53 protein-coding genes and 1 pseudogene are annotated in these 52,506 nt (G+C 44.9%); 21 read left to right on the forward strand and 33 right to left on the reverse strand.

What is annotated here, in order from left to right:
* Window positions 1-274: 274 nt before the first annotated feature.
* The 3 genes from A1359_RS14430 to A1359_RS14440 all read right to left on the reverse strand — a co-directional run bounded on the left by A1359_RS14430 (window position 275) and on the right by A1359_RS14440 (window position 2,266).
* Window positions 275-808 (reverse strand): DUF4136 domain-containing protein, encoded by a 534-nt coding sequence (locus A1359_RS14430; RefSeq protein WP_066984415.1) that lies wholly within the window; start codon window positions 806-808, stop codon window positions 275-277.
* Window positions 809-1,040: 232 nt separating this feature from the next.
* Window positions 1,041-1,403, reverse strand: a complete 363-nt coding sequence (locus tag A1359_RS14435; protein WP_066984418.1) for a SpoIIAA family protein — start codon at window positions 1,401-1,403, stop codon at window positions 1,041-1,043.
* A 32-nt stretch (window positions 1,404-1,435) separates the two neighbouring features.
* Window positions 1,436-2,266, reverse strand: a complete 831-nt coding sequence (locus tag A1359_RS14440; protein ID WP_083960659.1) for an META domain-containing protein — start codon at window positions 2,264-2,266, stop codon at window positions 1,436-1,438.
* 226 nt (window positions 2,267-2,492) lie between these two features.
* Between A1359_RS14440 and A1359_RS14445 the strand changes: the two genes are divergently transcribed.
* Both A1359_RS14445 and A1359_RS14450 read left to right on the forward strand, forming a co-directional pair.
* Window positions 2,493-3,395 (forward strand): cation diffusion facilitator family transporter, encoded by a 903-nt coding sequence (locus tag A1359_RS14445; RefSeq protein WP_066984423.1) that lies wholly within the window; start codon window positions 2,493-2,495, stop codon window positions 3,393-3,395.
* A 48-nt stretch (window positions 3,396-3,443) separates the two neighbouring features.
* Complete coding sequence (locus tag A1359_RS14450; RefSeq protein WP_066984427.1) at window positions 3,444-4,715, forward strand: D-alanyl-D-alanine carboxypeptidase family protein; 1,272 nt, start codon at window positions 3,444-3,446, stop codon at window positions 4,713-4,715.
* 86 nt (window positions 4,716-4,801) lie between these two features.
* Here A1359_RS14450 and A1359_RS14455 read toward each other — a convergent pair whose 3' ends face one another.
* Window positions 4,802-5,008 (reverse strand): SlyX family protein, encoded by a 207-nt coding sequence (locus A1359_RS14455; RefSeq protein WP_066984429.1) that lies wholly within the window; start codon window positions 5,006-5,008, stop codon window positions 4,802-4,804.
* A gap of 132 nt (window positions 5,009-5,140) precedes the next feature.
* Here A1359_RS14455 and A1359_RS14460 point away from each other — a divergent pair, with 132 nt between their 5' ends.
* From A1359_RS14460 to A1359_RS14475, 4 genes are read left to right on the forward strand one after another with little or no spacing between them, the layout of a single operon-like run.
* On the forward strand, window positions 5,141-5,443 hold the full coding sequence (locus A1359_RS14460; RefSeq protein WP_066984570.1) for a DUF6763 family protein: 303 nt from the start codon (window positions 5,141-5,143) through the stop codon (window positions 5,441-5,443).
* 9 nt (window positions 5,444-5,452) lie between these two features.
* A complete protein-coding gene (locus A1359_RS14465) occupies window positions 5,453-6,304 on the forward strand; it encodes an ATPase (RefSeq protein ID WP_066984432.1) in 852 nt (283 codons plus the stop codon).
* A 13-nt stretch (window positions 6,305-6,317) separates the two neighbouring features.
* Window positions 6,318-7,382 (forward strand): homoserine O-succinyltransferase MetA, encoded by a 1,065-nt coding sequence (gene metA, locus A1359_RS14470; RefSeq protein ID WP_066984436.1) that lies wholly within the window; start codon window positions 6,318-6,320, stop codon window positions 7,380-7,382.
* Window positions 7,383-7,847: a nucleoside deaminase gene (locus A1359_RS14475; protein ID WP_066984438.1), complete on the forward strand. Its 465-nt coding sequence runs from the start codon at window positions 7,383-7,385 to the stop codon at window positions 7,845-7,847.
* A gap of 414 nt (window positions 7,848-8,261) precedes the next feature.
* On the opposite strand, the gene tpx is transcribed toward A1359_RS14475, so the two are convergent.
* From tpx to queF, 13 genes are all read right to left on the reverse strand, one after another.
* Window positions 8,262-8,768, reverse strand: coding sequence for a thiol peroxidase (gene tpx, locus A1359_RS14485; RefSeq protein WP_066984443.1), 507 nt, complete (start codon window positions 8,766-8,768; stop codon window positions 8,262-8,264).
* Between the two features lie 168 nt (window positions 8,769-8,936).
* Complete coding sequence (der, locus tag A1359_RS14490) at window positions 8,937-10,325, reverse strand: ribosome biogenesis GTPase Der (protein WP_066984446.1); 1,389 nt, start codon at window positions 10,323-10,325, stop codon at window positions 8,937-8,939.
* Between the two features lie 3 nt (window positions 10,326-10,328).
* A complete protein-coding gene (gene bamB, locus A1359_RS14495; RefSeq protein ID WP_083960660.1) occupies window positions 10,329-11,540 on the reverse strand; it encodes an outer membrane protein assembly factor BamB in 1,212 nt (403 codons plus the stop codon).
* 14 nt (window positions 11,541-11,554) lie between these two features.
* On the reverse strand, window positions 11,555-12,211 hold the full coding sequence (locus tag A1359_RS14500) for a YfgM family protein (protein ID WP_066984449.1): 657 nt from the start codon (window positions 12,209-12,211) through the stop codon (window positions 11,555-11,557).
* Window positions 12,212-12,223: 12 nt separating this feature from the next.
* A complete protein-coding gene (gene hisS, locus A1359_RS14505) occupies window positions 12,224-13,531 on the reverse strand; it encodes a histidine--tRNA ligase (protein ID WP_066984452.1) in 1,308 nt (435 codons plus the stop codon).
* 21 nt (window positions 13,532-13,552) lie between these two features.
* A complete protein-coding gene (gene pilW, locus A1359_RS14510) occupies window positions 13,553-14,332 on the reverse strand; it encodes a type IV pilus biogenesis/stability protein PilW (RefSeq protein WP_332310092.1) in 780 nt (259 codons plus the stop codon).
* Entirely contained in the window at window positions 14,304-15,419 is a 1,116-nt protein-coding gene (gene rlmN / locus A1359_RS14515) for a 23S rRNA (adenine(2503)-C(2))-methyltransferase RlmN (RefSeq protein ID WP_066984458.1), read from the reverse strand. Before rlmN ends, pilW begins: the two co-directional genes overlap by 29 nt.
* Complete coding sequence (gene ndk / locus A1359_RS14520) at window positions 15,394-15,825, reverse strand: nucleoside-diphosphate kinase (protein WP_066984461.1); 432 nt, start codon at window positions 15,823-15,825, stop codon at window positions 15,394-15,396. Before ndk ends, rlmN begins: the two co-directional genes overlap by 26 nt.
* A gap of 53 nt (window positions 15,826-15,878) precedes the next feature.
* Window positions 15,879-17,726, reverse strand: a complete 1,848-nt coding sequence (gene secD / locus A1359_RS14525) for a protein translocase subunit SecD (protein WP_066984464.1) — start codon at window positions 17,724-17,726, stop codon at window positions 15,879-15,881.
* Between the two features lie 75 nt (window positions 17,727-17,801).
* Window positions 17,802-18,149 carry a preprotein translocase subunit YajC gene (yajC, locus tag A1359_RS14530; protein ID WP_083960661.1) on the reverse strand — a complete coding sequence of 116 codons (348 nt, stop codon included), beginning with the start codon at window positions 18,147-18,149 and terminating at the stop codon, window positions 17,802-17,804.
* Between the two features lie 119 nt (window positions 18,150-18,268).
* Window positions 18,269-19,129 carry an archaetidylserine decarboxylase gene (gene asd, locus A1359_RS14535; protein ID WP_066984470.1) on the reverse strand — a complete coding sequence of 287 codons (861 nt, stop codon included), beginning with the start codon at window positions 19,127-19,129 and terminating at the stop codon, window positions 18,269-18,271.
* A complete protein-coding gene (locus tag A1359_RS14540; protein ID WP_066984473.1) occupies window positions 19,126-19,410 on the reverse strand; it encodes an EscU/YscU/HrcU family type III secretion system export apparatus switch protein in 285 nt (94 codons plus the stop codon). Before A1359_RS14540 ends, asd begins: the two co-directional genes overlap by 4 nt.
* Window positions 19,411-19,417: 7 nt before the next feature.
* Window positions 19,418-19,807, reverse strand: coding sequence for a preQ(1) synthase (queF, locus tag A1359_RS14545; protein ID WP_066984476.1), 390 nt, complete (start codon window positions 19,805-19,807; stop codon window positions 19,418-19,420).
* A 248-nt stretch (window positions 19,808-20,055) separates the two neighbouring features.
* On the opposite strand from queF, the gene A1359_RS14550 reads away from it, so the two are divergent.
* The gene (locus A1359_RS14550; protein WP_066984479.1) at window positions 20,056-20,412 is read left to right on the forward strand and encodes a hypothetical protein; all 357 of its coding nucleotides are present in this window, start codon (window positions 20,056-20,058) and stop codon (window positions 20,410-20,412) included.
* 75 nt (window positions 20,413-20,487) lie between these two features.
* On the opposite strand, the gene corA is transcribed toward A1359_RS14550, so the two are convergent.
* Entirely contained in the window at window positions 20,488-21,453 is a 966-nt protein-coding gene (corA, locus tag A1359_RS14555) for a magnesium/cobalt transporter CorA (RefSeq protein ID WP_066984481.1), read from the reverse strand.
* A 279-nt stretch (window positions 21,454-21,732) separates the two neighbouring features.
* Between corA and A1359_RS14560 the strand changes: the two genes are divergently transcribed.
* From A1359_RS14560 to A1359_RS14570, 3 genes are all read left to right on the forward strand, one after another.
* Window positions 21,733-22,008, forward strand: coding sequence for a hypothetical protein (locus A1359_RS14560; RefSeq protein ID WP_066984484.1), 276 nt, complete (start codon window positions 21,733-21,735; stop codon window positions 22,006-22,008).
* Between the two features lie 278 nt (window positions 22,009-22,286).
* Window positions 22,287-23,030, forward strand: coding sequence for a PEP-CTERM sorting domain-containing protein (locus A1359_RS14565; RefSeq protein WP_157200561.1), 744 nt, complete (start codon window positions 22,287-22,289; stop codon window positions 23,028-23,030).
* Between the two features lie 61 nt (window positions 23,031-23,091).
* Window positions 23,092-23,766: a PEP-CTERM sorting domain-containing protein gene (locus A1359_RS14570; RefSeq protein ID WP_066984490.1), complete on the forward strand. Its 675-nt coding sequence runs from the start codon at window positions 23,092-23,094 to the stop codon at window positions 23,764-23,766.
* A 257-nt stretch (window positions 23,767-24,023) separates the two neighbouring features.
* On the opposite strand, the gene A1359_RS14580 is transcribed toward A1359_RS14570, so the two are convergent.
* Window positions 24,024-24,323 carry a hypothetical protein gene (locus A1359_RS14580; RefSeq protein WP_157200562.1) on the reverse strand — a complete coding sequence of 100 codons (300 nt, stop codon included), beginning with the start codon at window positions 24,321-24,323 and terminating at the stop codon, window positions 24,024-24,026.
* 351 nt (window positions 24,324-24,674) lie between these two features.
* Here A1359_RS14580 and A1359_RS14585 point away from each other — a divergent pair, with 351 nt between their 5' ends.
* The 3 genes from A1359_RS14585 (at window position 24,675) to A1359_RS14595 (ending at window position 26,996) form a co-directional block, all read left to right on the forward strand.
* A complete protein-coding gene (locus A1359_RS14585) occupies window positions 24,675-25,346 on the forward strand; it encodes a TVP38/TMEM64 family protein (protein ID WP_066984499.1) in 672 nt (223 codons plus the stop codon).
* A gap of 225 nt (window positions 25,347-25,571) precedes the next feature.
* A complete protein-coding gene (locus tag A1359_RS14590) occupies window positions 25,572-26,363 on the forward strand; it encodes a sterol desaturase family protein (protein WP_066984502.1) in 792 nt (263 codons plus the stop codon).
* 3 nt (window positions 26,364-26,366) lie between these two features.
* Window positions 26,367-26,996, forward strand: a complete 630-nt coding sequence (locus tag A1359_RS14595; protein ID WP_066984505.1) for a TIGR04282 family arsenosugar biosynthesis glycosyltransferase — start codon at window positions 26,367-26,369, stop codon at window positions 26,994-26,996.
* A gap of 94 nt (window positions 26,997-27,090) precedes the next feature.
* Here A1359_RS14595 and A1359_RS14600 read toward each other — a convergent pair whose 3' ends face one another.
* Together A1359_RS14600 and A1359_RS14605 are read right to left on the reverse strand one after the other, a co-directional pair.
* On the reverse strand, window positions 27,091-27,723 hold the full coding sequence (locus A1359_RS14600; protein ID WP_066984508.1) for a response regulator transcription factor: 633 nt from the start codon (window positions 27,721-27,723) through the stop codon (window positions 27,091-27,093).
* Window positions 27,720-29,588, reverse strand: a complete 1,869-nt coding sequence (locus tag A1359_RS14605; RefSeq protein ID WP_066984512.1) for a PAS domain S-box protein — start codon at window positions 29,586-29,588, stop codon at window positions 27,720-27,722. Before A1359_RS14605 ends, A1359_RS14600 begins: the two co-directional genes overlap by 4 nt.
* A gap of 456 nt (window positions 29,589-30,044) precedes the next feature.
* Here A1359_RS14605 and A1359_RS14610 point away from each other — a divergent pair, with 456 nt between their 5' ends.
* The 7 genes from A1359_RS14610 (at window position 30,045) to A1359_RS14640 (ending at window position 36,525) form a co-directional block, all read left to right on the forward strand.
* Complete coding sequence (locus A1359_RS14610; protein ID WP_157200563.1) at window positions 30,045-30,641, forward strand: hypothetical protein; 597 nt, start codon at window positions 30,045-30,047, stop codon at window positions 30,639-30,641.
* Window positions 30,642-30,644: 3 nt separating this feature from the next.
* Window positions 30,645-31,565, forward strand: a complete 921-nt coding sequence (locus A1359_RS14615; protein ID WP_066984518.1) for a winged helix-turn-helix domain-containing protein — start codon at window positions 30,645-30,647, stop codon at window positions 31,563-31,565.
* A 351-nt stretch (window positions 31,566-31,916) separates the two neighbouring features.
* Complete coding sequence (locus A1359_RS14620; protein ID WP_066984521.1) at window positions 31,917-33,395, forward strand: hypothetical protein; 1,479 nt, start codon at window positions 31,917-31,919, stop codon at window positions 33,393-33,395.
* 92 nt (window positions 33,396-33,487) lie between these two features.
* Window positions 33,488-33,841: a hypothetical protein gene (locus tag A1359_RS14625; protein ID WP_066984524.1), complete on the forward strand. Its 354-nt coding sequence runs from the start codon at window positions 33,488-33,490 to the stop codon at window positions 33,839-33,841.
* Window positions 33,842-33,854: 13 nt separating this feature from the next.
* Window positions 33,855-34,556: a C39 family peptidase gene (locus A1359_RS14630; protein ID WP_066984577.1), complete on the forward strand. Its 702-nt coding sequence runs from the start codon at window positions 33,855-33,857 to the stop codon at window positions 34,554-34,556.
* Between the two features lie 18 nt (window positions 34,557-34,574).
* Entirely contained in the window at window positions 34,575-35,063 is a 489-nt protein-coding gene (locus tag A1359_RS14635; RefSeq protein WP_066984527.1) for a hypothetical protein, read from the forward strand.
* Between the two features lie 136 nt (window positions 35,064-35,199).
* The gene (locus A1359_RS14640) at window positions 35,200-36,525 is read left to right on the forward strand and encodes a transporter (RefSeq protein ID WP_232322268.1); all 1,326 of its coding nucleotides are present in this window, start codon (window positions 35,200-35,202) and stop codon (window positions 36,523-36,525) included.
* A 47-nt stretch (window positions 36,526-36,572) separates the two neighbouring features.
* Here A1359_RS14640 and A1359_RS14645 read toward each other — a convergent pair whose 3' ends face one another.
* From A1359_RS14645 to A1359_RS14680, 8 genes are all read right to left on the reverse strand, one after another.
* Complete coding sequence (locus tag A1359_RS14645; protein ID WP_066984530.1) at window positions 36,573-37,622, reverse strand: threonine aldolase family protein; 1,050 nt, start codon at window positions 37,620-37,622, stop codon at window positions 36,573-36,575.
* Between the two features lie 152 nt (window positions 37,623-37,774).
* A complete protein-coding gene (locus A1359_RS14650; RefSeq protein WP_066984533.1) occupies window positions 37,775-39,112 on the reverse strand; it encodes a magnesium transporter in 1,338 nt (445 codons plus the stop codon).
* A 267-nt stretch (window positions 39,113-39,379) separates the two neighbouring features.
* Window positions 39,380-40,579, reverse strand: a complete 1,200-nt coding sequence (locus A1359_RS14655; RefSeq protein WP_066984536.1) for a catalase family protein — start codon at window positions 40,577-40,579, stop codon at window positions 39,380-39,382.
* Complete coding sequence (locus A1359_RS14660; protein WP_066984539.1) at window positions 40,576-42,093, reverse strand: Dyp-type peroxidase; 1,518 nt, start codon at window positions 42,091-42,093, stop codon at window positions 40,576-40,578. Before A1359_RS14660 ends, A1359_RS14655 begins: the two co-directional genes overlap by 4 nt.
* Window positions 42,094-42,109: 16 nt before the next feature.
* Window positions 42,110-43,417, reverse strand: a complete 1,308-nt coding sequence (locus tag A1359_RS14665; protein ID WP_066984542.1) for a hypothetical protein — start codon at window positions 43,415-43,417, stop codon at window positions 42,110-42,112.
* Between the two features lie 40 nt (window positions 43,418-43,457).
* Complete coding sequence (locus A1359_RS14670; protein WP_066984545.1) at window positions 43,458-43,910, reverse strand: hypothetical protein; 453 nt, start codon at window positions 43,908-43,910, stop codon at window positions 43,458-43,460.
* Between the two features lie 4 nt (window positions 43,911-43,914).
* On the reverse strand, window positions 43,915-44,862 hold the full coding sequence (locus A1359_RS14675) for a catalase family protein (RefSeq protein ID WP_066984548.1): 948 nt from the start codon (window positions 44,860-44,862) through the stop codon (window positions 43,915-43,917).
* A gap of 26 nt (window positions 44,863-44,888) precedes the next feature.
* Complete coding sequence (locus A1359_RS14680) at window positions 44,889-47,816, reverse strand: peroxidase family protein (RefSeq protein WP_083960662.1); 2,928 nt, start codon at window positions 47,814-47,816, stop codon at window positions 44,889-44,891.
* A gap of 214 nt (window positions 47,817-48,030) precedes the next feature.
* Here A1359_RS14680 and A1359_RS14685 point away from each other — a divergent pair, with 214 nt between their 5' ends.
* Window positions 48,031-49,098 (forward strand): helix-turn-helix transcriptional regulator, encoded by a 1,068-nt coding sequence (locus A1359_RS14685; protein ID WP_066984552.1) that lies wholly within the window; start codon window positions 48,031-48,033, stop codon window positions 49,096-49,098.
* A gap of 264 nt (window positions 49,099-49,362) precedes the next feature.
* Here the strand turns inward: A1359_RS14685 and A1359_RS14690 are convergent, their stop codons facing one another.
* The 4 genes and pseudogenes from A1359_RS14690 to A1359_RS14710 all read right to left on the reverse strand — a co-directional run bounded on the left by A1359_RS14690 (window position 49,363) and on the right by A1359_RS14710 (window position 52,124).
* Entirely contained in the window at window positions 49,363-50,184 is an 822-nt protein-coding gene (locus tag A1359_RS14690; protein WP_066984555.1) for a tetratricopeptide repeat protein, read from the reverse strand.
* Window positions 50,185-50,195: 11 nt separating this feature from the next.
* Complete coding sequence (locus A1359_RS14695) at window positions 50,196-50,708, reverse strand: hypothetical protein (RefSeq protein ID WP_066984558.1); 513 nt, start codon at window positions 50,706-50,708, stop codon at window positions 50,196-50,198.
* Between the two features lie 362 nt (window positions 50,709-51,070).
* A pseudogene (locus tag A1359_RS22000) lies at window positions 51,071-51,606 on the reverse strand (GGDEF domain-containing protein).
* A gap of 101 nt (window positions 51,607-51,707) precedes the next feature.
* Window positions 51,708-52,124 (reverse strand): GreA/GreB family elongation factor, encoded by a 417-nt coding sequence (locus tag A1359_RS14710; protein ID WP_066984567.1) that lies wholly within the window; start codon window positions 52,122-52,124, stop codon window positions 51,708-51,710.
* Window positions 52,125-52,506 lie beyond the last annotated feature (382 nt).

Below are 52,506 nucleotides of genomic sequence, written 5' to 3' on the forward strand. Positions count from 1 at the left end.
CTTAATGGCAGTGATGCTTGAGTGTGCTAACATTATGGTCAATTCTCATCGGATATACAACGACAATCAACCCTCGTTTTCTGCCAAGCAAGCAGCGTCGATTTGTAGCTTAGAAATAGTGGATGTTACTGGGAAGGGGCTTTAATTCAGGCGGTCAGCGTCAGTTGATTAAGGCTGTTATACGCGGAAACATAAAGCCAGATGGACAAGCCGGGGTTTTCTGATGCCCCGGTTGCCTTTTAGAATGGGTTACTTCTGCTAATGTGTAGTTGAGTCAATCTTTCGGCAGTTTTTTGAAAATTTCGGTGACTGCGTAATCCAGGCGTTTGCGAATTCTTTCTTCGGTTGAATTTTGTTGAATATCTCCCATGGCTTCACCCACCCAGATCACGTAGCCGGTTTTGGCATCTATCAAGGCTACAGCCAGTGATGCGGCGGGAACAGTTTCCAGTATGTCTTGCTGGTTATCAGGATTGACTTTCAGCTCCATCGCTTCCATATCTACCCCCATAAAAAAAACTACCTGAAGTTGTGCGTTTTCGGCATAGTTAAAGATGCCGCGTTTGCGCAGCTCTCTATCGATGAGGAATTTGATATTTTCAGCCAGATTGATTTTAGGCGGCTGCCAAATACCTTCGGGGTCATTTAAGGCGGCGATGTCGCCCAGCCAGGTATAGCTTTTATAGTCGCTGAATTGGCTGGTTGTATCAGCTGTGGCCTCGATTTGAATATCCTCTGTGACCGATGTGGCGCAGCCGCTGAGTAAAATAAGTAGCAGGGTAATGCCGATAAAATGAATAGATTTCATGGTTATTCGTTGGTGTTAAAGTTGAAAAAGTGTCACTAAGCTAGCTCAGATTAATGCAATCGCCGGGCTATTTTGCGTTCGATTCAATGATCGATTGCGTAACCGGTCACGGTTGGCACTATATTTTAAATTGTGATTCTTGCCAATGATGGGGTAAAGCCAAGTTGGCTGCTTATCCATCATGTAAGTTAATACAAAGAATGTGGGATTATGCCTTGGATGGAAACAAAGGTTAATCACGCGACAACCAGGCTTGTGCCTCGCTCAGTTGAGTGGTTGGGAAAAATGCGATGTCTATGTCGCGCATAGGGTAGCCAATAAACATAAAAACTTCATCTTTCCATTTTTCGTCGCCGACAAATGCAATCCGATAATTTTTATCATCCTGGTCTGGCAGGAACGAGGTGCTTTCCCAGCCCGGTTCATTGCTCCAGCCTTCGAAATTTTCTAGCTCAATTAAGGTCCGCAAACGAGCGGATTGTTGCGGGCTTTCCTGGTCCAGTACTTGTATGGCTAATAAATCTAATATGGTTAGCTGGCCGCTGATTTTAATCCAGTTTAGGTCTGAGGTTTGTTTGACTATGGAGTAGGGCATGTTTCACCTGTTGATTATCTATAAATAGGCCTTTAATCAGAATTTAGTATTTTAAAGCTGAGCCAAAGTGAGCCGGTTTGATCGCGCAAATATAGCTGGTTTTCGGTTACTTCATAACGGTTGATTTGAGTCAATGCATATAAGAATTGAGCTTCTTGTGCCATCACACCTGCTTCGCCGCAAAACATTCGGGTTGTATGGGCAGGGCCGAATGTGATTTGTTGGTTTTGCAGTGTATAACGAGCAGAAAATTGATTGCAGGCGGCTTTGCCTTGGATTTCGCCGTTGCTAAATTGGGCGGTTGACAGATGGGTGTTTTTATCGGATACCACGCCGCCACGATTATTATTGATACCGCTTGCTTGCCAGTTGGTATTTTCTAAAACTTGTGCCGAGTTTTGGGCGGCAAATGTTAAAAGGGTTTTTTTATTTTGATCCAGCAGCAAAAGCCTGTCGTTTTCCAGTTTAAAGTAAGTGACTTGTGGCAACAGGCTTAAATAGGCTTTTTCCTGCATGTTGAGCGCTGGGCTACAGGCTTTTAGGCTTGAGCCTATTGGGCTGGTCAATTTCAAGTTTTGCGGGTCGCTGATTTGGTATTGGGCGAAATAATTATTACAACCGGCATAACCTGATAGTTGCTGGTTATTAAAGCTTAAATGGATTGCTGATCCAGCCATCGACTGGGTAGCTTGATGGTTTTCATCAAGCCTTGTTTCTAGCATCCAAGTCGAATTTGTTAGTTCTTTTTTGCTGGTAGATGTGGGTTGTTTTGTGGCAACAGAAGGCGTAGCGACACTGTTTTTCTCAGTTGCGCAGGCGCTCAAAAGGCTAACTAAGCCGATCAAAAATAGTTTCATAGTCATGATGGGGATATGTTTGCTTAATATTATTTTGACTAAGCATGAGGCTTACATTGTGTCGATGTCAATTTCAAGATCCGTGGCGTGTTCGTCGGATTTTAGGTTGTAAAAAAATGATCAGGGCCAACTATAATGCCAATAGCTTGGAAATGATGTAAGTTGGTCACCAATGCGTTTATTTTAGCTTGGTTATAAATAGTCTCCGATTATCCTTAAATTTTGAGAAGTCATGTCACACGATAATTCAACTAAAGCCATTGCTTATGCGTTCGCTGCCAATTTTGGTATTGCCATTAGTAAAAGCGCCGCCGCGGTATGGACGGGTTCCGGCTCGCTGTTAGCTGAAGCGATTCATTCATTTGCCGACTGTGGTAATCAGGTGTTGCTGTTTGTCGGCATGAAAAGAGCCTCGCGCCAGGCAACCGCAAAACATCCGATGGGCTTTGGCCGCGAATCTTACATCTGGTCGATGATGGTGGCGATAACCTTGTTCTCGATAGGTGGTTTGTTTTCGATTTATGAAGGTTGGTTGCGGTTTGGTGAACATCATGTGGTGGAAAATACCGGTATTGCACTGCTGGTTTTGCTGGTGGCGGTGGTTTTGGAGGCTTTGTCTTTAAAGGGCGCGATGGGTGCGGTACAAAAAGAAATGGCTGGACGCAGTTTGTGGCAATGGTTTACAGAAACTCATTCCAGTGAATTGATGGTGGTGGTGGGTGAAGATTTGGCTGCCTTGCTGGGGTTGGTGATTGCCTTTGTCATGCTGGGACTGACAATGTTGACCGGAAATGCCGTATACGATGCCATCGGTTCTATCTTGATAGGCATATTATTAGTCGTAGTGGCGCTTTTGGTAGGCAGAGAAGTGCATTCTTTGCTGTTGGGTGAAGCGGATTTTACGATTCGCGATGCCGTAACAGATTATCTTGTTACGCAACCCTCAGTGGTTAACGTGCTGAATGTTTGGGCTGTTAATCATGGCGATCAAGTCATGCTAGTCATCAAAGCCGAATTACGCCCGGATTTAAAGGTCTCAGACGCTGTTATAGCCATCAATTCTATGGAAGTACAAATCAAAAAAATGCATGGTAGGGTGAAATGGGTCTTTTTTGAAATTGATAATTCTGATTAAATGACCGTATCAATCGCTTAGATCAACTATCTGCAGAGAATAAAACCATTGAACGTTGCCGCAAAGACAAAACTCACACTTTTAACAATCGCTTGTTTTCTGTTTCTTAGTTTCCCTGCCTCAGCGCGTTATGCAGCGATCGTAATCGATGCCGATAGCGGTCGTGTAGTACATGAGGTGGAGGCCACTCATCGGTGGTATCCGGCTTCGTTAACCAAGGTCATGACCATCTATATGACATTTTCTGCTTTGCAGGCCGGTAATTTACACCTGAACGATACACTGATTGTGTCCGAGCATGCTTCTCGCCAGCCTAGTTCCAAGTTGGGTTTGCGCAAAGGTCAGGCTATTAACGTCGAACAGGCCATTTTGGCAGTAACGACGCGTTCAGCTAACGATGCGGCGGTCGTTCTAGCGGAAACATTGGGTGGTAGCGAGCGCAATTTTGCCTCCATGATGACGCAACAAGCCCATAGCATGGGGATGTATAATAGCTCGTTTCAAAATGCCAGCGGCTTGCCGGATGAGGGACAGATTAGTAGTGCGCGCGATCTGGCTTTACTATCGGCGGCGTTGATTCGTAATTTTCCACAGTATTACGGCTATTTTTCGGCCAGGGAGTTTGCCTACAAGGGTCGAGTTTTACCGAATACCAATCGTATTTTAAAAACTTATCCCGATGCCGATGGCCTGAAAACCGGCTTTACCTGTGGATCAGGCTATAACCTGATTGCCTCGGCTAAACGAGATGGTCATCGTTTGATCGGTGTGTTACTAGGTGCGCATAGCAGTGCCGAGCGCTTTAAACAAATGGCTAATTTGCTGGACTTGGGGTTTGAAAAATCACATGCCGGTGCTTTGGGTATGCCGGTTAGCCAAATCAGCGATGCTAATTTTGAGCCGCCACCGTTTCAATTATCCTCTAATCGTTGTGCGGGTAGCGCGGAACAAATGGGCGCGGATATCGGATCACATGATCAAGAAGCTATTCATATCAAGCCAGGAAAATCCAGCAAGTCATCGTCTACACGCGCTGGTAAAGCCAAAACTAAAACCGTAGCCAGTAGGGCATCAAGTTCTAACTGGGCAGTATTGTTAGGTGATCACAGTCGGAAAGCCGATGCCGACAGCGATTTAAAACGTGCGAGTTCTATCTTGGGTGCGAGTGCAAACAGTGGCCAGCCGCAGGTTGTTAAAATCAAACTCAAAGGTCGATCAGTTTGGCGTACAGAATGGATCAGGCTGGAAAAAAGTCAGGCCCGTTCATTCTGTAAAAAGCTGCGGACCAAAGGCCGTAACTGCACCTTGTTACCAGGTTAATGTTTGATAACTAGCGATTAGGTTTAATTGTTTTGGCTATCCGATATTATTTCAATCTTGGGTTTCTGCCGGGTGATTTCCTTTTATCAATAATGCGGTGGTCTCTCATCGATAATGTCCGGATTACGGTCTGATTGCGCCATATTTTTAATCTTGTCATGCAGTAGTTTGCAGGTTTTTTCCAGTTTGCCGATTTGTATTTGTTGTTCGGCAACGGCTTGATTCAGCGCCTGTATCAAGTCTTCTTGATAGGCTAGCCTAATTTCCAGTTCGATTATGCGTGCTTCGCTCATGGTTTTTATCGGTAGATTGGAGTGTGGCGGTATTCTAAAGCAAATTGCTTTGCAAAATTGACTAGCTGTTTACACCGGCATGAAAAACTCGGTTATCATTGTTCCAACATCAACAACAGCGAGGATGCGATGATGGCAACGATCACAGATCCGGCCATAGGCCGTTGGTATAAAGACTATGAAAATAATCTCACTTTTAAAGTCGTTGCAATTGATAGCAAGGACGAAACCATCGATGTGCAATACGCCAATGGTGATTTAGGTGAATACGATAACGATGCTTGGTATGCATCGACATTTGACTATATTGAAGACCCTGAAGACTGGAGTGCGCCGTTCGACGATATAGAACCGGACGATCTGGGCTATACCGATCCGGACCGCCACGCACGATCGGATCAGGAAGATTTGGACATAAACAATTTATTGGATTGAGTATTTTTTATGAGAATGACCCCGCAGCAGTTTCTGGATTGGGAATCCAAAAGTATTACACTGCTCGCCATGTCGGGTGCCGGCAAAACCACGCTTTCCAGTAAACTGCCGCAAGCTAAATGGTTTCATTATTCTGGTGATTACCGTATTGGCACCAAATATCTGGAAGAGCCGATACTGGACAATATCAAGCAACAGGCGATGGGCGTGCCGTTTTTACGTGATCTTTTAAGATCGGACTCAATTTATATTTGTAGCAATATTTCGGTCGAAAACTTATCGCCGGTCTCCAGTTTTTTAGGCAAAATTGGCAATCCTGCCAAGGGTGGACTTTCACTGGCTGAATTTAAACGTAGGCAAGCGCTACATCATCAAGCCGAAATTGCAGCGATGAATGATGTGCCGGAGTTTATTCATAAAGCTGAAGATATTTATGGCTACACTCATTTTATAAACGATGCCGGTGGCAGTGTATGTGAGTTGGATTGCCCTGAGGTCATTGAAACACTGGCTAAGCACAGCTTGATTGTCTATATCAAAATTCCACCAGCACTGGAAAAAACCATAATCGAGCGGGCTAAAAAAGAGCCTAAGCCACTGTATTATCGTCCTGAATTTATCGATGAAAAATTAGATATTTTCATGCAGGAGCGCGGCTTCAACTCCACCGATCAGATTGATCCGGATGACTTTGTCGGCTGGGTGTTTCCTGAGTTATTTAAGGCGCGGGTACCGCGTTACGAAGCCATCGCTCAGCAATACGGTTACACCGTCGATGGCGATCAAGTTGCCAAAGTACGTAATGAAGACGATTTTATGCAGCTGATTGCGCAAGCTATTGCGCAGCAAGACAGAATGTGAGCGGTTTTTTGTCATGCCCTTAGTTGCACATACCAATTTGCCGACATTTTGGCGGCTGCAGGATGAAGGCGAAGAAATTCTCACCCCCGATCGTGCCAGTCGTCAATCAATACGCGAGTTACATGTTGGTTTACTGAATATCATGCCGGATGCCGCGCTGGAAGCAACAGAACGGCAGTTTTTCCGTCTGGTAGGTGCCTGTAATCAAATCGCACAGTTTCATGTGCATCCGTTTACCATAGAAGGTTTACAGCGAAGTCCGGCTGCTTTGGAGCATATTCATACTTATTACGAAAGCTTCGAGAAAATCAAACTGGATGGTCTGGATGCGCTAATCATCAGCGGCGCGAATGTCACACATGATCATTTACAGGACGAAGCTTTCTGGCAACCGCTGACTGAAGTGTTTGCTTGGGCCAAACAAAATGTCACCTCTATACTGTGTTCCTGTTTGGCCACCCATGCCTTGATCCAAAGCTGTTACGGCGTCGAAAGGACGCGTTTGCCTGCCAAACGTTGGGGAGTGTTTTCGCATCGGGTTGTCGATAGGCAGCATCCGTTGGTCGCCGAGGTCAATACGCGCTTTGATGTGCCTCATTCCAGATATAACGAGGTATTCAAAGCCGATATGGAAAAACACGGCTTGAAAATTCTGGTGGCTAGCGAAGAAGCTGGTGTGCATTTGGCGGTCAGCCCGGATGGGTTCCGTGTCATATTTTTCCAGGGTCATCCGGAATACGATGACATTAGTTTGTTAAAAGAATATAAACGCGAGGTGATGCGGTTTTATAACGGTGAGCGTGACGATTATCCGCCTTATCCTGAGCATTATTTCGATGTGGCCGTGCAAAATATACTATCGACCTACGCCGAGCATGTTAAGGCAGCCAAACGCGCCGGCGAGCCGATTCAACAGCTACCCGAAGCGCAAATCCTAGAACATTTGGATATCACTTGGCGTGATTCCGCCAAAGCTGTGTTCAACAATTGGCTGGGCAAGGTTTATCAAATTACCAACGAAGATAGACGTCTGCCATTTATGGATGGCATCGATCCTGATAACCCGCTAGGTTTATAAATGCACAGGGAATTTTTACAACAAGCAATTGATTTGGCTTGTGAAAATGTTGTTAATGGAGGCGGTCCTTTTGGCGCGCTGGTGGTGAAAGATCAAATCGTCATTGCCAGTAGCGGCAACCGAGTTACCCCCAATCTCGACCCTACAGCCCATGCTGAGATCATGGCGATACGGCTAGCTTGTCAGTATTTGACTGATTTCCAATTAACCGACTGTACGCTTTATACCAGCTGCGAGCCGTGTCCGATGTGTTTGGGGGCGATCTATTGGGCGCGTCTTAAAGGGGTCTATTTTGCCTGCAACCGCTTCGATGCCGCTGCTGCAGGTTTCGACGATAGTTTTATTTACGATGAAATTCCCAAACAGCCAGCCCAACGCAGGATTGCTATGCAGTATTTGAATCTGCCTGAAGCCGGTTCACCTTTTCAGATCTGGAATCAGTTAGCAGGCAAGATTCGGTATTAGTCAGGTAACTGCAGCGTTTCGGGTGCAATTTAAACTGAGGCGTATTAAGGTAACGCTTCGCGAAGCCAATTTAAAGTCGGGTCTCGGCCCGACAGCCGAGTTTCTTTCTTTTGCTCGGCCAAAAGAAAGAAACCAAAGAAAAGGCCGCCCCGATGCCGCCTTGATCCTGCGCTTCTCGCTTTTGTCGAGGGTTTTCCGAAGGGGCTTCCTTGCCCCTCGAAAAACGCGCGGCATATCCCTGCCGCGCCCCTTGCGGGCTACTCTCGACAAAAACTTCGATGCTCGGGACGGCATAAGGGGATTAAAAGCATGCCTTCGGCATTTTTCTGCTTCGCGGTTTTTTAGCAAAGTCTCAATCCTCAAAAGGATTTACGCCTCAGTTTGAATCGAACCCCAGCGTTCCCAAAAAAAGGCTTAATCAACAGCCGCTAAAGCAGCTAGCGCGCTGGCATAATCCGGCTCATCGGCGATTTCGCTGACTAATTGGTTATAAATGACCTTGTCATTCTCATCAATGATGATGATGGCGCGCGCCGTCAATCCCGCCAGAATGCTATCTAAAAGTTCAACCCCATAGTCATGCGCAAAGCCGGAGCGGAAAGTTGACAGAGCCGTGATGTGTTTGATGCCTTCGATTTCGCAAAAGCGGGCTTGAGCGAAGGGCAGGTCGGCGGAGATGGTCAGCACCTCGGTATTATGCAGGTGGGCGGCTTTTTCGTTGAACTTTCGGGTGGAGGTAGCGCAGGTAGGTGTGTCCAAACTAGGCACGATATTCATCACTTTACGTTTACCGGCAAATGCACTTAAACCGACATCCTGCATTTTGCGGTTGGTCAGTTTGAAGTCGGGAGCGCTACTGCCGACTGCCGGTAGGTCGCCGATAGTGTTGATAGGTTTGCCTTGAAAGGTAATGGTTGCCATAGTGATGCTCCTGAGTGAAGATGATTTTTAAGGCACAAGGCACAAGGCACAAGGCACAAGGCACAAGGCACAAGGCACAAGGCACAAGGCGAATGGTTGGACAAATTTCCAGGCAAGCCGCTAAAATTTTTTCGCCTTTCGCCTTTCGCCTTTCGCCTTTCGCCTTAATTACTTACGTTTAGTGAAATTGATCAAGCGTTTACGCTTCTTAATCTGTCGATCGCTAAGTTTGTTTTTTAGGCCATGGAATGGGTTTTCCGGCGATTTAAATATTAACCTGACCGGCGTGCCTTTCAGTTTTAACTGATCGCGAAAATAGTTCATCAAGTAACGTTTGTATGCGACAGGCAAGGAATCGGTTTGCACGCCGTGAATCACAACCACGGGTGGATTGCGCCCACCTTGATGAGCATATTTCAGTTTGATACGGCGACCACCGACTAACGGTGGTTGATGAGCGGCAAGGGCGTCGCTCAATATGCGGGTCAACACGGGTGTTGACATATCGGTCATCGCCGCATCGTATAAACTATGTACCACGTCAAACAATTTACCAACACCACTACCGTGCAGTGCTGAAATGGGATGTTTTTCAGCAAATTCCAAAAATGTCAGCTTCATTTCGATCTGTTTTTTTACAAAGGCACGGTGTTCTGCATTCAGTCCGTCCCATTTGTTTAAACCGATAATCAATGCCCGACCGGCTTCTAAAACCAGGCCTAAAATATGCGCATCCTGATCGGTGACGCCTTCCTGGGCATCGATCAGATAAATCACCACATGCGCTTTTTCGATCGATTGCAGGGATTTGATGATGCTGAATTTTTCTACCGTCAAGGATACACGGGAGCGGCGGCGCATGCCGGCAGTATCGATCAGGGTGAATTTTTGGCCGTTGCGTTCGAACGGGATATAAATACTGTCGCGAGTAGTGCCGGCTTCATCAAATACCACTACCCGTTCTTCACCTAGCAGGCGGTTGACCAGCGTAGATTTCCCCACATTGGGACGGCCGACGATAGCGATGGCGATGCCTGGGTCTTGTTCTTCAAATTCGTCATCAACAGGCGGTATCAGATCGTCGATACGATCAAGTAATTCGTGCACATTACGGCCGTGGGAAGCTGCAATTGGCACTGGTTCGCCCAGCGCCAGACTGAAGAAATCGTGAGTCACCGTATTGCTATCGATGCCATCGACTTTGTTCACCACTAGCACTATCGGTTTGCCGAGTTTGCGCAACATATCGGCAATGGCTTCGTCAGAGGCGTTAATGCCGTCGCGGGCGTCGACCATGAAAAAGACCACATCGGCTTCCTGCAGGGCAATTTCGACTTGCTTCTTGGCGAAGACGTCGATGCCTTCTTGGTCGTCTGTTATGCCGCCAGTATCGACCACCAGGCAATCGCGTTCGCCTCGTTGGACGCGGCCGTATTGCCGGTCGCGGGTCAGGCCGGGATAGTCAGCAACCAAGGCTTCGCGGCTGCGGGTTAAATAATTGAATAGGGTGGATTTGCCGACATTGGGTCGGCCTACCAGGGCGATAACGGGTAACATGGATTATCGTGCTCTCAGGGCGGCTAGAGTGCCGTCTTTGGCGTAAATGTATACAGTGCCGTCGATGATGAGCGGTTTGGCTTCAATCGGCGAATCTGCGATTTGGATGCGACCGAGCTGCCTGCCGTCGCTGATAGATAGCCAATGCACATAACCTTCAAAGTCGCCGACGACAACGTAATTGCCGTAAACCACGGCAGCCGTAAGTTGACGGTTGTGCAAATCTTTTTGTTTCCACAACGAGGCGCCGTTGCGTTGATCCAGTTGCGACACTTCGCTGTGGGTGTCGCTGATGTATAGGTAGCGAAAGTCGGCGCTGATGCCGGTATACGATGAAATGTCTTCGTTTCGCCAGATGACATCGCCGTCAATTTCAGATACTGATGAGGTGCCGCCTTGAAAACTGGAGACATATATTGCACCACGATTTTCTACTGGGTCCACATCCAGATCGACTAGTCGCTCCACTTCAGAGCGGCCGCTGGGGATGGCGATAGTGGATTCCCACAGGCTTTTTCCATCCTTCAGTTGTAAGGCCTGCAACTTGCCATTGGCAGAGCCGATGATAACGGTGCTTTCGATGACCAATGGTGCGCCGGCACCACGGATACTCAAGGCCGGTACACTGTTCTCGGCTATCCAAACCTGAGTGCCATCATCTTCGCGCAACGCAATGACTTTGCCATCGGTGGTACGCACAATCACGATGCCATCAGCAATTACGGGAACTGCCTGTACTTCGCTAGGTACGGTAGTCAGCCATTTTTGTTCGCCGTTCGCGATGTCATAGGCAATGACTTCGCCAGACGTGCAGCCGATAATGAGTGCTCCACGTGCCAAGCTTGGTCCGGATGAAAAAGCGTATTCGTTGTCAGTTTCCCAGACCAGATCACCGTCAGTGGTATTGCGTGCCTGTAAGGTGCCATATCGGTCGGCTGCATAGATTCTGTCGCCTTGTACGGTTGGAATCAATTTCAGGTATTGCTTGTCAGCGCCGTTACCTACGGATGCTTTCCATACTTCTTCGATCTGCACTTCAGCTTGATATTCAGTCAGCACAGCCGGCGGATCGGAGCTGTCATCTTCACCAAAGATTGCGTCTGACAATCCCGAGATCATGTCGCGGCCGGCATCCAGACCAGCGCATCCGGTCAGTAAGGACAAACAGATCAGCAAAGGGATTAAGCTGCGAATTATTTTAGGCTCGGTGGTCATGGGGTAATCGGCTGCTATTGTTTAGTAGCTGCAGGATTAAACGCAGGCGCTGTGATGTCGTCCAGTTTGAACTGTGTCAGCGGAGTAGCCTGATTGGTTTTGATGGCATTTTGATAAGCATTGCGCGCTTCATCCAACCTATCCATAGCGACATATATGTCACCTTCCAGCTCGTCATAACTAGCAGCAAAGCCTTCAATTTTGGATGGGTCAACTTCGGCAATCAGTTTCAGGCCTTGTTCATATTCAGCATTGGCTAGTAACAATTGAATTAAACGTAGGCGGGCAACATTTTGCAACTCCTGACTGCCGGCATTGTGCACTTGTTGCTGCAAAATAGCTTTTGCAGCTTCTATGTCGCCTTGTTCCACTTTGCTTTTAGCTTTTGCGAGCGCAGCAAAATGCGCATAAGCCAATGAATTGTATTCAACTGACAACTGATCAGCCAGTTTATCAATCGTAGCGTAATCGTTTTTTGCCGAACTATCCAACAGTTGTTGATAAAGTTGCGATGCTTGGTTACGTTGTTCCAGTTGATGGTTTTGCCATACATTCCAGCCACTCACCAGCACAATGGCTGTTATTACGCCGGCAATCAACGAGGTGTTGTTGGCTTCCCACCATTTTTTTAGCTGTTCGACTTGTTCTTCTTCAGTATCGTAAATTGCCACGGTATTTCTCGGTTAGTTTTTATGTAAAAGAGGTTTGTTAGCATGCCATTGCTTAAGGTAATCCAGCAATGCGCTGTGCTTCAGGTTGGTTTGTTCCTGTTCAATGCGTAACGATTTTAAAGCCACTTCACCGCGTTGGGCTTCATCATCACCAATGATAATCGCAAAAGCAGCGCCGGACTTGTCTGCTTTTTTAAATTGGCTTTTAAAGCTGCCGCCACCACAATTGAGTTGAAGTTTCAGGCCGGCAATTGCATCACGCAGTTGTTCGCTCAAAAGCAGGCCGGCTTTTTCGGCTTCCGCACCGACACGAATTATATAGATATCTACATTAGGTTCTACGACAACGTTTTCCAGTTGTTCAACTAAAGCTAATATACGCTCCATGCCCATGGCAAAGCCTATGGCATGGTTGGGTTTGCCGCCCAGTTGTTCAATTAGACCATCATAACGACCGCCAGCACATATTGTGCCCTGAGCGCCCAGTTCGTCAGTCACCCATTCGAAAACGGTCTTGCCGTAATAATCCAAGCCGCGTACCAAGCGAGTGTTCAGTTGATAACTGACGCCCAAATCATCCAACATGATTTTCAAGCTGTTGAAGTGTTGCAGGCTGTCTTCGCCCAGATGCTCTAATAATACTGGAGCTTCGCGTAACATCAATTGCATGCTGGGATTTTTGCTGTCCAGAATACGCAAAGGATTGGTTTCCAGGCGGCGTAAACTATCTTCATCCAGAACGTCGATATGATGTTTAAAGTATTCGACCAAAGTATCGCGATAAGCGCTACGTTCATCGGTGGTGCCTAGGGAGTTTAATTGCAGTTCGACTTTGTCACGAATACCGAGTTGTTTCCATAATCGGTCGGTTAACAAGATGACTTCTGCATCAATGTCTGGACCTGGCATGCCATAGGTTTCGACGCCCAGTTGATAAAACTGCCGATAACGGCCTTTTTGTGGGCGTTCGTGGCGAAACATGGGGCCGTAATACCATAAGCGATGGCTTTGATTATGCAGTAAACCGTGTTCCAGACAAGCACGTAAACAGCCGGCAGTACCCTCCGGGCGCAAGGTGAGGGAATCACCGTTTCTATCTTCAAACGTGTACATTTCTTTTTCGACGATATCGGTAACTTCACCGATAGAGCGTTTGAATAGCTCGGTTTTCTCCACGATAGGCAAACGGATTTCCTGGTAGCCGTATGCGGCCAAGACTTGTCTGGTATGGTGTTCCAGCCATTGCCAATAGGGGGATTGTTCGGGCAGAACGTCGTGCATTCCGCGGATGGCCTGAATAGCCTGTTGTTGTTTTGCCATGTGTATTTTTTGTTACTGGATTTATTTACTGATCGCGGTTTTGGCTTCTTGTGCCTGTTTGGAAGTCGGAAAAGCGGTCATTAATTGTTCTTTATAATTTTCAGCAGCTGAGCGGTTACCCAAAGCCCGTTCGGTTTGAAAACCAAGCCAGAGAGATTCCGGAGTATGCTTAGCCGCCGCTTGATAGCGTTCCAAAAATGCCCGTGCCGACATATATTGTTGCTTGTTATAACTAATTTTCAGCATTTCCAGCAGTGCGGGGGCGTATGCCGGATTGATTTGCAAGGCGCGTCGAAAATATTCCTCGCCTTGCACGGCATCATTTTGTTGTATGTAACAAATACCTATATTACTCAGTTCCAGCCATGTCCGATTGTTCATGGGGTCGTCGAGCGATTCTTGCATCAACAACATGCCTTTTTCATATTGGCCGCGTTCGCATAAAAAACGACCGTAGTTGTTTTTGATGTAGTAGCTGGTATTGTCTTTATTAATGGCTGATTGATAAAACTCTTCTGCTTTCTCGTATTCCTTGATGCGTTCGTAAAACACACCCAAGGCATTCAAAATTTCTGGGTTTCTGGGTTCAAGGTTATAGGCGGTGTCCAGTTTTTCTTGCGCTACCTCCAGCATGCCCATGTCCAGATATCGCACACCCATTTGTAAATTCAGCTTGGCTTCTTCGCTGTTGCTCATGCTGTTGGCTGGCATCAGGCCGCATGCACAAGTAGTTGCGCAAACGGCGATGAAAACAACGTATCGCAGTGTCGGCTTAAACGACATTAGAGGCAGCCTTCGCATTTTGCAATTTTAGGTGTCTACGGCTCTTGTCTTGCACTTTTCCAACTAATTGTCCGCAGGCGGCATCAATATCTTCGCCACGGGTTTTGCGTATGGTAGTGACTATGCCGGCGTTATGTAGCACATCACGGAATTTCAAAATGACGTTGCTTTCAGAGCAGCGATACGATGACTGCGGGAACGGATTAAACGGAATCAGGTTAACCTTGGATGGTACGTTCTTTAGCAGTTTTGCCAAGGTTCTGGCATCATTTAGGCTGTCATTGATGCCATCCAGCATCACATATTCAAATGTGATGTGTTTGCGCGGACCGTCTTTGGCGTAAGCGCGGCAGGCTTCCATTAACTCAGCCAATGGATATTTGATGTTGATGGGGACCAATTGGTCGCGCAGTGCGTCATTGGGTGCGTGCAGAGATACTGCCATGCTGACGTCACAGACTTCATTCAGACGGTTCATGGCCGGCACTACGCCAGAGGTGCTGATGGTGACCCTGCGTTTGGATAAACCATAAGCGAAATCGTCCATCATCAAGTTCATGGCTGCGACGACGTTATCAAAATTCAGTAAAGGTTCGCCCATGCCCATCATGACCACATTGGTTATGCGGCGCTCGGGACCAACCCGTTGCTGCGCCAGATAAAGCTGGCCGATAACTTCGGCTGTGGACAAGTTGCGATTAAAGCCTTGTTGGGCAGTCGAGCAAAAGCTGCATGCCAGGGCGCAGCCTACTTGAGACGAAATACACAAGGTGGCGCGACGTTCTTCTGGGATGAAAACCGTTTCTATCCGGTTGCCGCAATGGGTTTGCATGACCCATTTGCAGGTGCCATCCGAGGCCAATTGTTCGGTTACGATTTCCGGGGTTTGGATCTGGCAGTTTTCTTTCAAATAACTGCGCAACGATTTGCTCAGGTTGGTCATTTCGTCAAATTCGACGACGCCTTCCTGATAAATCCATTTCAGCAATTGAGTGGCGCGAAAGGGTTTTTCGCCAAGACCGACAAAAAAGGCTTGTAGGCCTTTTCTGTCGAAATCCAGCAGATTAATCAGCGCCGGCTTAACGGATGCGGTCGCAGAGTTCATCGGCAGAGAAGAAGTAAGCGATTTCTTTTGCAGCGGATTCAGCTGCATCGGAACCGTGCACAGCATTTTCGTCGATGCTGACAGCGAAGTCTGCGCGGATGGTGCCGGCTGCGGCTTCTTTAGGATTGGTAGCACCCATCAGGTCGCGGTTTTTCATGACAGCGTTCTCGCCTTCCAATACTTGAGCAACGATAGGGCCAGAAGTCATGAACTTAACTAGGTCATTGAAGAAAGGGCGTTCTTTATGTTCTGCGTAGAAGCCTTCGGCTTGTTCTTTGCTTAATTGCATCATTTTTGATGCGACCACGCGCAAACCATTTTTTTCAAAGCGGCTGACAATTTCTCCAATCACATTTTTAGCGACTGCATCGGGCTTAATGATAGAGAAAGTACGTTCAATTGCCATTTTTAAACTCCAAGGGTAAGGTTAATGATAAAAAACTGTTAATTATATGGGGTCTAGATTGAAATCTTTTCCAAGCGATGGTCGCCACCGTAAATCCAGTTGACCAGCATGCGGGTGCCGGTAATGGCCGTGAACATCGAGGTCAAAATGCCTAAAGACAACACGACCGCAAACCCTTTTACAGGGCCTGTGCCGAAACCGAATAGCAACAGAGCCACTAACAAGGTGGTGACATTAGAATCTAAAATAGTAGCAAAGGCTTTTTCGTAACCCACGTAAATACTGGCTTGCGGGCTATTGCCATTGCGTAGTTCTTCACGGATACGTTCGTTGATCAGTACGTTGGCATCCACCGCCATGCCCATGGTCAGGACGATACCGGCCATACCTGGAAGCGTTAGCGTGGCTTGCAATAACGACAGAATGGCGGTCAACAGTACCACATTGAAAATCAAGGCAAAGTTGGCGATCAAGCCAAATGCGCGGTAGTAAATCAGCATAAACACCACCACCAGTAGGAAGCCGATGTTAATTGAGGTCATGCCTTGGTCGATGTTTTCTTGTCCCAGGCTAGGGCCGACCGTGCGTTCTTCGACGATTTCAACCGGAGCGGCTAGCGCACCTGCTCTTAACAATAAGGCCAGGGTGCGGGCTTCTTGTGGACTGTCTAGGCCGGTGGTTTGGAAGCGTTTGCTGAATGAATCGCGAATAGTGGCGACACTGATGACTTTTTCAATTTTTTCCTTATGTTGAACTTTTTTGCCGTCGACGATTTGAGTATCCGATTTATATTCGATGAATACAACTGCCATCGGTTTGCCAATATTATCTTGGGTAAATTTACCCATTTTTTTCGCACCGATACCGTCCAATGTGATGAAAACGGCAGCTTGACCATCTTGATCCAGGCCGGAAGAGGCATCGGTAATCTGGTCGCCGGTCACAATCACGGAGCGTTTCAGCAAAACTGGCGCGCCGTTTTTATCCTTGTACAAGCGACTGCCGACGGGAACATGGCCTTCGACGGCGGTTTTGACGTCGTGTTCGACATCGACTGAGCGGTATTCCAGTGTGGCGGTTGTGCCCAGTAATTCTTTGGCGCGTGCTGTGTCCTGTACGCCGGGTAATTGCACCACGATGCGGCTGCTACCTTGTTGTTGGATGATAGGCTCAGCTACACCCAGTTCATTGACTCGATTACGCAATGTGGTGATGTTTTGATCCAGTGCGGCTTTTTTAATGGCAATGATTTCACGTTCCGGCATTGTCAATAAAAATTCATTCGGGCCGTTTTCAGTCAAATCCAGATTATGAAAATCTTTGTCCAGCACTTGGGCAGCGATTACCCGGTTTTCTTCATCAGTTAGAACAACTTTTATACCATCGGATTCTTTGCTGACCGATTGATAGCGGACTTTAGCATCTCTAAAGGCGCTACGGATATCGTTGATATATCGCTCATCAGCTTGTTTCAAAGCGGTGTCCATATCGACTTCCAGCAGAAAATGAACCCCACCACGTAAATCCAGGCCAAGGTACATGGGTTCCGCGCCGAGCGCTCTGAGCCAATCAGGGGTTGCGGGTGCTAGATTAAGGGCTACGGTAGCTTGGCCGGACATTTTGTTTCTAAGCATGTCGGCAGCTTTCATTTGCTCGTCGGTATTTTGGAAGCGCGCCAGAACTTTACCGTCTTTGAATTCAAATGACTTTAATTCAAAGCCAGCATCTTTAAGGCTGCTAGCCACTTCATCAGCCTGGTTTTGCTGCAACGGTGTTGCGTTGCTGGAAGCAAGCTGTACCGCAGGATCGTTACCAAAAAGATTTGGTAGGGAATAAAGAATGGCGAAAACCAGAACGGTCAGGACCAGAATGTTTTTCCAAAGTGGGAAATGATTTTGCATAGTTATTCCGTTAAAAGCAGGGACAGCTGTGCCGCTACCAAAGATCGGGGATTGATGAGTATGTGGAAATAAAACTTAAACCGAAGATTTTTTGTTCAAGGTTTTATAAGTGCCTTTGGGCATCATGTTGGCAATGGCATGGCGCTGTACTTGGATAAAATAGTTGTCGGCGACTTCCAGTTTGACGAAATTGTCATCCAGTTCTGCGACTTTGCCCAAAATACCACCGGTGGTAACCACTTCCGAGCCTTTATTCAATGCAGCCAACATTTGTTTTTGTTCTTTGTTGCGTTTGGATTGCGGGCGAATGAACAGAAAATAAAAAAACACTAAAATACCTAAAGGAAACAGCATACCTTCAAAACCGGGTTGACTGGCTGCTGGTGCGGCTTGGGCCATGGCATCAGATATAAAAAAGCTCATTGTTATCCTCTTAAAATTATAATTGTCGTATTGTAATTGATATCTGGCATCTGACCAGAAAGTTCGGCATTATGCCACACTCGTGTCGGTTATCACATTTCTGGGTTGTTTTCAGGTTGTCATAAAAAACTATGACCTATTTGCTCACCCAGTTTAACGGGCTTGCCGGCTGCCAGTGTCTCGTCCCAGGCGATTTTATCTTTGCCGAACAGTACGATGATGGTCGACCCCATGTTGAAACGGCCCATTTCCTCGCCTTTTGCCAGTTTTGGCGCGTTGTCTTGATACTGCCAAAAACGGGGTTCGCTGATGGTGGGGGGGGTTACCACGCCATGCCAGACGGTTTCTACGCTGGAGACAAAAATTGCACCGACTAAAACAAGGGCCATTGGGCCAGCTTCTGTGTCAAAGATACAGGCTACTCGCTCATTGCGGGCGAACAAATTGGGTACGGCATTAACCGTAGCGTTGTTGACGCTGAACAGGCGGCCGGGAATATGTACCATTTCTTTTAGGGTGCCGGCCAAGGGCATGTGTAGGCGGTGATAATCTTTCGGCGATAAATAAATGGTGGTAAATGAGCCGTTTTCAAAAGCTTTGGCACGATCAGCATCACCACCCAATAATTCCAGTGCTGTGTAGTCGTGGCCTTTGGCTTGAAAAATTCTGCCATCTTTGATGGCTCCTGCCTGGCTAACAGCGCCATCGGCCGGGCAGGCAATGGCATTGGCGTCAGCTGCAATCGGTCTGGCACCTTCCTTTAATTCGCGGGTAAAGAAATGATTAAAGCTAGGGTAGTGATCCAGCGACTGAAATTTGGCTTCGCTGATGTTTACACCATACAGTCGGATAATCAGCCTAATGAATTGATTCTTAAATAGCGTGTGCTCGCAATGCGTAAGCTTAGCCATCAATCCAGATAAGAAATGATGCGGTAAAACGTATTGAGGTAAAACGGTTAATAGGGTTTTTAAAGTCATGATTCGTTGTCGGGTGTTTTTCCGCTGATAAAGTAGGCAAAAGCGATTACTTCAGCGACGGCTATATATAATTGTTGCGGAATTTCATCGCCGAGTGGTACTTGCGCCAGAATGCGCGCCAATTCGGGTTCGTTTTGCAGCGGAACGCCGTGCTTTTCTGCGATTGCCAGAATTTGCTGAGCGGTAAAGCCTTCGCCTTTGGCGGTGACTTTAGGTGCATTTTTGCCGTCGTATTGCAGGGCAACGGCAATGTCGCTGTTATAGAAGGTTCTGCCGCTCACGCTTGAATTAAGGTAGGTTGACCAATTCCGGCACTTGCCAGACAGGATTGCGGTGTTCGGCTATCACTGTGGTGTAAATGCCGCCACGCACATTAAATTCGGCTCTTAGTCGCATGAAATTAGGGGCAATCGCCGCAACGATGTGATCCAGAATCTCGTTGGTAACCGCTTCATGAAACGCACCGCGTTCACGGAATGTCCACATATAGAGTTTTAGCCCCTTTAATTCGACACATAGCTTGGCGGGTACATATTCGATAATCAGCTTGGCAAAGTCAGGCTGGCCTGTCATTGGGCACAAGCAGGTGAATTCCGGAATATCGATACGAATGGTAAAATCACGCTCGGGTTTAGGATTTTCGAAGGTGATGAGGTCTGAATTAGGTTTTGTCGTCATAAAAAATATTTGTTATGGATGGTTTTAGCTTTGAGTTTTTAGATTTACTTATCTCTCGCTGCAAATTTTATCAGCTCTGAACACAGAAAAAATTAAACTTTAACGTCAGTAGTTTGAAATACACGGCGATATTTTTGAGTGCTACATGGCATTTTTGTGAATATGAACCAACAATAATTCTTTATTGGGGTAGGATCCCACAGATAGCAGTGCTAAATGCTAGGAATAACAACGATGAGGAGTCTATGATGGACATCAATGCAAGCTATACAAAAAACAGTTTGAACACTCAACTGACTTCGACCCAATCTAAATCGGCCGGAGTGGGTAGTCTGGCTGGGCAGCAACCCATTCCTGCGACGGATAGAGATGGTGATCAAGACAATAGTGTCGCTAAAGACAGTGTGACCTTATCGAGTCAATCACTAAAGTTGGCGAGTACGTCCAGTGTTCAAGGTACAACGAATCAAACACAAATCCCGAATCGCCAAGAAGCGCAAAAACTGGTCGATCAGCTGGTAACAGGGTTGCAGAATAATCCAGAACAGGCGCAAAACGCCGTTAGTAATGCATCTTCAGCAGCTGCAAGTAAATTACTGGCTTAGACCACGACTTGACTAAGCGCTGACAATTCAAGCGCGCCGTTCCTGTAAATGCGGGAACGGCGCAATTTCATAAGCTTACAACCACTTCGCCCGCTTCAAGCGCCAATAAAGTAATAGGCTGCCGACCAGTACGCCAACGATGACTAGCGGATAACTGTATTCCCATGCCAACTCCGGCATGTGTCTGAAATTCATACCGTACCAGCTGAATATCATGGTTGGAATGGCCAAAATAGCACCCCAGCCGGCCAGGCGTTTGACTACTTCATTTTGTCTGACAGTTTCAAATGTTAGATGGACTTGCATGGCGGCGATCAGCATTTCCCGCATGCCGTCGATGGCTCGGTCGATGCGGGAGATATGATCAGCAATATCACGAAAATATAAGCGAATATCTTTGGGTATATTGATTTCATGTGCATGCATCAACACATTGCAAATATCAATTACCGGCATGATTACGCCCTGCATTTGAATTAATTCTCGCTTTAATTCGTATAAACCCTCCATGGTTTGTAGGCTGGGATGATGGGTGAAAATGGCTGATTCCAGCGCATCAAAACGTGCCTGCAGGCCATCCAATACCGGCATATAGTTATCTACGATGTAGTCCATGATGGCATAGAGAGCAAATCCTGGGCCTTTAGCTAATTGATGCGGTAAAGCTTCGCAACGGGCACGCACTCGGTTGAGGCTGAGTGAGGCTCCGTGACGGACAGTCAGCAGAAAATTATTACCGACAAAAATATGCGTTTCGCCGAATTCGATTTCATTGTTACCCAAGACAGCGGTATGTAAGACAATGAACAATGAATCGCCATACTCCTCTATTTTAGGACGCTGATGTGCTGAGCGAGCATCCTCCACAGCCAATTCGTGCAAGCCAAATACGTCTTGCATTTTAGATAGCAATTGAGTGTCCGGCTCGCGTAAGCCCAGCCAGATAAAATGATTGGGCTGGTTGATATCTTGTTTGATGTGCTCGATGCTGATGTCGCCCAAACTGATCCCATGTTGATAAACCACACCTTTCATAATCATGTTGTCATCGTTGATACTTGGCAATGCTAATCTCCAGAATTGTTGGGTGCAGCTTGTTCAGGGGGTAAGAATTAAAACTGGTCTCTCAGTATGGATAAAGCGGGGTGGTAAAGTCAAAAAACGTAAGAGTTTGGGGTATGTTCAAATTCTTACGCAGAATGGATAATCACAACTGATACGGGGTAACCCATAAAGGACACGGTAAAGTTGTCTCAGGCGGTACAGAGCTCCTGCAAGAGTTTATACGCCGTATTGCACAACTCTGGTTGTGTTGTAAAAATGGCTAATGGCATCATAGCTATAATGTTTGAGGTCAATGATATTGTTAAACTTCGGTTTAAGGTTATGGTTTTGCTTGATTCTGATTTGCAGTCCGTGCCGGAGGTTGTTATCAATCTTGCTGATATGGGGCTAGATGATCGGGGAAATCTCCTGACTATTAGAAACATAGTAAAAGCCCAAGACTACAGCATTGATATTGCCAAATATTATCAACACGTTGTTCTACAAAATGGCTTTGCGCAAAATAAATCCTGCATGATTCCCATACTTTAATTCCTTTAAATGCACGCTTTGCCGTCGCCGCAAAACAACTGCAAGGCATGTGCGATGCGATAAAGATGACAAAACGTGACGGAATCTGCCTTAACTGATTAGCCCTAATCATTCATTTCTCTTAGGGAACGTATCTCAAACCCTTTAAGCCAAACCAAACTCCCATAAAGCCTTCCAATACGTTTTTGGCTCGAGTCAGATAGTCGTTGTTGGCAGCTCAGCTGACATATCTGGCATATGTCTGGGTAAAAATAAAACCTTAAAAATTATTTAGTCTATTGATTTTAAATGACATATTTATATATGGCCCAATGTGTGCTTTTAATAAATGGTCAGGCATGTTGCCGCAATTTTTTTTAATCACACTCTTAGGAAAAGCATTGAACATGGTCATACGGAAACTCGTCAAGTTAATTGCGTTATTCACTCTGATCTTAAGCGCTCAAACTGTTCAAGCGGGCGTAATAATTGATGACTTTACTGATTTTCAAGCTGTATCGAACGGTGAGAATGGACCGATAAGCGTAGTCGGAACAGATTTGCCTAACCTGTTGCGGACATTGACCGCCACAGCCTCCCCTGGAAATGGTGAAGCCGAAGTAGTTGTTGCAAATGGGGTATTAAATATTTCTAACGACTTCGGCTCGATCGGAACAACCAGTATTTTTTATAGCTTTAATACCATTGATCTGGCAGCTATCGCAGATGGGTTTTTGTTCAATATTAATTTTATTGATTTGAGTCATGAAGTTCAGATGGTTGCAAATGCAACTTCTTTTTTTGATTTTGTTAACTTTGGTGGTGTAGGGCATTACGAAATCGGATTTTCTCAGTTCACAGATCCTTCTGTGTTTAACCGGTTAACTAGCCTGCAACTCAATTTTCGCGGTGTGAAAAACTGGGATGCTCGTTTTGGGTCTCTCGTAACGGAAACTAAAAGCGTTCCTGAGCCGTCTGTAATAGCCTTGTTAGCCGTTGGCTTAACGGCATTGAGTAAAGTAGGCAATAGAAAAAAAGCCTAAGAAATCCAGAGTACTCACCACTGTTTTTAGCCTTAAACAATCATAGATAGGACTAGCAAAGATGCATTACAAAATTCTAAGAAAAATATTCGCAATACTGACATTTATGTCGGGCGCATTATTCAGCTATTCTGGATTTGCCAGTGAATTGACTATCGATAACTTTACGGATTTTCAAGTTGTAAGAGATCGAGGAGATGTTATAGGAGCCACAGAGAGCACTCTGCTGGCATTGACGGGAACCAGTTTACAGAATACATCAAGGACTTTTACTGCTGAAGCAACAGTCGGAGATTATGCTTCTAAAATTGGCATTAAATCAGATGGCAATTTGTTAGAAATTGGTAATAGTGGTTCATCTTCAGGCAGCGCATCCATAGAATGGAATTTTGATCCCATAGACTTTACGCAATTTGGAAATGCGATTTTATTGGAAGTCGTAGATATAGACCTGAATGTCAACGCTGAAATGGTTGTTAATGGCATCGCCAGTTCAGGCATTAAAACCTTTAGCGGGGTCGATAATTTTCTGGTTAATTTTAATGACTTTTCTAATAGCGGCGTGTTTAGCAATGTGAGCAGCTTTCGTCTGAACTTTAGCGGTCCCTTGGCTTGGGATGGCCAGTTCAGACTTTTAACTACTACAACGCCGGTTCCTCTACCTTCAACCTTTTTATTGATGGGTTCTACCTTGTTTGGCTTCATCGGCATTTCTCGAAGAAAATCAATTATCTAGTAACTAAGGATTTCGCCAAATTTAACTTCCGCTTATGGATCCCATGCTTTGCGTCACTGCCATTAAGTTAAGGAAGAACAATCCCTTCTCCCTCCGGGAGAAGGTTAGGATGAGGGGATTAAATAAAGCTTTTTTGCCTTATTATAAATCTCCTCTCCCCAACCCTCTCCAGCAGGAGAGGGAGCTTTTTCTTAACTTAATGGCAGTGACGCGAAGCGTAGGAACGATGCGCTTGGGTATCGGGAAGATATTTCCAATCATATCCTAAGGTGATTAAAAAGCAGTATTTGTATGCAGGCTTTGAAAAGAATAAGATTTACTGGCATTGCTGACGTTTGGCATTTGAGAGGCATGAAGCCGCTATCTCCTTTGCCGAACATAAACCAAAGATATAGTGCTGGTTTTGCTGAATATTTATGCCGATGTCTTTCATCGGGCATCGGCTGATTTGGGTTAGACTGGCTGCTTGACTCACCGAAATCTTTCAGGATAAATGGCTGGCTTTCATCCGAAGCACATATACTACCCATACCAACAAACCGGAAGCGATTGGTCATATCATGACTCGCAAGGTTATTACTCTGCCAACCACTGCTCATATCGTGAGTTGCTACCGCTGATCGTCAACCAAGGCTATCATCATGTGCCTATCGTTGATGCAGACGGGCTTTTGGGCATGGTTTTCCAAAGCCGTCTGCTGTCTACACTGTTTAATGCCAAGGGCTTCAAGCATAACCCTAGAAAGTAATTTAGCATTGCCAGGGAATTATTCGCTGATATCAAACTCAGTGATATTTTGATGCTTGATGCGAGAAGCAGCTTGACCAAGCACGTAAGACTGTCTTTCATCAGCAAAACCGTTCACAATCGATTCTGGGTTTATCTAAACATCAAATACGGAGGTCACTATGGACAAAAAATATTGGATAGTGGGGCTTTTGATGGTTGTCGTTGTATTTTTTCTGTTCGACGGCCCACAGATACTGAGTCTTGAAAATATTCGTGAAAATCGGGATGCTTTGCTTGAATTTACTGGCCGGCATTATCTAAGCATGCTGCTACTGTGTGGCATAGGGTATATTGTTTCCACAGCCTTCAGTTTGCCGGGCGGTACAGTATTATCGTTGTTGTTGGGGTTTTTGTTCGGGCGCTGGGTGGGCACGTTTTTGATAGTGATTTCGGCCACGCTAGGTGCTGCGGCAGTATTTTGGCTGGCACGCTATTTGTTGGCTGATTGGGCGCAAAAGCGTTTACAGCAAAGTGCCTTATCACAGAAATTACTGAATGGCTTTGATGAGGATGCGTTTAATTATTTGCTGTTTCTGCGTCTGGTGCCGCTGTTTCCATTTTGGTTGGTCAACTTGGCACCAGCCTTTACCTCAGTATCCATGCGTACTTATCTGATAACGACGTTCATCGGTATCGCGCCCGGTAGTTTTATATTTGCCAATCTGGGGCAATCTTTGGGCAGTATCGATAGCCTGGATCAGTTGTTCTCCTGGCAAACTTTATTGGCATTGAGTTTACTGGGCGGTTTGTCATTGGTGCCGGTTTTGTCAAAACGCTCACAACCGAAGTAATTTTCGACATGAAATATTTTTTAAGGTCAGATGTGTGATTCTTGAGAGCCGAGCTTTACTCAGTCATTGCCAGAATCTCAATCTTGATTGACCCAACTAACAGATTGCCTCTCTTTGCTGTCTACGAGGCAATGTCGATATTTCTGCCTGGCTTTGCAAGGAAGGCTGGGGTAACCATTTTGTTGATGCAGCTTATCTGGCTGCGATTTATGACGGGAGCCATTAATGGAAGTGATTGTGCGTTTGAGTGTTTTTTTTGGCATCTTGATAGGCATGCTAGTCTGGGAAGCCTGGCGTCCAACACGGCGATTGCAGTTGCAGCGTCTGCAGCGCTGGACAGTCAATCTGGGGCTGGCATTGTTTAATATTTTGGTCATGCGTATCAGTGTTGGTGCTGCCGCCTGGCAAGCAAGTATTTGGGCGGCAGAGCAATCTGTGGGGATATTCAATGTCTTGATATTGCCTTCTTGGTTAAGTATTGCGGGTAGTCTGTTGTTACTTGATTTGGCGATTTATGCCCAGCATGTCGCAGCTCATCGCTGGCGCTGGTTTTGGCGTTTACATCAAGTACATCATACGGATATCGATTTTGATACCACAACAGCCGTGCGCTTTCATCCCATGGAGATCATGTTGTCCATGGCTTACAAAGTGGTGCTGGTGTTGCTGCTAGGTGCTCAGCCCATGGCTGTAATTATGTTTGAAGTCATTTTAAACGGCTGCGCGCTCTTCAATCACGGTAATGTCAGTCTGCCGGGTGGTTGGGAAAAGCGTTTGCGATATCTGTTGGTCACCCCCGACATGCATAGAATTCATCATTCTGCCCGACCAATTGAAACCGATAGCAACTACGGTTTTTCGTTGTCCTGTTGGGATCGATTATTTAAAACCTACACTTCTCAGGCGCAATTGCCGCAGACCGAGATGACGATAGGTCTCAACGGTTTTCGTGAGCCCAATGAGCTGGGTTTTTTCGGTTTATTGGCATTGCCATTCAGGCGTTTACGTTTACGCTAATACATGAATACTCTTTTTCCCGATTGTGTATTACTGGTGTTTTGTAAGGCACCGATAGCAGGGCAGGTCAAAACCCGTTTACAGCCATCGCTAACAGCAGAACAGGCGGTGGCAGCGCATATTCAACTTACAAGGTTCACCTTGAATCGCGCCTTTGAACAGCCGTTGTGTGATGTGCAGTTGTATTGTGCACCGGATACACAGCAAGCATTTTTTCAAGCGTGCGCTGTGGATTATCCATTGACATTGGCTAAACAAGAGGGCGCTGATCTAGGATTGCGAATGCTTAATGCCTTTAAGCAAGCACTCACAAGCTATCGTCATGTGATTGTTATGGGGTGCGATTGTCCCAGTCTCACCTATGCTGATCTTCAACAAGCATTTACAGCTTTGCAAAATGGCTATGATGTGGTGATTGGTCCAGCTGCAGACGGTGGCTACGTTTTGATCGGCTTGAATGAGTCGCAAGAGTTTTTATTTGAAAGCATGCCTTGGGGCACTAACACCGTAGCCTCTCAAACCTATCTATGTGCAGAACAGAATGGATTGACTGTATTTAAGCTAAGCCAGCAATGGGATGTAGATTATGTTGAGGACTGGCAACGATTTTTAAGGGAATTTTGTAATAGTTGATTATGTGGCCCTGGTTTTGAGTGTTAGGGTCGTCGAATGCTGGATCGTTGAAGCTGCCTTAGCAAAATACTCTATTCTTGATTTAATTGGGGGATTATTCCTTCGTATTCGGATAGAGTGCCTCACCTATAGTGACAATCTGTGCCAACTCAAGTAAGTTTTTGCTGGAGGTTTTTCGCAATATATTTGATTTATGAATCTCGACTGTACGATGGCTGATATCTAGTTGTTGAGCAATTATCTTATGGGTCAGACCCTCAATTAAGAGTGGCATAATTTCTTTTTCCCGCTCAGTCAGTGATCCAAGTAATAACTGACAACGTTGATTTTCCTCCTGTTCAGCCACCTGCTTTTCGCCTTCTTTTAGTGCTGTATTAATGCTGTTCATTAGCGTTTTACGTGAGACAGGTTTAGTTAGGAAATTCGAGGCACCGGCTTTGATGGTTTTAACACTGAGGGGGATATTGCCATGCCCTGTAAGGAAAATGATTGGTAGCGGGAAGCCGCGGTTGTTTAACTCTGTCTGGAGTTGGAGTCCATTCATTTCAGGCATATTGATATCGATGATCGCGCAACCACGCAATTCAGGCTGATAAAACTCAAGAAATGTCTTAGCATCGCTAAAACCTTCTACAGATAGGCCGTCCAGTTCGATTATTAGCTTCAGAGAATCACGGATTTTTGGGTCGTCATCTATGATAAACACAGTCATGTCGTTGGTGTTCATAAGCTGATGGGTAGGGTGATGTGAAAAGTTGCGCCAAGCTTGCAATTTTGGTCGAGCCAGAGTTGTCCGTCATTGGCTTCAATTAAGGCGCGGGTGATGGCTAATCCCATACCAATACCACCGGTTTTTGTGGTGAAAAAAGGGTCAAAAATGCGCTTTGCAATATCTGAGGATAACCCGGGGCCGTTGTCTTGAACTGTAATTAATATCATATCCAGCTTGGTCGTGGCTTTGATGCTGATAAGAATGGTTTTGGGTTCCATTCCGGCATCTCGCATTGCTTCCACACTGTTGCGTAACACATTGGTTAGTGCCAACTGAATTTGTAGGCGATTAGTGCGTACGGGCGGTAATCCGGGTTGCAATTGCAGCTGAGTCTGGAAATTGCCCAAGCTATTGTTTTGAGCTGTGCTTATTGTTTCTCTAATAAAGCTATTAATATCCAATAATTCAGTGGTGATTTTATCTTGATGAAGAAAGTTCAATAGCTCATGTAAGGTTTGACCGGCGTGTTGAGCGAGTTCGGCACAGTCTTGAACAGCTTGTTTGATTTTATTCAGGTCGGGTGATTTGTCATCCAGGGATTGATAGGCGAATTCACTGTATGCGGAAATGGCTGTTAGTGGTTGATTGAGTTCATGAGCAATAGCTGATATTGTTTGGGTGGCTAGTTGTTTATGATGTAACGCTCTAATTGCAAGGCCATTGTTTTGTTTTGCAAGGGCATTCTTTTTGTGGTTGCTGATATCTTGAATTATGCCTACGATACGCGTTACCTGATTGTCGTGGAAATATCCTCTGCCAATAGAAGAAACCCATATCTCATCATGCCCCGGCGGCTGTAGAACCCTATATTCGAGATGAAATTGCCCTAATCCTTCCTGCGTCAAATATTCACATAACAGCTGTTCTCGATTTATACGGTCTTCTGGATGTATGCCTGAGAGGAACTTTTCAAGCGTAAACGATTCCTCGGCGCTAACACCCCAAATATCGCGAAGCCGCTGATTGCAATGTATGTGTTGGTCGATCAAATTGATATCGTATATACCAAAGTTAGTGGCAGTTTCCGCGAGTGTTAAGAGTTCTTTGCTGGATTGTAATGCCAATGCTGTTAAAGCGCGCTCGGTTACATCCACCACGATAGCAACGCAATTACAAGGTTGGCGTAAGGCGTCATTGATACGGGAAAATGAAATATTGACCCAGGCTTGGTGGCCATTTTTACACAAATAGCGCGTTTCGAGCGTATAGGGACGGTTGTTAGTAATCAGTTCTTGAAAGAGTTCAATATGACGTGGTTGTTCATTAGGATGGATGAGTTCTCGCATATTGATACTTAGCAACTGATCCTCAGAGTACCCGGTGATTTCAGAAAAATAATGGTTAACATGGGTGATGTTACCGAGTAAATCGGTTTGTACAATGCCGATAATCGCTTGATCAAACATGGCGCGTAGGCATTCAGCATTTTCACTGGTGCGTTGATTTTTTTGCCAATGCTCGTCAATATCGCACCGATTGATCTTTACACAAAGATATTCATTCTGCGGCAAAGCGGTAATCCTAATCTCTGTCAATATAGTTGAACCGTCACCTAGGGACACAGGAAGCACTCTACCCTTATCCACCGCACGTTTTTCCATGTGATTGAGGGATTGATTTTGTTGTTCTAAAGCTTTGCAAAGATCAGGGAATAAATGATCAATTTTAAGTTTGGCCAGTTGTTCAGCGTTGTAACCTAGCAGGTGTTGTGCGGACAGATTAGAGGCTACGACTGCACCTGATCTATCCGTTAGTAACAGGGCATCGGAAACAGACTCAAAAAACAATCTGAATACAGCAGCATCAATCAATGTGTCCAAAAGTAGACTCCAGTAGTGTAAGAGCGGGTGGTGTGAATTAATGAGTAATTTGTTCAGGATTCAAGCGCGTTTTTCTAGCGCAAGTCCGGTGATGTAAAAGGTTAATCAGCAGCCTAACAAATGCTCTGTGCCATAGTAAAAAAGTGGATTAAATAAATTTAAAAAGCTTGAAATCATATTGTCTTTTGTTTGTTTCGAATATAAGGGCTAACCCTTACGTGTTCGCACGGATAGAAAAAAAACTTCCTAACGGCGATTATTAACCCACAAACCAAAAACATAGTCCATGCGTGATTCTCCGTCGCAGCTTTACTAATCACAATGCGTTGTTTGATCCGGATGCTGGGTTTGCTTATGGCAAGAATGAAAAAGCAGTTACGTCAGTGTCCAAATTCACAGCATGGCTTATTCTCGGTAAACAGCAGGATTTTGATTGTTGAGATATGAGGGGCGACTATGAGTAGATTAGATGTGTCAACAAATTCACTATGGAACAGCTGGAATGTGTATCCAAAATGGCATAGACAGTTGGCTGTCTACAGATTGGAGCCGCTAATTGCTATGTGTGAACAAGTTAGATGGAATCCTTCAGCCATGTTAGCCATTGGGCCTGGTTTCGGGGTTGTGCAAAACAAGCATCAAGCACTAGCAAAATTTAACGTTTCTGTACGCGAAAAGTTAATGAAGATTAGCAATATTGAGAAGGATGTTGTTGATGGCGGCATGGCTATCCTGATTTTGAATGATAACGGTCGAATTCATCACTGCAACAGCAGAAGTAGTCTGTTGTTCGGTTGGAAAACTGACTGTCTTGTTGGGCAGAATGTGAGTGTCGTGCTGCCAGAGTTAACTGAAATATCCTTAATCAGTAATGGACATATTAATCCACAGTTACGATTCTGGGCGCATATTGGTCATCGGTTTGAGATGTTTGGTCAGTATGGTGATTTGTATAAATGTCAAATAAATTTTAATCACAATGAGCATCATGGTCGGCATTATATACAACTGATTATTCATACTATAGAAAAATACCTGGATGTCTTGCAGTAGAGGGTGACTGGATTTAGACGAAAAATTAAAAAATTAAGCATAGAAGCTTGCATATTAAGACAGTTGAGTCATATTATTAAAATTATTTTAACCATAAAAATAATGAAAATATTAAATAGTATTTCTGTTGTTGATAATGATAAATATTTCTTAGGATTATTAAAAGGATATTGTTATGTAAACAATATAATTTTAAATGAGCATGATTTTGATATGGCTGGAGTTAAAGAAATTGAAGTAATCAGACCTGCTTTAGTGTTTTTTTCTCTAGAACTATTAGGTGATAACACAAAAGTACTGGATACATTATTGTCTATTATAGAGAGCATGAAGGGGAATTTAATGGTCTGTGGCTTAAATAAGAACTCAGCAGATATTTATAATGGGATACCTGGCTGGTTTGGTGAGGTTATTAATGATTCTATTTGTGAGGTCGATTGGTTTATTAAGAAAAAATTCTGCTTAGATGTTCGTTCTGCTGATGATAGAAGGTTTCGTGAAAGGCGAAACTTCAAAGAAAGAAGAAGTGGTGACTCAAATAATTTCGCCGATTATGGTTCTATATTGTCTGTACAGAGAGGCGTTGAAAGAATTTGCTTTAAGGGTCTTAGAATAGACAGTAATAATAAGTGCGTATTTTTGAATGATCGTAGAGTTGATTTGACACGTAAGGAGTTTGATCTAATCGAATTGTTGTCTACAGATATTGATCGAATCTATTCCGCAGAAGAAATTATTAATCACATTTGGCCTGAAAATAGCCGGGCAACAAAGTCAGACCTTTATCAATATATGCATTTGCTAAGAAAAAAGATTGAAAATGACCCTAATAATCCAAGATGGATTATGACTATAAAAGGTTTTGGCTATAGATTGAATTTACACAATGCTGATATTGAAAAGCAAGAGGCGCTTTGTTCTTAAAGTTATTGCTTTGGCGGTCATGGTGTAAATCATGATGTTATTTAACGACGTTAAAGTCAGTAAGTCTATTTTATTTAGAGTTGGTTAATGATTATGACGTTGTAGTCTGATTCAGTTAAAGCGCTGTAAGTGGTGAGGATTTTTTGCGTCTGTATTAATTGTTTATTTGATTTATTTATCCGGAATTTTAATTAAATAATGAGATTGTTTATATGGAATTTTGAGCATCACGTTAAGCATAATTTAATCGTGGTAGCGACTGATTAAATTATGAAATTAATCGTATGTTCCACTCTCATTGGATATGACATCTGATGGAATTTGAAATTTTATCTTTTCGGAGTAAAAACAATGAAACAATTCAATAAAACATTAATAGCTACCGGTATTTTGTTGGCGTTGGGTTCAGCATCCAGCGCATGGGCGAACCCAACTAATACAGCGACTGAAGTTGTTGATAGTCAGTCGGCGAGTGTTGATTCTGCAGCAAAAGGCCAAGGTAATTCATCCATCAGTGAAGGCGGTACTTCTTCGATTGGTGCAATTACGGACACCTATACAAAGACAAATACTGAAACTTTCACCAAAACTGATAATAGCCAGGATAACGATACCAAAACCTATACAAAAACCTCGGCTGAAGAAAGCTATAACACCGATAACAGTCAAGATAACGACACTAAAACCTTCAGTAAAACCGACAATAGTCAGGATAACGATACTAAAACCTTCAGTAAAACCGACAATAGTCAGGATAACGATACTAAAACTTATACAAAAACTTCGGCTGAAGAAAGTTATAACACCGATAACAGTCAAGATAACGATACCAAAACTATTACTAAAACTGATAACAGCCAGGATAACGATAGCAAAACCTATACAAAAACCTCGGCTGAAGAAAGCTATAACACCGATAACAGTCAAGATAACGACACAAAAACCTATACAAAAACTTCAACTGAAGACAGTTATAACACCGACAACAGTCAAGACAACGACACAAAAACCTATACAAAAACATCAGCTAAAGAAAGCTATAACACTGATAACAGCCAAGATAATGACACCAAAACCATTACAAAAACTGATAGTAGTGTTAATGCAGAGGGTAAAGCAAAAGCTGAAGATAACGCAGCTGCTGTAAACGGTAGCGGAACCGCTTCCACCACCAATACAAAAACAGATAGCAGCATTGCCGACAATGGTGAATCTAAAGCCAAAGATAATGCAGCCTCTGTCAATGGCAGTGGAACCGCTTCTACCACTAATACAAAATCCGATAACAGTATTGCGAAAAACGGTGAAGTAGATGCTGAAGATAGAGCTGCAGCTGTTAACGGCAGTGGTAGTGCATCTACAACAGATTCCAGCACCAGCAATAAAAGCAAAGCGAGTGCCGAAGATCAAGCCGCAGCAGTGGGTCGTGATGGAACTGCAACTTCCACCAACAACCATGCTAAAGCTGACGCAGAAGGTTCTGCCGCATCCAACACAGGTTCTGCAACCTCAACTTACACGCAAACAAACGTGTCTACCAGTGGTGATGCTTCACCTGCTATAGCTTCAAATGGCGGCGCTGTTTCTGTTAATAACTCTTATCTGGCTGGTAGTGTAACCGGCGCGGGTGCAGGCTACGATATGCTGGCTGCAAAAGATGGTAATGGCGGCTTGATTCCTGTAGCCAGCAATAGTATTGATAATTCATACAATAACTTTGCCGGTCTGAATCAGTCTGTACAAAATTCAGGTAACTCTTCTTTGGCGCAACAACAAGTGTCTTTCCAAGGCAATGTTAGCGTCAATCAAAACACACCTGTGGCTCCTTAAAAGTTAATTATCATAGATTAACTTGAGTTTACCGGCGAACAAGAAATTGTTCGCCGGTATCTAGTTAGTAATGTAATTAAAAGGGGCAATGTATGAAAAGATTAATAATAAGTTTATTTTCAACGCTGCTGATAGGAATGCTGGCAAATAATGGGGTTAATGCTGAGACGGGTAATGCAGCATTTTTTGAGCAGGCTGAAATGGTATTAAGTGAAGATCTGGATAATCAGAGAGGACAGGGTGGGGTAGATATACTCACGCTTAATAGGCAAAATGTAACTGCATTATTGAAAGATAATACTGCCACAAATAATATGAATGGGTTTAATATTATTGATAATGGTTCATTTGCAGGGGCAAGCGGTATGATTTCAGTGATACAGAATAGTGGTAATAATGTCATTATTCAGGATTCGACGGTATTCAATGTTACGGTTATACCTTAATGGACCCTTTGATATGAAATTATCTGCTGCGATACCTGCTTTATTGATGATATTGTCCGTATTCAATACCTATGCTGATGCCTTTAATTTAAACGGTATGGCGGGTGGTGGAAATTATGCAGTTCCGGTAATGAGCTTTGCAGAAAGACGCTTTAAAACTGTATATAAGCAAAAGTACGACTTTAGTTGTGGTTCCGCTACCCTAGCGAGTTTGCTATCGTTTCACTATGACGATGTTGTGGATGAACAAGCGGTATTTGTAGATATGTACGAAAATGGAGATAAACAAAAAATTCAGCAACAGGGATTTTCGATGCTGGATATGAAACTGTATTTAGAGAGACGTGGCTATTTGGCCAATGGATTTAAGCTTAATCTGGATGGACTAATTGAGGCCAATGCGCCTGCCATTACTATTATTAATAACAAAGGCTATTTACATTTTGTCATTATTAAGGGTATCAGTGATAGCGAGGTATTGGTTGGAGACCCTGCAGCCGGTGTTAAGGCATTTCCCAGGCCTGATTTTGAAAGAATGTGGGAAAATCGTATCTTGTTTTTAATACATGACAAACAGACACTGGCTGATAACCATTTTCAGGATAAAGCAGAATGGGCGCTTAGAACTAAAGCACCATTGGATAGAATGGTCGATCTGAATCGTGACAGTTTGGCAGCGTTCAATCTATTGCAGCCAGGTCGTTGGGACTTTTAATTAACTCTGGGCGACGAAATGAATATTCATAAATCATATAAAAATACATTTATTTCGCTACGCTATGCTTATATTATGAGCGTATTTGTTTTGCAGGCTTTAGTAAGTCAGGCATTTGCAATAGATGAATTTAACGATCATGAGGATGTTTTAAATCATGTGGCACAAGCAAGCGATGAAGAACTTGATCAATTAAGAGGCGGCTTTCTATTACCGAATGGCATCAATGTCAATTTTAATTATGAAAGTGTAGTCTCTTTAAATGGCGTGGTCAAAATGGTATCTGCATTTCAGCTGCCTGATAACGTTACTTTGCTGCAAAATGGTTTAGATAATCAGTCTCAGCAACTAAATTTATCAGCGCTTGGAACAGTCATTCAAAATAATTTAGATAATCAATTCATTCAAACGCTTAACACTGTCAATATTGAATTGAGCAATCTAAAGAATATGTCTGTAAATCATAGTGGGACGATGTTTAACGCATTAATCATGCCGAATTTATAAGAAAACATCTTGGAGTGAAAAAATATTTATATTTGCGTTTTTGTCTATTGTTGAATAATGGTTGATATGCTAGTCTTCAATTGAGTTGTTATTTGCATGCATAGCTTATTAAAACTATAAAAACAAGGAGAATAAAATGGATTATAACTACAGTTATGTTTCCAAAAAAAAAGCGCAAAACAATCGGTTGCTTATTGTTTTTTTAAGTTTATTATTACCTTGGCATGAGGGTTTTGCTGAAGAGTTAAATAATGTTGATTTACTCAAAGAATATAAAAAGCTTTTAGCTGAACAGCAAAAAGAATTTCAGATTCAACGGAAAATCATTGCAGATCAAGGCCAAGAATTGCAACAAATGAAAGCTCGGCTTGATGCCTTGTCAAATCAAGCCCCTTCAAATAAGCAAGCAGCGGAAAATCCTAAAAAGCCCGTGGTTACTGCCGCAGCTAGTCAGCGTTCTGCACCTCCTCCAAATCAATTACCCGATAAACCGGTCGGAAAGGATCCGACTGAACACAAAGGAATGCAACGTCCACCCGAAATTCCTCGCCTGAGCGAAACAGTAGGCGGCGTTTTGACACGCAAAGGTAAAATTGCTATCGAGCCATCCTTACAATATGGTTATAACGATAATTATCGAGTATTTCTGGATGCCTATACCTTTATTCCGGCTATAGCGATAGGTTTAATTGACATACGGCAGATTAAACGGCACACCATGATGGCTAGTTTGGCCGCACGTTACGGTATTACCGACAGATGGGAATTTGAACTACGAATGCCTTATGTTTATCGCTCAGACTCACAGCGTTCTCGCCCCGTCGATATCAGCGCAGCTACTGACGAAACATTTAATGCCTCCGGTAGCAGCATTGGTGATCTTGAGATTGCTACACGTTATCAACTAACCAGCGGCGCAAACGGTTGGCCAATTTTAGTCGGTAACGTATTGACAACAGTACCCACAGGTAAAAGCCCATTTGATATCGAATATGTAAATGCCCAAGGCGTGCCGGGAGCGACATATCCCTCCGAATTACCTACTGGCGTGGGCTATTTCAGTTTTCAACCTAGTATTACAGCTCTTTACCCAACCGATCCGGCGGTTTTTTTCGGCAACATTAGCTACAACTATAATACAGAAACTAAACAGGATTTCGGCACATTCGATCCCGGCGATGCGATTGGCCTCAGTTTTGGTTTAGGATTTGGTATCAATGATCGTACCTCGTTTAGTTTAGGTTACTCACACAGACATGTTTTTACTTCTGCTGTTAATGGCGAAGAGATCGAGGGTAGTGAATTAGATATTGGACAATTTTTGGTCGGTTATTCATTTAAATATTCCCCGCAAACAACCTTTAATTTATCTTTAGGCATTGGTACTACCGATGATGCGCAAGCTGTGAATCTAAACTTTAGGATGCCTATGACTTTTGACTTTATTTCTGCCGATTTATAGAGTTAACCTAACTTCGCCACCTAATAACGAAATTCCACGCTATTTCACTAACCCAACATATCAATAAACTGATCAACTTGATTCTGTTCGGTTGCAAAGCTGGTGACTAGGCGCAACAAAATTTCATTCTCTCCCAGTAGCTCTTGCTTTGAGTGTGGGGGGTTCCAGGGGTAAAAAACCGCGCCTTGTTGTTTGAGTCGGTCGGTACGATCTTTGTCGATAATGCAGAAAACCTCATTGGCCTCTGCCGGCCAGGCCAGGCGTGCATGTTTGGTGTTTAGCAGACCGTTTTGCAGGCGCTGCCCCATCAGGTTGGCATGACGGGCAAGATCCAGCCAGAGGTTGTCCTGCAGATAGGCATCAAATTGGCAGGCGATAAAGCGGGTTTTAGAAAATAGCTGGGCGGCACGCTTGCGGATAAAGGGTAAATCTTTGGCCATTTCCGGCTGCATAAACACCAGAGCTTCTGCGCACCAACAACCGTTTTTGGTGGCGCCAAAAGAGACGATGTCGACGCCCAGTTTCCAGGTTAATTCCGCTGGGGTTAGGTTTAGCGCAACCAGTGCATTGGCCAGACGTGCGCCGTCCATATGCAAGGGTAGTTGTTTGTGTTGGGCGATTTCAGAAATCGCCAGGATTTCATCAGGTTGGTATAAGGTGCCAATTTCGGTAGCCTGGGTGATGGATATCGCCATCGGCTGGCCGGTGTGGATAAATCCAGGCGGAAAGCGGTTAATCTCCGCCTTGAGTTTACCTGGGTCGATTTTGCCATTTTCGCCATCAACCGGGGCAAGACGGGCGCCGTGGGTGAAAAATTCCGGTGCACCGCATTCGTCTTCAATCATATGCGCTTCGCGATGACAAAAGGATACGCCTCCCGGCCGGTTAACGGCTGCCAGTGCCAGCGAATTTGCTGCAGTGCCTGTACCTACAAAAAAAACCGCCACTTCGCGTTCAAACAGCTGATTAAATTTTTGCTCAACCTCGTGATCCAGTTCGCTGGCGCCATAGGGTACGGAAAAACCCGCGGCTTCTTCATAAAGCCGGCGGGCGATGACGGGATGCGCACCCGCCCAGTTATCGGAAGCAAAGATCATGGCAGTAAACTCTATTGATTGAGGGGGATATTTATTACGACTATGTAATTGATTTTATAGCATGGTCGGGTAGTTAACGTCTCCAGCCAGCTTAAACGCCATGCCACTATGCCTTTTTCGATCAACGTATTCGGCGCCTTTAGAACATCCGTTTATAGCAGAAACGCTGTGCCTAATCCCAAAAAAGCCACAAAACCTATCACATCAGTAACAGTCGTCAAAATAACCGAGCCGGAGAGTGCCGGGTCTATATTGAATCGATCCAGGATAATCGGAATCAAAACGCCGGAGACGGCTGCTGCCAGGATATTCATCACAATTGCCGCAGCCATCACCAGCCCAATGCCGACGCTACTAAACCAGAGTGCGGTGATACAGCCAATCACCAAAGCCCAAAGCAAACCATTCAGTCCACCGACTTTGATTTCTTTGAGTAACAACGGCAATACGTTACCTTTTGAAATTTGGCCTAATGCGATGCCGCGGACTATCAATGTTAAGGTTTGGCTGCCAGCGATGCCACCCATGGAAGCAACTACCGGCATTAACACCGCCAAGGCTACCACTTGCTGTAAAGTGGCTTCGTATAAGCCAATTGCCCAGGATGCTAAAAAGGCAGTGAGTAAATTAATCCCCAGCCAGGTTGCCCGGCGCGTGGAGCTGCGAAACACTGGCGCGAACAAATCCTCATCTTCATCCATGCCCGCGGTTGCCATCAACTGACTTTCGTAAGAATCGCGGGTGATTTCTAGCGCCAAACGCAGGGTCAATCTGCCTAATAGTCGTTCATTGGTGCCCAGCACGGGGAGTGTCATCAGGCCAGAGTGCTCCATTTTTTCAGTGGCATCCACCAAATAGTTGTCCGCAGAAATGGTAATCGGATCTTCTATGCATAGCTCTATTAGCAGCGTTTCCGGGGTAGCCTGATAAATAGCCTGTAGTGGCACAGTGCCGACATAGATGCCTTTATGCTGAATCAAATAGATACAATCGGTGTATTCAGGAAAGCTACGTTTCAGTTTTTGCAACGCCAGTTTTACATTGGCGGTGCGCGGTAATATGAGTAGTTCGTGGTCTACATAACGGCCGATTTGGTCGTCTTCGTATTGGGTGGATACTTCATAATAACGCCGCTGATTGTTTTTCATGCTTTGCAGCGCAGTAGCGACGGCGTCTTCGGATAAAGACTCTGCCAGCTCTATCAAATCTTCGGCATGCAGATCGGTTAACAAAGCTTGTAATTGGTCTTTCGACAAACTCTTGAAAATGGTTTGTCGTGGTTCGGCGCGCATGGCAACCAATACGTCGATCTGATCGGCATCAGGCACTTGTTGCCAGCGATCAAAACGTTCGTGCAGAGGTAAAGACTCCAGTAATAGGGCTAACTCGCTGCTTTCCAGTTCCTCGATGGCTACTTCGAAAATGGCTTTTTGCTCGTTATCTTCAGCAGCAATCAAACGTTCTAATAAATGGCTGATTTCTTCTTGCACGTATGTTTCTCCTTCAGTAAGAGAGACATACTAGCGGAATTTAAGCATACGCTTAGTTTTTGCTGATATTTCATCAAAGCTAAGCGTGAAGGCCGCGCTGGAGTAGTTGTAATCTTATGAATTAGATATAAAAAAAAAGCAGCTGAGGGCTTGTAGGAGGTAGAGAATTATGAGTATTCCGTGGGTTAAACCGTCCCTGTTTAGTATGAGCTCAATAACAACCGTTTGACGCCCATAAGCTCGCAGGATGATTTTTTTACAGAATCTTTAGTCGAATACTTCATTACCCGTCGGTTCCAGATGGGTGGTTTGATTCATCTGCTGGCGGAATTTGGATAACTCAAAATACAATTTAAACCGTGCCCGATTAAGATTGCCTAGTGGCCGATGTTCTGGCAGACAATGCCAGGGATTCATTTTCAGGCGTTTGGTAAATTCGACTAAGGCTTCCGATTCAAATTGCTGTTTGGGGATATGCACAGTAGCGACGGGAATAAACGGAGATAATCTTTCCGGCCAGCTTACTGAACTATCTTCGATGGGCATTAAATGTGGATCGGTTTGTAGCTGAATCATTAGATCAAATTCCACATCTTGCTCGCTGAGGGTTTTGCTCAAATTTTGCCGTAAATAATTGAAAGGCACTTTCCCAAACGGTAGACCGGGTATGCGGGATACGACTTTGGTTTTCGGCACAAAGGAATACATCACGGCCTGGCCTTCGCCCAGCAGGTAAGGTGTGCAACTCCAATAGCGTTTGTTCAGCGGGTTGGTCTGGGTTTCATTCCACAGGCTTTGCATAAACATATCCAGCAGATGGGAATCGAACGGATTCAGGAAATAGTAAAGCGTCATATCCACCAAGCTCCAGTATTGCAACTTGGCATTTTCCCGGGTGTTGGGGGTGACAAAGGTCGGTCCGCCGCTGGTGGTAATAATGTCCTGGGTAAACTTTTCTTCATCCATCAGTTTTTCACCCGGTACATCCATTAATTTAACCGCCATGCTCATAAAGCCGACATCTTGAATATCCGAGGGTACGTTCGGACCAGGGCCTGCATAGCGTACATAGGCAGGGTAACTACGCGGATTTGCAAAAATGCCTATGCGGCAATGCGCCGGTATATCCTCACGTATGGTTACCGTTGCCTTTACTACACCATGGGTTTTGGTGTTGCCGCCACGCTCATAGCCGCCCGGTTTGAAACGTCCGCGCATCTGATCGGCCATTTGATCGATAATGTTGTTCAGGCTGGCTTCTTCATCAGGGTCGAATGTTTCCTCGGCTATCTTTAGGCCTTGGTCTTTGCGGCGTAGGTTAATGAAGTACTGTACCAATCGAACCATAGGCGCTCGAAACAGCGCGTTCAACTGCGGCCGAAACCAGGGTTCAAACCGGCGCTCGATATACAGTAGTTGCAGTAAAAATCGGTGAATGGCTTTCAATAGGCAAGTCTTGATCGTCATGCTGAATGTCCTCTTCCTGTGCTAGGCAAACTTGCAAGATATTTAAGTGCGCTCAGCCCTGGCATAAAAAAATAAGCACCACCACGCACACTAATAAACTGTGGAAGATGACAGGTTTCCCGGACCGGACCGGATGGATCGGGGCGCTGGAATCGATCGGTGCTGTTACCATCGTTTAACGGATTGCGATGAGCCAATAGCGGATCTCTCTCGTTTTGTAGACCGGCAAATTTACTATTGACCAGCCAGGCATTTTGCACAAACTCAAATTGCCGGGAGATATTGGCTACCAGGCAAATAAATTGCAGGCCGCGTTCGGCAATCAGCGCATCGGGTTTGCTGGCATCTGCTGGAGACAATGGTGGGCCGTAAGTTCGCCCGCGGCGTAATAAGCGATGAAAACGACTGGATGCCACTAAATCATCATTCGGATGTTTTAATCCAAAGCCTAAAATTCTGATCAGCCGAGTCCATAAACCCGTCACACCAGCGGGCAAATCACCAGTACGCGGATTAGCTCGGCGAATATGCGCACCAATGGGACAAACATTTCCACGAGGATCGCCGACATAATTAAACTGATTGAGTTGGTCGTCGACCGGAACGCCAGGGATTTTTTCGACACCTGTTGGCATCAACGGCGCATCGTTCAGCTGTCGTCCAACCATGGCAGCGGCAAGCTGCTCGGGGGCACCATCCGTGGCTTTATTGAGAAATTGCCAAAAACCCGGCACATCCTGATCCAGCTGCCGTAACACAAGATAGCTGCCGTTGCGGGCAAAATCTTTTAAGGCCGGCTGATCTTCTGCAATCGGTAAAACGGCTGCCAGAGCATCGGTTTGCGGATCGATTAACGGCCTTACCGTGTACTGTTTGTATTCGTTAGGATAGCCAAGCACTATTTCGCCTGGTGCCAGCCAATTGGAATACTCTGCGCGTTGATGGGTGTCGGTAGATTGTCGGTTTGCCCAGTCTATGTTCGGCTGGCTAATGCCATCGGCAAATCCAAAAGGTTCACGCTTACCCATGTCTTGAGTCGGTAACTGGCTTATTAGTTGAAACGCCGCAGTAAATAACGTGTCTTCAACTTGTTTACGCCAGGCAGCTATGCCATCGGATTCAGCATATAGCAGCAATAAAACATGCGGCACCTGCTGGCTATCGCCACCCCATTCCCAGTATGCCGGTGCATTGACGCCGATGTCGCCTAAACGGCGGGAACGACTTTCGTCGCCGGTCATACCGGTTATGAACTCATCGGAAAAACCCTCAATCAGTGCTTCTTGCAGCCCGATGGCTCGCAATCCGGCAACTGAAAAAGCAATATGCAAAGCTGTTTGCGGTCTTGGTGTTGTTTCGATAGCGCTGGTTACCCGGGCGTTGCTTAACCACTGTTTAGCCGCATTTGCATCGACAATATTCAATAATAGAAAGCAGGTTTCTGATAATTGTCCATGCCCAAAACGTAGCAATCCCTGCAAGTCGTCAAATTTAAATTCGTTGGAATATTTCATCTTGCTGATTCCCTGCTTAGATTTCACTGAGCCATGCGCGGATTTCTTCGTCATTGTGCTGACGAATTTCCACTCCCTTGCGAATGCGGGAATTGCGGGCCAGATCGGTAGCCGTCAAATCAGGATAAGCTTTGTACCAGACTTCGGAAGGGATTTGATGCCGGCGTTGGGTGTATTTGAATTGCTGCTCGCGTTCCGCGCCATCTTTCAGTATCCAGCGGGTGGTTGGGTAACCGATGGCGCAACTAAAGGCGGCATTTAATCCCCAGCCGGCTTTGTTGATGAAATCGTCCATATAACTCTCGTGGCTGCCATCGTAATTGCTGGCGAAAAAAGCCCGACGGTTGTCATCCATGAACACCCAGCGGGCAAAATGTATGGTTTTGATCCGGGTCAGGAAACCGTGGTTGTAGATGTGCCGTGCCACATAATCGGTCAACAGCAGCAAAAACTTGAACGTCAGCAAGCGAAACAGCCCCGGCTTGACATCGCCAAACACATTAAACTGGTTGCTGACGTCGTGGTCTTCCAGCAAAGCCAAGGCTTTAATGTGCTCTCTATCCGGGCGGATGAATAGTTCGGGGTCGGAACGCTCCAACATACGCAGGCGTAATGCAAAAAAAGGCGCCAAGATCAGGAATAACGGTGATAACAGCAATAATATCAACGGTATCCCGATCTTGTGCAGCCGGTTCCGAATTCGCCAACACCAAGGTGTTGGTTGCTCCGGAGTCAGTTTGAGGAGGCCAGCGTATTTTTGCATTTCTACATGCGATAAAAGTTTTTGCCGTAAAGCGCGGGGATTTTGCTTGCCGACTTCAGTGACAGCTTCTTGCAGGTAATCGATCAAACAACCATGCAAAGCCGCTTCTTCATGCACTTGCACGACGGTGCGGCCCAACCAGTTAATGTAATTGGCGGCAGGCTTGATGTTATGTGCTTTCATCCATTGCAGCAGCGTTCTGCTATTGGCATCCGGAAAGCCTTCGCAATATGAAAACAATATTTCTAAACCGGCTCCAGCGTACTTGACCAGTTCTGCCAGAAATGCATCTCTGTTGCCATCGCAATCACCAATGAATGCCAAGGCTGGCTGCCAGGGGTAGGGGGGCTTGCCATAAGCCCTAATATCATTGGCGGTAATTGCCTCAATGATGACAAAGCGAGCCATATGCAGGCGTTCAAAACGGCCGAATGGTACTAACGCATTATCAGGGTCGGCAAGGCCTATGCTTTTGTTCATGCCAGCCAACAAGTCACGTAATGCGGCTAACTGTCCTTCACGCACCGTAGCGACAATCATGAAGTTGGATTGGGGTGTCATGCTAGCCAACTTGTTAAGTTAAACATGCTAAAACACCTTGCTAGCTAGTTTTGCGCGTCAAGGCAAAATCCAGGATACGCTTTTTACCCCACCAGACCTTGCCCAAATACACACCCGGTTCGATTTCGCGAATCTCGTCGCGGATGGCTTTGGCAAAAAACGAAGTTTTGGCATAATCGATGACGATGGTGTCTTTTTGATCCAGCCAGCTTTTATCGATATAGACTTTGGCGACGATAAACGTCAGGCTGAATGCGGTAATTTTATTAACCAGCACACCTGCCTGTCCGCCGGGGCAAAACAAATCAAACCGCTTACCCTGCCAGGCATACACACCTGCAAAAAACGCCACCAGTTTGGCAAACATGGAACCGGCCAGAATCGCGGTGCCTTGGGTGTCGCCATCCGGAATCTGACCGGGTGTGGCATTCAGATAAATTTCATCCAGTTCTTCCCGTGTTTTACTTAACCAGCTATTGACGGTGTCGTTCATGTTGTTACTCCTTATTTCGCACTGCAGCGGCGTTGGCGTAAACCTCTCGGCGAACCTGATTCATGCGGCCCAAAGGTTCGTGAGCAGCAAGGCATTGCCAGGGGTTGAAACTACTACGTTCGCAAGCCGTCATGGTTTCCGGATTATCAAAATCCTGGTTTTCTAGGGTAAGGGTGGCTACTATCCGGAAAGGAGAAACGGCTTCATCCCATATTACCGAAGCGTCTTCAATCGGCATGCTGTAAGCATCAGTCTGGATTTGCACGGCAAAATGAAATTGGGCGGGCGCTTGCTGTAAATGTGCTTTTACCGCAGCACGCAGTTGATGTCTGCCAGGCTCTACCGCCTGTATCGTCGTGTAGTCAGAACTAGGGATCACCGAATATTTGACCACCTGACCAGTGTTTTCGCCCAAGCGATAAGGTGTAGTGCTCCAATAGCGCACATCAAAAGGACAAAGATGTTTCTGGCGAGATTTAAAAGCAATCCCCAAGGACTTCAGGTGTGGATCGAGCGGGTTTAAAAAAAACCAGAGTTTTTTATTGGCCTGCCGCGCTCGAATAAAACTCAAAAAATCTTCCGGTGTGGCGACGAATAGCGCCGGGTAACTGTTCAGGATAAAGTCCTGAAAACCCGGTTCGCCCCACAGCACTTCGCCCTTCACGCCGGATAATCTGATCGATAATCCGCGTACATCTTTTTCTGCATCGTCCCGGCTTGTGGCATTGGCAAAGCGTAGTTTGGCAGGATAGGTTTTGGCTTCTGCAAAAATACCCTGCTTTAATTCAACCGGAATATCAGCGTGGACCCTAAACTGCGCATCGAGGCAGGCGATACTTTTGGCCTGATTGAAGCGTGGCACGATACCGCTTTCCGCTTCGTCCGAGATGACTGCGGCAATCCGCATGCTCATCTCGGCAACCAAATCTTCAATTGGCATGTCTGGTTTCATCAACGATTCCCCCTGACGGTTAAGGCTTATCGAAAACTGGAATCCGTTGCAGCGGCTTTTTGCGGTTTCCATTGCAAGGTGTAATCGTTGCCTCTATCTCTGGCCCAAGGGTCAAATACATTGACGACTCCCGCCAGTTGATCTTTGAGCTCAGGCATGGTGCGGAGCATGATACGTTTTAAAGGCGATATCTCGACCTTGTGACCATTAGACTCTTTGGCTTCATATAACTTACCATCCGGGCCATTATTCAAAACCCAATCTACGCCCATTGAGGTATAGAATTCAGGCCGAAAACTGGAGGTGAAGAAGCGGTCACTAAACAGACGCCGAGAGGCATTCAAGATAAACACATGGAATTGGGTTTCTGAAATGGCGAAACCATGCGGACGTGTGAACTCAGATAACCAGCCCACTACGGTATCCACATCCTCGATATTGTCGACTATGCTGCCGTCCGGATGACCCAGGCAATCGTTGATGGGTGATCCATCATCATTCAATTGCGCATCGGTAATGACCTTGCTGGCATCGCATTTATGCTGTCCATAAACTTCGCGTAGCAATTTGATCAAATGATGTTGCTCTTTATATTCGGCACTGGCGGTGGGTACGCGTTTGTCGATAAAGTCATCGTAACTGGTCAGTTGTTTAAGTCCGTATTGACGACGGAATTCGTTAAAGCGCGGCAAACCGCGTTCGCGATCCCGAATCACGTCCAGCGCGGCAATATCGATTTTGTTGGTTTCCGTTTGTAGACGTGGCAAATCCAGGTTTTGTAGGAATTGGGCATGATTTTGCAAGGTCAACAAGCCCAAACGTTGCCTACCCATACTCAGCGCCCAACTACTCAAACCGCCATCGGTCATGGCCTGCGTGGCTTTACCACGGAAGGTGCTGACTACCGGCACTTTTTTGCTTATGGTGTTAGGCGATTTCAAATCCCTGAATTCCAACAGATCCGGTAACAATGGATGCAAGCGATATACCGTGGGAAATTCCTCCGGAAAATTGAACGGCGAGCCGAAGTGATTGATACCGCCGTTGACATGTTCCAGATTACTTAAATCCCAGATATCCTTCTTGCCGCTCAAATGCCCCAGAAACCTGGCATGCTCTTGATAGCGGTGGCTGCCCAGACCAAATATGCCGGCACCCGAAGCAAACACCGAATAGAACTGATTGGCCTTGATTTCGTTACCGGATTTGGCCAAGCGATTCACGACGATTTTTTCCAAAACTTTGGAGACCGGGTTGTCTTTTTGCACCAAACCATTCCAGTTGGCGTTCATACCCAAATATAAGGGCTCGTCGTAGAGTAACTGGGTGGTCCATTCTATGGTATGAATTTTGGCAATTTCGGCGGCAACCACCAAGCGGGCGGCCTGATACAATTCTTCTGCGCTGACTTTTTTATACGGAATCACCTCATTCGGTTTGTCGGGATTGCGTAAGCCGGAGTCGGTATTGGGCATGGAGGCCGCTTTAGCCCGGAAGGCATCAACAAATTGATTGTGTTCGCGCACGAACATGTTGTGGTAAAAACTCATACCCACTGTCCAGTTATCGGCAAATCCTGCAGCTTCCTGGCCTTTCCAGGCAGGATTGATAGGGTCCGCCAAGCATTCTGTATCCGCATTTTCGCAGCTGTTAAAGACGGGTAGATAACCTAGCTTTTCGCCCGCACCGGTATGGCTACCCCTGGGCTGCATCAATAATTTAGCTGGATCGTTAGGATCGCGTTTCACACGTTTTTCCGACAACTCATCGAAACCGTAGATCTGCGAGGCATCCCACCAGGCCGTCACGGTATTTTCGGTGGTGCGGTGAGCACGTGCTAGATAAGTTTTGCCATCGTGGGTAAATGTGGGGGCTGGCTCTTTCTGAGCAAAAAAAGGTACATCGACTTTATCATTAGGTCGGCAGCCTAATTTGGCGGCCTGCTCTGGCGTCAGCGCTTGTTCTTTATTGTTCACCAATTGCGTGCTACAGCCAACCGGCATGCGAGCTTCGGTATTTTGGCCTTCCCGTAAATGGTAAAACCAATCGTGGGTCATAAACTGAATCCAATATGCAGCCAGAACATTAAAAAACGGGGCTTTTTTATAGTCGCATTCAGCTGAAACAGCGTTGTCCGGCAAGCCCTGACCCTGGTTACAGGCTTCGGGTTTGTGCTGTTGGCGGGTAAATAATTTACGCGAAATAACTTGCGGGTCGGGTTTTAACAAAGCCAAGCGATTGCCATGCCGATTGCGTACCAATTCGTTCGCGCCCATATCCGGGAAAGTCGAATCGAAACTGACGTTGCGGGCAAATAACTGGTTGGACGCGCCCATGGCTGGATTGAAGATATCGTTACAGATGCCGGTAATGTTGCGATGACGAATCAACTCGCCAGTACAGACCTGCTGACCTTTATTGTTAGTCACCTGCTGATAGTACCGATTATTTTCCGGCAAGCGCATCGCATCCCAAATTTTTACCACAGGTCCAGGCATATCGCCGTCGCCCTTGATGTAGATATCATAGGTTTTATTGTCGTAAAGGTTGAATCGCAGCAGCTCCATGCGTTGATATTCCAAATCCATCAAGGCACCGTCGACACCACGTCCATTCGGGTTGAGATGTTTTGCTAGCTTGGTAAGAGACTCCCAACCCCCGGCTTTACTACTTGCATCGCCAGTGCCCCAGTAATTGGCCCAATCTACCCAAACCGTATCACGCTGAGCCATGGCTCGTTTGCCACCTCGGCATTCAGCCGTATCTTCTGTGACTTTTCCTAAAAAACGCTCTGATTGTTGATTGGCAATGGGGCGCAAGCCTTTGGCGGCCATGCGGACACAGGCTTTATCGGCACTCAAACGCTCCAAGGTCGATGTCGATTCAGCACTGGCAGTAGTTGCCATGAAGCATGACAGCGTGAACAAAATGAGTACATATTGATTTTTTGTCATTGTCTTGTCCCCCACAACCGATAATGGACCAAGCTCGGCCCTAAGTACTGAGAGTTCAGCTTAGACCAACTGTAGGCAAGTCACCATGACCTAAATGGGTCAATTTAATGGCAAATCAAAAATTTAAGCGCTATGCTAGAGATACAAACATGAAAGGAATGTCTGAATAAATAGCAAGGAGATGAGTACATAAATATAACAGGGGTATTACTTGATGTGCCATATCTCCGACAACACCCACCTAATCGCAATACTGTCTAAGGCTCCTGGACATCCTTTGATTTGGCATCAGTTTCTTGATGAACTTGCTCAGCAGCTTAATTGTGATACTAGTGCTTTGCTGGTGACTGATTTAATGGATAGTGAAAATACACGCTTTCTGTTCAGTGCTCATATCGAAAAGGACTATCAAGAGCAGTATGAAAATAAACTTAATCGACTGGATGATTTCAATCATTTCATCAGTAAAAATCCGCTGAGTGTTTTTTACGATCAAGCTCTAAGTGAGACTGCTCGAAAAGTTGGAAAAGCCGAATTTAGTACGCTTGATAAGCCACTATATCGTTTTGGCGTATCCATACCCTGTAATCAAAAAAATGCCCTCAGTCTGTTGCTAAGTCGTAGCGTGGCATTTAATGAAGCGGAGCAACTGCAAGTCAAGCAAACTTTACAAGCTCTTATTCCAGCCTTAGATGAAGCAATACATGCTGAACAAAGACATAAAATAGATAGCCAATTGCGTCATTACTTAGGTGGGCATTTTGATAGCTATATTATTGTCGATCATCGATTAAATATAATTTTTTCTGATCCTATCTTTGGAATAATTATTAATCAGATGGATTGTGTAAAAATTTCGCAAAATCAATTTAGCATGAAAAACCCTGCCATTGAGCAGCGATTGCTGGCGCTGATTGAAGCTAACCAGAGTGCTTCCATTCATAATCAATGCCATTCCTGTCAAATTATGTTGATTCCGATTTCGGAATTAAAAAATCTTTACCAATGGGAGTGTTATAAGGATGGTTTTATTCTTGCATTTACCCATGATAAGGAGAGTGATCCTATGCTGGATCGTTTGATGGGTATTTATAAGTTATCGAGATGTGAGGCTATTTGCGCACAGCACTTTATGAATAACCCCTCTATTTCTGAAATTGCAACTAACACCTTTCGTTCGCAGGAAACTGTTCGGAATCATATTAAGCACATGATGCAAAAAATGAGTGTGCATAGTCAGGCTGAATTGATGAAGAAATTAATAACACTGACCTCGTTGTGATCTGACACAACCCTATTTAATTATCTTAGAACAGCTATCTGCGAACCATTTATTCAATCCGCTCCAAACAAATATCAAACTTTCACCTGATTAGTTAGTATCTTCAGCTATGACGAAAAAGTCCGTCATGCCAGTCAGGACGCGGGCATTCAGTATCATGGATGGTAAGCTTAGCGCTATCCAAGTTTAGATTGCGGCATTCCCTGTCGAAATGAAGATTTTTAGGATTTGAGGAGGATTAGCTGAGAAAACTTGCTAATCAGGTTAAAAATTGTTTATAACTGATTCACCACAAACAGATATTAATTCAGAGTCAGCTACGATTGAATCTCTATTTTTTTCTAAAAATATTTTATTATTTTTTATAATTAACACTGCATTATCAGGTTTTTTTAGTGCGCAATAAGTCTTCATTAAATTAATTAGAGTATTGGTGTTTTCTGGTTTTATTACGTTTGCTTTTTGCAAAGTCACTAATGCTTCTTCATATTTGCCAAGTCTAAACAGTGCGTAGCCTTTATAGTCAAGTGCTCTTATATTATCAGGGGATGTAGATAGAACTTTTTCATACTCAATTATTGCTTTCTCAAATTCTGTATTCAGTCTATAACTAATACCTTTTGAAAGTATTGAGTTCATTCTGTTGGCTTCTTCTTGCTCTTTAATGAGCGATAAATAGTTTTTTGATGTTTCTGAATTTTTTGACCATGAATTTGTGAAATATTCCTTAGACTTATCTATATTTCCTAATGAGTAATAAATGATTCCTAGGTTGTTAGAGGTTTTTTGTGCCAATTCAGTGTTGTTTATTTTTATTGCACCCTGTAGGGCTTTTTCCAGGTAGTTTATGGCTTCATTATTATTGCCATTATTGAAGTATGTCCAGCCTATTGAATTATATAAAATGACTTGGTCTTTTTCAGTTTTTGCCAGGGGGTGGGATTTTTTTAACACGTCCAAGGCTTTTGGGTAGTCTTTTTGGTCGAAAATTCTATTGGCTGAATTTAGTTTTTCGCTAAATAGGCTTTCAGCGTGAACAGGTGGAGAAATTAGCAATATGTTACATATAAGTAGTATTATTTTCATGCTGATACCTGTCAAAATCCAGAGTCACTGGAAGCGTTGGCATTTGTAATAGCCATTCTTTTTAACACTTCCTCTTGTAACTTAATGTTTTTGCTGAGTTCAATATTCTTATTTATTACCTCATTTATATCAATGCTTATGTTCTGTTCGTTTTTGACCAAAATGGTTGCTCGACCTGTATTATTTAGGTCAAGTTTTTCGGTTTGGTGGAAAACCAAGGTTTTATAAGGTTGTTCAGGTGGGGAAATGGACAGTATTATTTTGCTTTCAGCTTGGTACATTAGTAATAGAATTCCACCAATAAAGAAGAAAAGTGAAAAGCCTAAGAAATAACGCGTGTTATTGATCTGAGAGCAAACCAAACTTTTCCATTCTTTATACATCTCAATGTCATGAAAAGACTCTGGCCGTTGTTCGAATATTTTGGATTGAACGTCAGATGTTAATTTAAAACCAAGATAAAGCATTAAGAAAGCAAAGCCTGTCACGCCTGTATTTAGAATATCAATAATATTGATTTCCATGTTAACTCCTTCATTTTTGATTTTTAAACCTGAAAGCTAAACATAGGCGTTTTAGTAGCATAAATCAATTTTCGTGACTATTTGTCCACGCTTGGTTTCAAATAGGATCTTCGTCCAGGGGTTGGGTTATCTAGGCTGCTTAAGCCAGGAATTCGGATTAGCTTGCCAGGCTAAAGCTTCAGGCTGTAAGTGCAATATAGGGATACTTCAGAATCAGTTCCAATGCAGTCAGATCATATTGGCCTGCCAAAACTCTGACAGGCTTGGGTTACGTTTTTCTGACTTGGCCACGTATGGGGCGGTTGTGTTTGGCAGGTTTTTGTTGGCCGACGTAATTCGAATCAAAAGTAAGACATTGAGGGTTAGCCTAAGCAAACCCGGTTTCTGCCTTCTTGCTTGGCTGTGTACATTGCTGCATCAGCGCGTTTAACAAAGCTTTCTGTGCTGTCATCTTCTCGTAAAGAACTGACACCCAGACTGGCAGTGATATTCAATACATTCATACCATAAGCCAGGGTGTGGGACTCAATGCTACTGCGCACGCGTTCGGCGATGATGGCGGCATCGGTTTGATTAGTGTCTGCCAATAAAATCACAAACTCTTCACCGCCATAGCGAAATACGGTGTCGCAACCCCTTACGCTATCTTTCACCCAGCTTGCAACCGAAGCCAAAGCCAAGTCACCATTGATTTAAAGTGATCGACATCGACAAAAATCAGAGATAATCTTTGATTGCCACGTTTGGAGCGGCTTATTTCCCGCAGCAAAGTGCTATTTAAAGCTATCCGATTGTTGGTTTTGGATAGTGGGTCGGTATAAGCCATTTGCAAGGCTTGATGAAACAGTGTGGCGTTTCTTAAAGGGTAGATCAGGCGGCACAATAGACTTTCAATCATTTTGAGCTCGTAGGATGATGAGAAACCTACCGTAGCAATTGCTACAGATGCGCTTCGCGTTGTTCAACACATCCGAGCTAGTATGAGTTTTATAAGCTGTACTATTTAACTGCCTCAGGCTGAAAGTAAATCATATCAACCCGCATGCTTCTAGTCCCATCTGAGAGTGCCCATTCAAACGTATTGCCAACAGAAAATCCGATGATAGCAACACCTAGATCGGAGAGGATGGATAACTTGCCTTGCTGAAGGTTCGCATCGCTGGGAAAGACCAGCGTATATTGCATCTTTTCACCCGTTGCTGTATCGGTGAGGCGGACACATGAATTCATGGTGACTACATAGGGGGGAATCTCTTCGGGAGCGACAATAGTAGCCCGGTTAAGTTCGGCTTCCAACCTGTCTAAGAGAGCGGAGTGTGTAGAACCGAATTGGTTCGCAGTTATCAGTAAATCGCGTAAGCGGGCACAGTCAAGAGAGGAAAGCATGACGTTGCGAGCTTTCATATGATTTTCCATGGTCCTAGTTTCCTTGTCGAACAAATTGTTATTCAATTTCGTTCAACTTATACACTAGATACGACTTCTGGGGCAACTTAACTGCACTCTACAACTGGGCCACAGGGCAATCGCGCTTAAATTAGTTTTAAAGCTAACATCAAGTCGATGAGGTATGGTCATATGCCAATACTTGTTAACCCAACTTCGTCATCTAATAACGCAGTTCCCCGCTATTTCAATCAGTTATAAATTTACTTAAATCCCAAATGTCGCGTTTATCCAAGACCGTAAGGTGTAATCATAGGGCGTCAATAGGTGTAGCCGTATTGCGCCGTATGTTGGCCAGAAAGGACTCGACCCATCTGAAGTACTTTAAAACGTTTGCGTATTCCAGTGAAAT

The organism is Methylomonas lenta (assembly GCF_001644015.1).
Lineage (GTDB): Bacteria > Pseudomonadota > Gammaproteobacteria > Methylococcales > Methylomonadaceae > Methylomonas > Methylomonas lenta.

What these genes read in the sequence shown, in the direction of transcription:
- A1359_RS14430 (WP_066984415.1), bottom strand. Translation starts at nt 808, where the DNA reads ATGAAATCTATTCATTTTATCGGCATTACCCTGCTACTTATTTTACTC.
- A1359_RS14435 (WP_066984418.1), bottom strand. Translation starts at nt 1,403, where the DNA reads ATGCCCTACTCCATAGTCAAACAAACCTCAGACCTAAACTGGATTAAA.
- A1359_RS14440 (WP_083960659.1), bottom strand. Translation starts at nt 2,266, where the DNA reads ATGACTATGAAACTATTTTTGATCGGCTTAGTTAGCCTTTTGAGCGCC.
- A1359_RS14445 (WP_066984423.1), top strand. Translation starts at nt 2,493, where the DNA reads ATGTCACACGATAATTCAACTAAAGCCATTGCTTATGCGTTCGCTGCC.
- A1359_RS14455 (WP_066984429.1), bottom strand. Translation starts at nt 5,008, where the DNA reads ATGAGCGAAGCACGCATAATCGAACTGGAAATTAGGCTAGCCTATCAA.
- A1359_RS14460 (WP_066984570.1), top strand. Translation starts at nt 5,141, where the DNA reads ATGGCAACGATCACAGATCCGGCCATAGGCCGTTGGTATAAAGACTAT.
- A1359_RS14465 (WP_066984432.1), top strand. Translation starts at nt 5,453, where the DNA reads ATGAGAATGACCCCGCAGCAGTTTCTGGATTGGGAATCCAAAAGTATT.
- metA (WP_066984436.1), top strand. Translation starts at nt 6,318, where the DNA reads ATGCCCTTAGTTGCACATACCAATTTGCCGACATTTTGGCGGCTGCAG.
- A1359_RS14475 (WP_066984438.1), top strand. Translation starts at nt 7,383, where the DNA reads ATGCACAGGGAATTTTTACAACAAGCAATTGATTTGGCTTGTGAAAAT.
- tpx (WP_066984443.1), bottom strand. Translation starts at nt 8,768, where the DNA reads ATGGCAACCATTACCTTTCAAGGCAAACCTATCAACACTATCGGCGAC.
- der (WP_066984446.1), bottom strand. Translation starts at nt 10,325, where the DNA reads ATGTTACCCGTTATCGCCCTGGTAGGCCGACCCAATGTCGGCAAATCC.
- bamB (WP_083960660.1), bottom strand. Translation starts at nt 11,540, where the DNA reads ATGACCACCGAGCCTAAAATAATTCGCAGCTTAATCCCTTTGCTGATC.
- hisS (WP_066984452.1), bottom strand. Translation starts at nt 13,531, where the DNA reads ATGGCAAAACAACAACAGGCTATTCAGGCCATCCGCGGAATGCACGAC.
- pilW (WP_332310092.1), bottom strand. Translation starts at nt 14,332, where the DNA reads ATGCGAAGGCTGCCTCTAATGTCGTTTAAGCCGACACTGCGATACGTT.
- rlmN (WP_066984458.1), bottom strand. Translation starts at nt 15,419, where the DNA reads ATGAACTCTGCGACCGCATCCGTTAAGCCGGCGCTGATTAATCTGCTG.
- ndk (WP_066984461.1), bottom strand. Translation starts at nt 15,825, where the DNA reads ATGGCAATTGAACGTACTTTCTCTATCATTAAGCCCGATGCAGTCGCT.
- secD (WP_066984464.1), bottom strand. Translation starts at nt 17,726, where the DNA reads ATGCAAAATCATTTCCCACTTTGGAAAAACATTCTGGTCCTGACCGTT.
- yajC (WP_083960661.1), bottom strand. Translation starts at nt 18,149, where the DNA reads ATGAGCTTTTTTATATCTGATGCCATGGCCCAAGCCGCACCAGCAGCC.
- asd (WP_066984470.1), bottom strand. Translation starts at nt 19,129, where the DNA reads ATGACTTTAAAAACCCTATTAACCGTTTTACCTCAATACGTTTTACCG.
- queF (WP_066984476.1), bottom strand. Translation starts at nt 19,807, where the DNA reads ATGACGACAAAACCTAATTCAGACCTCATCACCTTCGAAAATCCTAAA.
- A1359_RS14550 (WP_066984479.1), top strand. Translation starts at nt 20,056, where the DNA reads ATGGACATCAATGCAAGCTATACAAAAAACAGTTTGAACACTCAACTG.
- corA (WP_066984481.1), bottom strand. Translation starts at nt 21,453, where the DNA reads ATGATTATGAAAGGTGTGGTTTATCAACATGGGATCAGTTTGGGCGAC.
- A1359_RS14560 (WP_066984484.1), top strand. Translation starts at nt 21,733, where the DNA reads ATGGCTAATGGCATCATAGCTATAATGTTTGAGGTCAATGATATTGTT.
- A1359_RS14570 (WP_066984490.1), top strand. Translation starts at nt 23,092, where the DNA reads ATGCATTACAAAATTCTAAGAAAAATATTCGCAATACTGACATTTATG.
- A1359_RS14580 (WP_157200562.1), bottom strand. Translation starts at nt 24,323, where the DNA reads ATGACCAATCGCTTCCGGTTTGTTGGTATGGGTAGTATATGTGCTTCG.
- A1359_RS14585 (WP_066984499.1), top strand. Translation starts at nt 24,675, where the DNA reads ATGGACAAAAAATATTGGATAGTGGGGCTTTTGATGGTTGTCGTTGTA.
- A1359_RS14590 (WP_066984502.1), top strand. Translation starts at nt 25,572, where the DNA reads ATGGAAGTGATTGTGCGTTTGAGTGTTTTTTTTGGCATCTTGATAGGC.
- A1359_RS14595 (WP_066984505.1), top strand. Translation starts at nt 26,367, where the DNA reads ATGAATACTCTTTTTCCCGATTGTGTATTACTGGTGTTTTGTAAGGCA.
- A1359_RS14600 (WP_066984508.1), bottom strand. Translation starts at nt 27,723, where the DNA reads ATGAACACCAACGACATGACTGTGTTTATCATAGATGACGACCCAAAA.
- A1359_RS14610 (WP_157200563.1), top strand. Translation starts at nt 30,045, where the DNA reads ATGAGTAGATTAGATGTGTCAACAAATTCACTATGGAACAGCTGGAAT.
- A1359_RS14620 (WP_066984521.1), top strand. Translation starts at nt 31,917, where the DNA reads ATGAAACAATTCAATAAAACATTAATAGCTACCGGTATTTTGTTGGCG.
- A1359_RS14625 (WP_066984524.1), top strand. Translation starts at nt 33,488, where the DNA reads ATGAAAAGATTAATAATAAGTTTATTTTCAACGCTGCTGATAGGAATG.
- A1359_RS14630 (WP_066984577.1), top strand. Translation starts at nt 33,855, where the DNA reads ATGAAATTATCTGCTGCGATACCTGCTTTATTGATGATATTGTCCGTA.
- A1359_RS14635 (WP_066984527.1), top strand. Translation starts at nt 34,575, where the DNA reads ATGAATATTCATAAATCATATAAAAATACATTTATTTCGCTACGCTAT.
- A1359_RS14640 (WP_232322268.1), top strand. Translation starts at nt 35,200, where the DNA reads ATGGATTATAACTACAGTTATGTTTCCAAAAAAAAAGCGCAAAACAAT.
- A1359_RS14645 (WP_066984530.1), bottom strand. Translation starts at nt 37,622, where the DNA reads ATGATCTTTGCTTCCGATAACTGGGCGGGTGCGCATCCCGTCATCGCC.
- A1359_RS14655 (WP_066984536.1), bottom strand. Translation starts at nt 40,579, where the DNA reads ATGACGATCAAGACTTGCCTATTGAAAGCCATTCACCGATTTTTACTG.
- A1359_RS14660 (WP_066984539.1), bottom strand. Translation starts at nt 42,093, where the DNA reads ATGAAATATTCCAACGAATTTAAATTTGACGACTTGCAGGGATTGCTA.
- A1359_RS14665 (WP_066984542.1), bottom strand. Translation starts at nt 43,417, where the DNA reads ATGACACCCCAATCCAACTTCATGATTGTCGCTACGGTGCGTGAAGGA.
- A1359_RS14670 (WP_066984545.1), bottom strand. Translation starts at nt 43,910, where the DNA reads ATGAACGACACCGTCAATAGCTGGTTAAGTAAAACACGGGAAGAACTG.
- A1359_RS14675 (WP_066984548.1), bottom strand. Translation starts at nt 44,862, where the DNA reads ATGAAACCAGACATGCCAATTGAAGATTTGGTTGCCGAGATGAGCATG.
- A1359_RS14680 (WP_083960662.1), bottom strand. Translation starts at nt 47,816, where the DNA reads ATGACAAAAAATCAATATGTACTCATTTTGTTCACGCTGTCATGCTTC.
- A1359_RS14685 (WP_066984552.1), top strand. Translation starts at nt 48,031, where the DNA reads ATGTGCCATATCTCCGACAACACCCACCTAATCGCAATACTGTCTAAG.
- A1359_RS14690 (WP_066984555.1), bottom strand. Translation starts at nt 50,184, where the DNA reads ATGAAAATAATACTACTTATATGTAACATATTGCTAATTTCTCCACCT.
- A1359_RS14695 (WP_066984558.1), bottom strand. Translation starts at nt 50,708, where the DNA reads ATGGAAATCAATATTATTGATATTCTAAATACAGGCGTGACAGGCTTT.
- A1359_RS14710 (WP_066984567.1), bottom strand. Translation starts at nt 52,124, where the DNA reads ATGGAAAATCATATGAAAGCTCGCAACGTCATGCTTTCCTCTCTTGAC.